We start from the raw sequence: 54,913 nt of genomic DNA on the forward strand, positions 1-54,913 counted from the left end.
CGGGCGGGCCGTCGGGGGTGGGCAAGGGGCGGCCACTCAAGCCCATGCCTTCGCTGATCAGTACGGCCCCCGGTACCAGGCACAGGTTGGACGGGGTATCCAGGCCCTGGGCGAGGATACTCACTTCTCTTGTCGGCAGGTTGCAGCACAGCAGGCGGCCGCTGAAGCGGGCGAAGCCGCCGTGCAGGCATTCGCCGTCCCAGTTCGTGAGCAGCGGTTGCAGCAGACGGTCGCAGAGTTCCAGCACCAGCAGCTGTCCCGTTGGGGTCAGTGCCAGGCCGGTGGGCAGTTGTAGGCCTTCGATCAGGACTTCGCTGTGGCCGCTTTCCGGCCAGACCCGGATCACCTGGCCGGCCTGGTCGGCGAAGTCGATGCCCCGGCGGCTCGGGTCCTGGTGCAACTCGCCGGAGAACAGGCTGATCAGCATGGCGCCGGTACTCGGTTCGTAGACCAGGGTAACGGGCACCGCATCCTGATCCTGGCCCAGGTCGGGCAGCTCGACCAGGACCCGCTCCTCGCCGGTGCCGCTGAACTCCACCAGTTGGTTGCTATCGGGTTTGACTGCCAGCCAGCGATGGCGCGTGGGGTGATAGCACAGGGCGTTGAGGTTGCCGCGGCTGTGAAACAGAGGCTCGGGAGGGCTACAGGCCAGGTCCAGGACTTTCGAGCCTTCGACGTAGTCGGTCAGGCTGGCCAGGCAACGCCCCGCGCCGCAGGCGATATCCGACAGCCCCAGGATTTCGTCGCGCAGCATGCGTGCCTGCATGTTCATGGAACGAAAGCCATGGGCCAGCGTTTCGGGCATCAGGTAGGCACCCGTCCGGCGCGGGTCGGGGCGCAGTCGGCTGATGCGTCCACTGAACGGTTGGTCCGGCCGTCCGGAGCCGGCTTCGGCCAGCAGCAGGCTGCCATCGGCTTGCAGACAGAGGCCCCGGGGGTTGAGCAGGTTCTCTCGAATGACCGTGTGCGCACGCAAGTCTTCACGGGGCCGGGGGGGAATCCGTAGGGGAGCTGTCATCGGTTCTCTCCAGTTGGCGTTGGGTCGGTTCATAGCGGCGGCTGCCAGGATTCGCTGCTGTCCTGCCCGGCGAAAGCCCAGGGACAGAACAGCAGGAGCAATGGCAACAGGCGGCGCAAGAGACGGACGTTCATGGCGGCACTCCTGTGAAGTGCCGGGTGACGCTGTGTCACCCGGTGTTCCCGGTACGGGGCTCCTGTCAGCAGGGGGGGAAGTCCTTCATGCTCAGGGGCATCGGCGGGTAATTGTGTTTCACCAGGGCGTTGGCCCAAAGCTCCAGCACGGCCCGCCGGCTCTGCGACATGTCACGGGTGATGGGCATCGAGAGCGTGCTTTCTTCCTGGTACTCCTTGCTGATCAGCACGATCAACTGGTCGATGGCGCCTTCCACGCGCTGCTGGGAGTTGAGCGGCATGAACTTGTTCATGATCGGGTACAGGTAATAGAAGGGCTGCAGGATCTGCGGGTAGATGAAGTTGTTCCACATCAGCTGGCTGGCGTTCAGGTCCCGGTAGATAGTGTTCCAGTAGTCGATGAAGTCCTGCTGCAGCTTCGGCTCCAGCGGCAGCACCCGCAAAGGCGCGAGGCAGTCGGTGTAGGCCTCGGAGTAGTTGAAGCTAAAGGGCACGGCGGGCATCTTGCCGCCTTCGGGCAGGAAGAAACGCAGGGTAGGGAAACCCGGTGCCTCTGCCCTGATTCCCAGTCGGGCGACACCGCTGGCGTCGGTGCGGATCCTGGCGATGCTGTAGTTGACGCTGCTGGTAGCCGTTTCGTCGCGCAGGGTTCCGGTCTGGGCGATGGCATTGTCGAAAACCAGGCAGGGGCGCAGGTTGACGGTAATGGGTTGGTCGAGGAACTGCTGATAACCGACCGGTTCTCCCTCCGGCACGGTATTGGAGGTGACGACCGTGCGCCTGTCCGTGAGCCGGCGGCCGCTGCCAGTGGCCAGATAGCTGACAGCCACCGGCGTGTCGATGAACTGCGGCCGGTTGGAGCGATTCAGCGCAGGTTCTTCCGGGTAATCGTAGAACAGGGTGAAGTCGGCTTCGTTGCTGAATGCCAGGTAATAGTCGCTGGTGGTCACCATATAGGCGTTGCCGTATTCGGCGACCAGCAGTTCGGTGCCCTCCGGCGCGGGCTTGCCGTCCTTCTGCACCATGATCGTCAGCGTCTTGTGGTCGCCAACATCGATGAAGCCTCCACTCTCGACCACTTCGGCGGTCCACTGCCGCTGGGTGGCGGCGATCACCGGTTCGGCGCTTGCCAGCAGTTTTTGCAGTTCCAGGGGGCCGCTCTCGAGCAGGTTCTTTTGCTCGACAGTCAGGGGCACGTCGAGAATGCCTGAGCGCTGGTTGAAGGCCGACTGACGGTACAGGGGGTAGGTGATCATGACGGCGGAGATGAACCGGTCTTCCTGGCGCACTCCCAGGTGGAGGATGCCGGCATTGAATTTCTCGGCCACCGCGATGGGGGCCTTGGGATCGACCGGATAGAACGGAATGCCATTGGACAGATCCAGCGACAGGGTGTCGCCGGTGATCTGGACAGGGATCACGCCCAGCGTGGCCTTGGTGTCTTGCATATCGCCAGGCGTGGTCTTGTAGACCGGCACCGGCTCCGCCGGGACCAGGCGCCGGCCAGCCGGGGCGGTGGGGAATTCGTCGTCGAACCACAGGCCCAGGGTGCCCGCCGTGCTGCTGTAGGCCGGGTTGTAGAAAATATCGGCGACGTTGTTCAGCCCCTGCTCATACATCCGCTGCACCTGGGCCACGTCCTCGGGGTTGCTGGAATGGGTATTGACCGGCGGGAAGTCGTTGAACACGCCGTTCTTGTCGTAGTAGGTCAGGTAGGTGGAGAAGCGGAACATCAGCCCCTTGGCGCCTTGCTCGATCATCTGCTGCTGGAGCTGTTGCAGCAGGAGCGAATCGCCGACGGCCCAGTCCAGGTTTTCCCTCGCAAAGCAGGTCTGCCAGGTGGTCGTCACATAGCTCAGGCCGCCGAAGGTGGATGCCCAGTTGAAGTTCAGGAAGCGGTCGAGCATCCGGTACTGGCGGTTGAGGGTCAGGCCGCACTGGGCGTCGCCCAGCACCAGCTTGTCGAAATACAGCGCGGTGAAGGTGTTCTGCCAGGGGCTGATATCGACGAAGCGGGCGGGCGTGGGCGCCTTGCTGCCAAAGGGGTTGCCGAGCAACTGAAAGCTCTTGCTGACCAGCGGGTCCCGGTCGATGTAGGTATTGGCCTGGAGCTCGCCACCAATGATCGTTGACTGGGTGTCCTTGTAGCTCACGGTGCCGCAGGCATTGTCGCCGAACAGGTCCCATTCGGCGGGCATGAACGGGGTGCGGAAGTTCGAGGCATTGGTCGGCACCTGCAATACATAGTGAGGCACCTGGGTTCTGGACAACGGCCGGATGGTCCAGGGCATCAGCGCTTCGGGAGCGTTCTGGGGATTGATGTCATAGGAGTTCAGGAACTGCCAGTTGAGGTCCATCCTGACCGCGTCATAGAGCGGCAGTGCATCGTTGTTGTTGGCCGTTGGCGGGTTCCAGAACATATGGCCGTTGAGGTAGATGCGGGGGAAGTTCAATACGCTCATGTCAGGCTCCTTAGCGTTGCCACTGGGCGCGTTTAAGCGACCAGACAAAGTCCAGTTTGTTGTAATCGGCGAAGTCCGAATCCGGCAGCGGGGTGGTGGGGTAGACGATCCCGCCGTCCTCTTTCATCGCGAAATTGAAGTAACCCTTCTGTTTCGAGTAGGCCGCGGTACCGTGGCAGGCCAGGCACGATGAGGTGTCCTGGAAGGCCGACTCCAGTTGCGAATTGGCCAGTACCTGGGTCACGGGTTGGAATTCGACCCCGATCAACTCGTACTTCGAGAGGTAGGGGTAGTTGCCCTGGAAGCTGCTGTTGACTGGTATGGAGGGGGGCGTCGGCCCGGTGGTGTTGGTCATCGGGGTGGCCGGCACGGCGTTGGTCACGGTGTACTTGTGGTTGTTGACGTTCTCGAAGGTGGTCCAGATCCACTTGGGACTCAGCTTGTTGATCACGTGCATGCCGCTGAGCGCGGCATAGCCGACCTGATACTGGTTCTGGTGGGGGTAGTAGGCCTGGATGATGTAGTAGCCGTCGTTTTCCAGCTGTTGCTTGAACGTGGCATCGGTGCCGATCCAGATCCACGAGGTTTTTACCTCCCAGGAGGTCTCGGGAAATTTCAGGTCGCTGGTCAGCGCGTACTGACCGTTCATGTTGTAGACCCGTTTCTGCACGATGTAGTCGAAGGTGCCCTGGCCCATCTGCAAGAGAAAACGTACCGGTTGGCCCCGTTGCGCTTCCGGTACCTGGCCGCCCATCAGCAGGGGCAGGCCGTCCACCTGTAGCGTGCTGTCCAGGTCATGGAAGGTCCGGTCGAGGTTCATCCCCAGTTGCCGGGCCTGTTCCAGGACTGCGTCGGGCGCGGGCTGCTCCGGCAGGTAGGGCTGGGGCGGGGCACCATTGGGCAGGAACACCTGACTCGAGGGCTTGAGCCCTTCCCAGACCCGGTTGGGGCTGCCCTGGGCGGACGGCTGGTTGAGGCAGACGAACCAGTTCCAGGCCTGGGTCTCGGGACTGGCGAGGAAGTCGCTGCGGGTCTTCTCGACGTCGGTCCCGTAGGTGAAGAAATTGCTGCAGTCGTAAGGGCTGGCGCTCTGGGCCTGGGCCAAACCGGCCACGGCACTCAGAACTGTTATAGAGATGGCTCGCCGCATGGAAGCTCCTTGGCATTGGCCGGGTCGTGGTGAGGGCGCTCCAGGAAGTACTGCAGGAGCAGTTGCTTGACTGCCGTGGCCGGAAGCTGGTCCGGCAACGACAGACCGCAATTGGTGATCAGCAGCGGACCGGTCGCGCGGCTGGCCGGCAAGCGTCCATGGCTGCCGCGGACCAGCCGGGTATCCAGGGGGATCAGGTCCATGTAGTAGCGAAAGCCGAGTTTCTTCTGCAGCAGGCGCCGCGCCGCTCGCAGTTTCGGAAAGCGGATGGCCGGATCGATGAACAGTTCCAGCGGGTCGTAGCCCGGCTTGCGGTGGATGTCCACGGTGCGGGCGAAGTCGGGGGTCAGGCAGTCGTCGAGCCAGTAGCGGTAATCGAACCAGTAGCCGGCCGCGGCCACCGCCACCAGTTCGCCGCTGCGCTCGTGGTCCAGTTGCCAGTCCCGTTGCGCGGGCTTGTCCAGCACCTGCTCGATGCCCGGCTGGCGCTGCAATAGCGCCTTGACCCGGGCCACGTCCTCGGCGCGTTTCACGTAGACATGGGCGATCTGATGGTCCACCACGGCGAAGGCGGCGCTGGCGCCAGGGTCGAGCAATTCCCAGCTCAGCGACTGGCGGACCTGCAGCCATCCTTCACGGCGCAGCAGGCGGTTGATCGACACCGATTGCCGGACCGCCTCGATGCCGTATTCGGAGAGCAGCATCACCCTGGCGCCCTGGGCTTGGGCGAAGCTCAGCAGGCGCCCCACCTGCTGGTCGATAGCGCGGACCTCGTCGGCGATCGACGGGTCTTGGGGGCCCAGGCGTTGCAGGCTGTAATCCAGGTGCGGCAGGTAGATCAGTTGCAGGTCGGGTCGGTTGAGCTGGAACTCGGCCATGGCGCAATCGACGATCCAGCGGCTGGAGGCGATGCCCGCCGCGGGCCCCCAGAAACCGGGGAAGGGAAACTCGCCGATCTGCCGCTCGAGGGTCTGGTGCAGGCTGGCGGGCGTCGAATAGAGCCCGAACACCTTGCGCCCATCGGCCGGGTAATGGGGGCGTGGAGTGATGGCCGCATCCACCTCTGCGTGCATGTTGAACCACCAGAACAACTGGCTGCAGCGAAAGTCGGGGCGCTGGCGCTTGAGGGTCTGCCAGACCTTTTCCCCCTGGACCAGGGCGTTGGATTGCAGCCAGAAGCGCACTTCGGCCTGGTCGCGAAAGTACCAGCCGTTGCCGACGATACCGTGTTCCGCGGGCGTCAGGCCAGTCAGCAGCGAGGCCTGCACGGTCGAGGTCACGGCCGGGAACACCGGTTGCAGGCTGGTCATCGCGGCGTTGCGCAGCAGGGCATTGATCCGTGGCGTGGCCTCGCCCAGCAGGCTCGGCGTCAATCCGACCACATTGATCAGCAACAGCGGTGGGCAGCTCGTTTCAGACGCCATGGGGGCAGGCCTCCTGCGCGGGGGATGGGGGGCTCAGCAGTTGCCGCTCGCGTAATTGCCCTTCGACCCAGCGCAACTCGGCAACGATGCCCTGGAGCAGCGCCTGTTCGGTCTGTGGCCGCAGCGGAGCGGGCAGCACGTTCCAGCTGTAGGTTTCCACCTCCAGTACCGGGTGCACTTCCGGGTGCTCCGCCAGGTAATCGAAGGTCTGCAACAGCGCGCTCTGGCTGCCGCTGAGTTCGGGCAGCAACAACTGCTCGCTGAATAGCGGCACATGGAAATGAATGCGCAGCTCGGGGCAGGACGCCAGCTCGCCGGCCTGCAGCGCGGCGGGCAGGTCCGGCCAGGCCAGCAGGCAACCCTGGTGGTCCCGGGCTTTGACCTGATGCAGGTAGGTGGCCTCGACAAAGTCCCCCAGGGCCGTCAGCACCTGCTGGCGCCGCAGCGGGTCCGCTTCCGGCAGGCGGCAGATCAGGGCATTGGAGAGCTGGATCTTGCCCACCGGCACACCGGCCTGGCGCAGCCGCTCCAGGGCGTCATGGCAATGCTCGAAGACCACGGCTTGATGACAGACATCGAAGCACAGGGCCAGATGCTCATGATGGGGATCCGTGGCTTGCCAGCGGCGGAAGAATTCGATGGCCTGGTCGGTGTGCTCCAGCACGCAGTCGGGCTCCATTTCCAGGCAGAACAGGATCTGCTTGCCGGTCTCCCGGCGCAGCCTGGCCAGGGCCTGGGTCAGCTGGCGCAGCTGTTGCTCGGCCCGTTGCCGGTGGGCCAGGCTCCAGGTGGCGGCATACCCCAGCGGCACGCTGGAAATCACCCCTTTGGGGCAATCCTCCGGCAGGGCCGCCGCCAGGATCCGCGCCAGTTGCAGGCTGTACTCCAGGCGCTGCGGGTCGGCCCAGTTGGGCAGATAGACTTCGGCTTTCACCGCGCCCTGGTGGAACTGGCCGTAGGGAAAGCCATTGAGCGAAGTCAGGCGCAGCCCGCTGTGCCGCAACAGCCTGAGAAATCCCATGAGGGCCTGCGGCTGTTGCAGCTCGGCCGCCGCCTGGGCGCTGATCCACAACCCGCTGTCCTGTTCGGGCAGGCCGCGTTGCTGGCGCACGCCCTGGAAGTGCGTCTCGATCGAGGCGCTCAGCGTGGCCAGGTCGGGGGCTGGGTGCACGTTGCTGCAATAGCCGATCTGGGCGGCGCTCCAGCCCCGACGAGCGCTCATTTGACCACCGGTTCCTGGCCGCGCAGGGCGGAGTTGTCCTGCCACTGACGACGCTGGTCGATGGGCAGCGGGGCACTCACCCACTGCTTGTCCAGCTGCCCGCTCTGGGCGAAGAAATCCACCGGGTTGTGGAACAGCACCTGCTCCACCTGGGCTTCGCTGAAGCCGGCGGCGAGCATGGCCTGTCCGGTCTTGGGCACCTTGAGCGGATCGCTGATGCCCCAGTCGGCGGCGCTGTTGACCACCATTTTCTCGGTGCCGTACTCCTTGAGCAGGGCCACCATGCGCTGCTCCGACATCTTGGTGTTGGGGTAGATGGAGTGCCCGCGCCAGCAGTCGCTGTCGAGCACCAGGGGCAGGGTCAGTTCGTTGAGGTGATCGATGATCACCAGATGTTCGGCGATGCCCACTTCGCGGATCACTGCCAGGGTGCGCTTGGTGCCGCCGATCTTGTCGCGGTGCGGGGTGTGCACCAGCACCGGCAGGTTGAACTGCCTGGCCAGTTCCAGTTGCGCGGCGAGAAAGCGGTCTTCCTCCGGGGTAATGTCGTCGTAGCCGATTTCCCCTACCGCCACGACGCCGTCCTTGACCAGATAGCGCGGCAGGATCTCCAGCACCTCGTTGGCCAGCGACAGGTCATTGGCCTCCTTGGGGTTGAGGCCGATGGTGCAAAAGTGGTGGATGCCGAACATGCTGGCGCGAAAGCGTTCCCAGCCCAGCAGGGTATCGAAGTAGTCGATGAAGCTGCCGACGCTGGTGCGCGCCTGGCCTTGCCAGAAAGCCGGCTCGATCACCCCGGTGATGCCAGCGGCGGCCATGTTCTGATAGTCGTCGGTGGTGCGGCTGACCATATGAATATGTGGGTCGAAGTACTTCAGCATGGTGAGTCCCTTATGTGGTTGTAGAAAACCGTGGTGACGCCTAGCTTGTTCAGGCGTCGGCCGTAAGGTGTTCGAGCCAGTGCGGCGGCAGTCGTCGCTGCTGGCACAGGTCGCGCAGACGCAGACGCTGGGCCGGGCTCAACAACTCGAAGGCGATGGTCTGGGGCAACCCGTCGGAAACGTTGCGCTGCGCCGCCAATTGCTCCTCCATCAGGTCCAGCGCCAGCTGGTTGAGATCGACGCTGCGCCGCTGGGCCAGGCCGTTGATCCGGCGGCTGTCCAGGCCCATGCCCAGGCTCTTGAGCACCAGTTGATTGAAGGCCCGGTCGTTGTAGTGGCGGGCCGGGAAGGGGTTGTCCAGGGCGATGGCGGCGAACACCTCGCGGTTATTGGTGCGCCCCGCCTGCAGCGCCAGGTCGAGGCTGTGGCCTTGGCTATCCAGGTCGTCCAGGGCCTTGAGCAGGGCGCTCTTTTCCGAGTCGTCGGCCCAGAGGAACAGCTGGCGCAACAAGGGCAACCGATCGGCGCTGGCCTGCTGTTGCAGAAGCTGCGCCAGCAACAGCGCGCGGGCCAGCTGGCTCCGGGTCCAGCCTTGGCTGTCGGGTACCAGGCTGTCACCGAGGCGGCGTTTGCACTGGCTGCTGAGCAGCACCAGGGTATTGGCCGACGGCTTCCGGGCCAGTTGTTCCAGGGCCTCTTGCCACCAGCGGCGGGTGTCGGGGGCGAGCTGTCCGTCGAGCTGCCGGCGCCGTTCGGCGAAGGCGGCATGGCGGGGGGCGAGCGCATTCGAGGATGGGGCAATGACGTCCATGCTCATGTCGGCTTGATCCAGCGTTGAAGGTGGGGAAGCAGGAAAAACACCAGTACGCACAGCAGGCTGCCCAGGGGTTGGTTGGCCAGGGCCAGTACCAGGGCATCGAACAGTGGCAGGGCGGCCAGGCCGGCACCGATAAAGGCACGGATCTGCCGCTGCCGCGGGTTGGCCAGATGGCGCCGGTAGTGCCAGCCCAACCAGCCCAGCCACAGCAGCAGTACCAGCCAGAACACGCCGTTGTCGGCATAAGCGACCAGGGCCAGCGGGCTGAGCATCAGCAGCAGCGGCAGGCGGCTGAGCAGCTGGTTCTTATGTTCCAGCCGGGCCAGGTAAGTCAGGCCGGCGATGTAGGCGCCCAGCAACGCGGCGCACCACCACAACGGTTGCGGTGGCATGGCCAGGCTGGCGGCGGCGGTCAGGTACAGGGCCGAGCGGCAGCCGCCCATGAGCCAGACGCTGTGGGGGTGTTTTTTGTGCAGCAGGTTGTAGGCCAGGATGAACAGCAGCAACAATCCGGCGCTGGCCAGCAGCCAGCGAGGCTGGGCGATCAACTGGCTGAGCCCCAGCAGCGACAGCAACGCCAACAGCAGCAGGGCGGTGGTGGCCAGGCTCACCTGAGTGCGACTGACCAGGCCGAGGACAATGGGGCGCGGGTTCTGGTGCCGCTGATCCCAGTCGGCATCCAGCAGGTCGTTGAGCAGCATGCCCGCCAGGTAGAGCGCCGAGAGCACCAGCAGCAGCAGGGTCCAGACCAGCGACGAGGGCGGCGCCAGGGCGGTGGCGCTGCTGGCCAGCAGGGCGGCGGCCAGGGTGTTGGTCCACACCGTCGGCAGGTTGGAGACCCGCCCCAGTGTCAGCCAGGTGCTCAGCGCTGAAGGCGTCATTGCGCGCAGCCCTCGCTCCAGGCGAAGTCCGCTCTGCCGAAGCTGGCCAGGCGCAACAGGGCTTGTTCCATCACTGGCAGTTCGATGTGGTGCACATCGATGGACTGGCCCAGGCGGTTGAGCATCGGGATCGACAACTGCCCCCCCAGGTGCTGGCGGAACTCTTCCAGCCCTTGCAGCACCAGAGAGCCACCCTGGGCGTCTTTCAGCCGCAGTTCCGCGGGGCACAGGTTGAAGCCGAGCTTGTCCAGCACGTGCAGCAGGCGCTGGGTTTCCCCATCGGACAGCAGGCCGATGGCGTTGGCGTAGAGCGCATCCAGAGCCATGCCCACGGCCACCGCCTCACCATGGCGCAAGCGGTGCCGACTGAGGTTTTCCAGCTTGTGGGCGGCCCAGTGGCCGTAATCCAGAGGCCGGCCGTTGCCCCGTTCAAAGGGGTCGCCGGCACCATTGATATGGCCCAGGTGCAACTCGGCGCAGCGGCGGATGGCATAACGGCTGGCGCTGTGCTCGAAGCTGGCCAGGGCCTCGACCTGCTGCTCCATCCACTGGAAGAACGCATGATCCTTGATCACCGCGACTTTCACCGCCTCGGCGAGGCCGGCGATCTGGTCCCGGTGCGACAGGCTGAGCAGCAGCTGGAAGTCGTTGATCACTGCCGTGGCGGGGTAGAACGCCCCCAGCAGGTTCTTCTGGGCGAAGGCGTTGATGCCGTTTTTCACCCCGATGCCGGCATCGTTCTGGGCCAGCACCGTGGTCGGGATGCGGACCAGGCGCATGCCCCGGTGGAAGGTGGCGCAGGCGTAGCCCACGGCGTCCAGTACCGCTCCGCCGCCCAGGGCCAGCACATAGCAGTGCCGGTCCAGGCCATGCTGCAGCATGTGCGCATACAACTGCTGGAGCACTTCCGGGGTTTTGCTCAGTTCCCCCGCCGGCACCGCGATCGGCGCGGCCTGCAGATGCAGGTCGGCGGTATGGGCGCTGAAGTAATCGCTGATCTGCTGTGGCAATTGTGGGGAGCACTGCAGCAGTTGCTCGTCGACAAACACCAGCGCTGTGGTCCGCCCCGGATGCTGCCGGGTGAGTTGCTGGTGCAGGCAGGCATTGTCCGCCTGGAATATGTGGTCGGTGAACAGTACCGGATAGTGGTAGCTCACCTCGAAGCGACCCTCCAGGGAGCGCGCTCGATCACCCTGCGGCTGCGCGACGCGTGACTTGAGCAGGCTGCGGCCGCCCAGGAACAGGCCCGGCAGGACCATGCTGGCGAGAATGGTCGCCAGCAGGGCATTCTGCTCTACCAGCAGACTGCCGATGGCGCTGTAGGCCAGGGCCAGTCCGGCGTTGGCCAGGGTGGTGACCAGCAGGAACTGGCGCTGTGGGTAGCGCTGCATGCCGGCGGCCAGCACCGAGGTCTCGGCCAGCACTGGCACACCACGCAGGCAGACCAGCGACAAGGTACTGAGGCGATAGGCCAGTTGCCCGGGTTGCCAGTTTCTGAGACCGAGCCAGTTGGAGAGCAGGCGAAAGTAGCCTGCCCCCAGCCAGTAGCCCAGGCAGGCTCCCAGGCACAGGCCGATAAAGATCACCAGGTAGCCGCCGATGGCACCCAGGGCGGCCACGGCCAGCAGCGCCACCAGGCTTGAAGGTACTGGCAGCAGCACATCCAGCGTCAGCAGGGCTACCAGCAGCAGGGCCAGGCCTAAACGTTGCGTGGGGTCGGTGGGTAGCAAGCTGCCCAGATGGTTCAGCAGTTGTTGGATCTGCTGTTCGAACAGCAGGAAGCTGGCGACCACCAGGATCGAGAACAGGAATAACGAGAGCCAGTAATTCTCAGTCGTACTCTTCAGCGAGAAGGCACGAGGCAACGAGCTGCGCTTCATCAAGCATCCCTCTTGATTGATATGACTTATTCCGTGTCAGTTCAGCTTGTAAGGCAGGGGAGATGTTCGGTTATTGAATTCCTCGAAAGGTTCTTATTGGTTTTTGCCCCGTTGGAGAACACTTGGATGACGATTAGTCATCAACTTAGCCAAGGCCTGGAGTTTTGCAAGTGAACCGCGCGAGCTGGCTGCAATACGCTTTTCTGGTTCGTTGGGAAAGCCCGGGAATAATGTGTTTGTACTGTTGCGAACAGTCTTGTGGATTGACGGTGATGACCTGTTTTTGTGGGTTTTAGTCAATGGATTCGGGCGGTGCAAGATTTTTTTGGTGTGGTGTTCGGCTATAGAATGTATTGCCTTTTTTCATATGCAAGAGAAGTAACCAAAAGAAATAAGCACCGCAATTTATAAAGGGAATACTTTGGGAAGTGGAGGTGGGGGATAAGGCAGGATTTGAAATAACTATTCTTAGGCTGACTATTAGTTGGCTATTGAATAGGTGGCTTGTTGGTTTGGTCTTTATTGAGTTGTATGGGCGAATTTACTGTATGGACTTATTTAATGGGGCGGTTGTTTGTTTGGTAGTGAGAATCACTCGCGAAGTTGTTCGGTTAAGTTGCCTTGCTTGAAACAATATGTATTGCCGTGCGCCATGGACCTGGCTGTTTCTGCACCGGTTGTCCGTGAAGATCGGGCTGCACGGCGGCTGCGGTGAGGGAAAACTCACCGCAGCCGTGGGCTCAGGCTGGAGTGACGCGTTCGGCGGCAAGGAACTCTTCGGTGGACAAGACGCTGGCATAGGCGAACGCCAGGGCTGACATCACTGCGCTCTGAACCTGTGCCGCCGCGACTCGCTGGCCATTGAACTCCAGGTCGAGGGTGGCGCAGGCGTCATGGATCACTTTCACCGGGTAGCCCAGGTCGGCGGCGGCCCTGGCGGTACCTTCCACACACATGTGGCTCATGCTGCCGACCACCACCAGTTGTTCGATGCCGTGCTGGTCAAGAATGGCCTTGAGCTCGGTTTCGCGGAACGAGTTGACGAAGTGCTTGAGCACCACCGGCTCGTCGGCGCGGTTGCTGACCTTCGGATGCAGTTGCGCGCCGCTGGAGCCGGGGGTGAAGAACGGTGCGCTGTCGGAGGTGAATTCGTGGCGGATGTGCACCACCTGCTGGCCACTGTCGCGGAAGGCCTGGATCAGCCGCGCGGCGTTGTCGGCGGCGGCTTCGGCGCCGACCAGGGGCCACTTGCCGTTGGGGAAGTAGTCGTTCTGGATATCGATTACGATGAGCGCTTGCTTGGCCATGGGTGTTTCCTCTGAAGTAGTGGTTGGCTGTGGAGTCCAGTATTGGCTCCGGCGGGCCGGTCGAGGATTGGCCGCACCGACAATAGCAGGGGGAAAACTGACAATGGGTATGGAAAGCGCAGTCGCCGAACTGGGCGTGCTGATCTATCCCGGCGCACAGATGGCCGCGGTGCATGGTTTGACTGACCTGTTCGAGGTCGCCAACCGCATTGCCGCCGAACAGCGCAGCACACAGTTGCCGCTGCTGCGCATCAGCCACTGGCAGGCCCAGGCCGACCAGGCGCCCGTACGGGTGTACGACAGTTGCCCGGGTGCTGACGGTCCATTGCTGGCGGTGCTGATCCCACCCTCGATGGCCGGTTTTTCCCAGGCGCAGGCACCGCAGGCACTGATCCAATGGCTGCGCCAGCAGCATGCCAATGGCGCGACCCTGGGCGGGGTCTGTGTCGGTTCGATCCTGCTGGCCGAAAGCGGCCTGCTTGACGGCCGCAGCGCCACCACTCACTGGACCTCGGCGAAGCGGTTCGCCGAGCGCTACCCGAACATCCGCCTGAACGCCGACAAGCCGATCGTCGACGACGGCGACCTGATTACCACCGCCGGCCTGATGGCCTGGTCCGAGCTGGGGCTGCGCCTGGTCGACCGCCTGCTGGGCCCGAGCATCGCCAGCGGCACCGCGCGTTTCCTGGTGATCGAACACAGCGACAGCGCCAGCCAGTGCGGCAGTAACTTCGCGCCGATCCTCGGCCATGGCGACGCGGCGATCCTCAAGGTGCAGCACTGGCTGCAGGCCAATGGCGCGGTGGACGTTTCCCTCGCCGTCATGGCGCAGCAGGCCGGGCTGGAGGAGCGCACCTTCCTGCGGCGCTTCCGGGCCGCCACCGGGCTCAAGCCCACCGAATATTGCCAGCACTTGCGGGTAGGCAAGGCACGGGAAATGCTCGAGTTCACCAACGGCACCATCGACCATATCGCCTGGACGGTCGGTTACCAGGACCCGGGGGCGTTCCGCGCCACCTTCAAGAAGATCACCGGGCTTGCGCCCAGCGAGTATCGCGCGCGTTTCGGCGTGACACCGCCGGCGCGGGCCGGGCAGGGCTGATCCCGCGGGTCGTGCAAAATACCGGGCGTCGCCGGCCGATCGTGCAAAATAGAACAGGCGCAATGCCAGCAGCGATGGCCTGGAGCGCTTATTCCATGGGGGCATTCGACTTCCCCCTGGCCTTGGCGTGATCCCTGCACCCTGTCTTGTACATTCATCACGCCGATGACGAAGGGGGACGCATGACCCCGACGCAACGCAAGAAGCTGGTGGTCGCCCACTCGGTCCATCCGGGGGCCTCGCAGCATGTCGTGGAGACCAATCGCGCGCTGGCCCGCTGGCTGGCGCAGATCCTCGGGTTGCAGTTCGCCGGTGACTACGACCCGCTCGTGCATGGGCAGAGCGAGCTGTACCTGTTGCCGACGCAGACCATCGTCGGCCCCGCCGCGGCCCGGCAATTGCGGCTCAAGGGGCCGGACGACCTGTGGGGCGGGTATGTCGAGCATGACTTTATCTGCACCAAGGCCATTACCCATGGTCTGTTGAACAGGAACGCCGTGGCCCCGCCGGGCTGGGCGCCGCTGTTCTCCCAGCGGGTGCGCAATGTGGTGCTGGACGGCCTGAGCGTGTTTTCCCTGAATGACGCCCGGCCAGCGGCCAGTCATTTGCTTTACAGCGGGCCGATCCGCATGAAACCGATCCATGCCTGCGCCGGTCGCGGCCAGCAGGTGATCGAGAGCCTGGAGCGCTTCGACGAGATGCTGGCGCAACCGGACGTCGCCCGGCAGTTCAATCAAGGCGTGGTCCTGGAGCAGGATCTGCAACAGGTGGCCACCTACAGCGTCGGCCAGTCCTTTATCGCCGGCCACGTCCTCAGTTACTGCGGCCAGCAGTACCTGACCGAAGACTCCGACGGCGAGCAGGTCTACGGCGGTTCCGAGCTGTTGGTGGTGCCAGGTGGCTACCCTGAGTTGCTGGCGCTGCAACTGCCACAGGAAGTGCGCCTGGCGGTGCAGCAGGCGCGGGTTTTCGACGCCGCCGCCGATGAGGCCTATCCCCGATTCTTCGCCTCCCGGCGCAACTACGACATCGCCCAGGGCCTGGACGCCGAAGGCCGGCAGCGCAGCGGCGTACTCGAGCAATCGTGGCGCATGGGCGGTGCCAGCAGCGCCGAAGTGGCGGCTTTGCAGGCCTTTATCGATCATCCGGATATGCGCGCGATTCGTGTGTCCGCGGTGGAAACCTATGTCGACCGGCCCTTGCCGACCGATGCCATCGAGGTCTATCGCGGGCCCGCGGAACACAGTGACTTTCTTCTCAAATATGTAACGGTCCAATCCTATGACGGCTAGAAGCGAAAGCATTCAAATCGACATCGATGACGAGCAGATGCGCGGGACTTTCCTCAGCCCCAAGTCGAAAGTCCCCGGCGTATTGTTTGTCCACGGCTGGGGTGGGAGCCAGGAGCGCGACCTGGAGCGCGCCCGCGGTATCGCCGGGCTGGGTTGCGTGTGCCTGACCTTCGACCTGCGGGGCCATGCCGGCAGCGGCATCCCGCTGAACCGCGTGACCCGCGAAGACAACCTGTGCGACCTGTTGGCGGCCTATGACCGCCTGCTGGCCCATCCGGCCCTCGATACCTCGGCGATCGCCGTGGTGGGCACCAGTTACGGTGGCTACCTGGCGAGCATCCTGACCTCGCTGCGACCGGTGCGCTGGCTGGCATTGCGGGTGCCGGCGCTGTACCGCGACGAAGCCTGGAACAGCCCCAAGCGCGACCTGGACAAGGCCGACCTGCTGGATTACCGCAGCAGCCTGGTGCGTGCCGACAGCAACCGGGCGCTGCATGCCTGTTCGACGTTCACCGGGGATGTGCTGCTGGTGGAATCGGAAAACGACGAGCATGTGCCCCACGCCACGTTCATGAGCTACCGCGCGGCCTGCCAGCAGACCCATTCCATGACCCACCGGATCATCGACGGCGCCGACCATGCCCTGAGCGATCCCGTGTCGCAGCAGGCCTACACCTCGATCCTAGTGGACTGGATCACGGAAATGGTGGTGGGAGAACGCTTGAGCATCATTCAGTCGCGATAGTCGCAAGCGCTGGTTGAATGAGGCGCGCAAGCTCGCTCCTGGAGAGGAACGCGCGCGCGATAGCCTCAGCTGCCTTTGCGCGGATTTTTCTCCACGCGCAACGCCTTGGCCCTGGCCTCCACCACCAGGTACATCAGCAGCGCGATCAGCAGCGGCAGGATGAAGTAGATCGCCCGGTAGGCGATCAACCCGGCCAGCAGGCTGCCGCGGGACACCTCATGTTGCAGCAGGGCGATAAACACTGCCTCCAACACCCCGAGCCCCGCCGGAATATGGGTGATGACCCCGGCGATGCTGCTGATCAGCAGCACCCCGAGCACCACCGGGTAATCGAGCTTGCTGGGCAGCAGGGTAAAGATCACCGCTGCCATCAGCGACCAGTTGAGTGCGCCCAGGGCCAGTTGCAGCAGGGCCATGTGTAACGAGGGCAAGTTGATCTCGACCCCGTGTATCGACCACTCGCGCCGTCGGGAAAACCGACAGGCCGCCAGGTAACCCACGCCCAGCACCAGCAGCAGGACGCCCACGCCCTGCAACGCGCCGTTGCTGAGTTGCCAGCCGGGCGGCAACTTCATCAGGCCACTGGCGAATACCGCGCCGGCCAGGGCCATGTAGCCGAACCAGTTGGTGGCCAGGCTCAGGCCGAGGATCTTGGCGATATTGCCGGTGCTCACCCCGAGCCTGGAATACAGCCGGTAGCGCATGGCGATCCCGCCGACCCAGGCGCTGAGGTTGAGGTTGAAGGCGTAGCTGATGAACCCCACCGGGAGGATCTGCCGCCAGCCGAGGTTCTGCCGGATGTAGGTGCGCCCGATCAGGTCGAAGCAGGCGTAGACCAGGAAACTGGCCAGGGTCAGGCCCGCGGCGATGACCAGGGTGCGCACCTTGAAGTCGGCCAGGGTGCCGAGCACTTCGCTCCAGTCGATGCGCCGGGCCAGCAGGGTGAACAGCACGATCAACAGCAGGAAGAAGGCGATGGTCAGCGGTTTCTTCAGGCGTTGCCAGCGCGACCGGGAGTGCGACGCGGCGGGCGTCGAGCCATGGGCGTCAGTGCGGCTCATGGGGCGACTCCCGCGGGGTGGCGGCCTGGCCGAAGGGTTTCAATTGCGGCTTGTGGGCGGGCAGCCAGCCGGCCCAGGCCGGGAAGTGACGCAGGATGTGAAACACCAGGAAACCCACGGTCAGGCGCCACAAGCGGCCACGCCCGGAGCCCTTGGCCGGCATGGCCTGGCAGTGGTCGCGACTGAGCCGGTCGAGGCGCTCGAACAGGTCGCGATTGAACGCCCGGTCGCGGATCAGCACATTGGCTTCCAGGTTCAGCGACAGGCTCAGCGGGTCGAGATTGCTCGAACCCACGGTGCTCCAGTCGTCGTCTACCAGCGCCACCTTGCCGTGCAGTGGCCGTTCGCAATATTCGTAGATGGTCACGCCGTCCTTGAGCAGGTAGTCATAGAGCATGCGTGCCGCCAGCCTGGCCACCAGCATGTCCGGCTCGCCCTGCAGGATCAGCCGCACCTCGACGCCACGGCGCGCGGCGTTGCGGATTTCGCGCAGCAGCCGATAGCCGGGGAAGAAGTAGGCATTGGCGATCACCACCCGCTGGCGGGCCCCGCGCAGCACCAGGCGGTAGACCTCTTCGATATCGCTGCGGTGCTGGCGGTTGTCGCGATAGACCAGGCGCACCTGGCCGTCATGGTCGGTCAGGGCCAGCTCCGCGCGGCGCTGCCGGCGGCGTTGCCACCAGTAGCGGGCGCGGGCCGGGCGGTCGCCTTGCAGCAGGGCGAAATGGTGGATATCCACCACCGCCGGCCCCTGGATCTCTACCGAATAATCCTGTTTGGCCTGGGGGCCGAAATCGGCCAGGTGATCGGCGGAGAAGTTGATCCCGCCGACAAAGGCGATGGCGCCGTCGACCACCACGATCTTGCGATGCAGGCGGCGGAACCAGTTGGTGCGCACCCCGAAAATCGGCTGCGCCGGGTCGAATATCTGCAAGCGCACCCCGGCATTGCTCATGGCGGCAAGGAACTCGGTGCTCAATTCGCCGCAACCGAAGCCGTCCAGGCTGACGATGACCCGCACGCCACGCTGTGCGGCCTCGATCAGGATACGGTGCAGCTCGTGGCCGACCTTGTCCTCGAAGAGGATGAAGGTCTCCAGCAGGATCTCGTTCTGCGCCTGGCGCAGCACTTCGAATACCCGGGGAAAATACGCCTCGCCATTCTCCAGCAGCACCACCCGGTTGTTGCTGTGCCAACCGTATTCGAGGTCCATCCGTAGCGGCTCCTGGGCCAGCCCCGCGTCAGGCGGGTGGTCCACCGTGGTTTTTTCCAGGGGCATGTCGTTCATAACTCGACCTCGACCGACAGCGGTGCGTGATCGGAGAGATGGGACCAGGGATGGGAGGCCAGGACCTGGGGGCGGTGGATTTTCAGGTGACGCACGTAGATCCGGTCCAGCCGCAGCAGCGGCAGGCGCGCGGGGAAGCTGCGCGCCGGTTTGCCGTGCTGGCTGACAAAGGCCTCCTGCAAGCCACTGGGGGCGAGCTGTGCATCGGCGCGCAGCCGCCAGTCGTTGAAGTCGCCGGCGACGATCAAGGGCGCGTCGGCGGGGAGCTCGGCGATCAGTTGCAGCAGCAGATCCAGCTGTTGCTGGCGATGGCTTTCGCGCAACCCCAGGTGCACGCAAATGGCGTGCACTTCCAGGGCATCGCCGGGCAGGCGCAGCACGCAATGCAACAGGCCGCGGCTCTCGTGCCCGGACAGGGAGATGTCGAGGTTGTCGTAGCGAATGATCTGGAATTTCGAGAGCAGCGCATTGCCGTGGTCGCCGGCCGGGTACACCGCATTGCGTCCATAGGCGAACTGCGGCCAGATGCTGTCGGCGAGGAATTCGTATTGCGGCATGCTCGGCCAATTGTTGTAGCGCTGCGGGTGCTGGTCGTGGGCGCCGTGCACCTCCTGCAGGAACACCACGTCGGCGGCCACGCTGCGCACCGCCTCGCGCAGCTCGGGCAGGATGAAGCGCCGGTTCAGGGCGGTGAAACCCTTGTGGGTATTCACCGTCAGCACCGTGAAGCGGCGCGTGGCGGCGAGCCCGATCCCGGGCGGTATCGGGTTGTTGGCCGACTCGTCATGGCTCATGGCAGCACCCCGGGCGCGGCAGGCTCGCTGGGCGCTGTCGCCAGTGTCTTGTCGAGCCCGAAGCGCTGCAGCAACCGACGGGCGTCGAAGGGCGCGCGGACCTTGAGGTCATTGTCGAAATAACAGAACACCTCCCGGCTCTTGCGCGCCCTGGGTGGGTGCCGGGCGTCGATCAGCCGGGCATCGGCGGGTTGTTTGCCGCTGTGCCAGGCCTCGATCCGGTCGCCCCAGCGCTTCAGGGCCTGGGGTGTATAGCCGCTGGCGTACAGCGCCCTGTCGCCGTGCAGCCGCAGGTAGACGAAATCGCCGGTCAGGTCCTCGCAATAGGGCCACTTGCCGGCGGTGTCGGCCACCACCAGTGCCACGCCGTGCTGGCGCAGCAGATGGGTGAATTCGGGCACGGCAAAGCTTGCGTGGCGAATTTCCACGGCATGGCGCATGGATTTTTTGCCGTAGGCCTTGGTGCTGGCGTGGCCGTTGAGGCGTGGTTCGTGCTGGCGGGCGAGGGCGGCGGCCTGTTCGGTATCGGCGGGCAATTGCTGAAGAAAGGCGCCGAACAGCTCGGCGTCGAACCGAAAGCTTGGGGGAAACTGCCACAGGATCGGCCCGAGCTTGTTCTTGAGCTCCAGCACGCCCGAGGCGAAGAAGTTGGCGATCGGCTTGTGCACATCCCGCAGTCGCAGGATATGGGTGATGTAGCGTGGCGCCTTGACGCTGAACACGAAGTCCTTGGGCGTATCGGCATACCAGTCGGCATAACGCTCGGGGGTCTGCAGCGCGTAGAACGAACCGTTGATTTCGATGCTGTTGACTGCGCGCGAAGCGAATTGCAGCTCGCGCCTCTGCGTCAGCCCCTCGGGGTAGAAATCTCCACGCCAGGGCTTGTAGCGCCAGCCGGAAATACCGATATGAATCGCCGCCATGTCCGCTCCCGTCTTGGGGCCTTCGAACCACCTCTGTCTTTTGATGACTGCCCGGCTGACGGGAAAGTTTCGACCTTCCTACGGACGGTGTTTTCGATCCTCTAGGAGCCGCTCCTGTAGGAGCGCAGCTTGCGCGCGAAGAACGACAACGCGGTGGAGCAGGCATTGCGCGGCGTGGCGTTCGCGGGCAAGCCTCGCTCCTACAGGGGCGCCAATGGTTTAACTGATCGGCATTAGCCGGTCAGGGCTGTGGGCTCAGTGCCCGACCACCACCCGGCTCGACCCCTCGGCCGGCTCGGCGTATACCGGGCCGAGGCGATCCAGGCGGCCGCTCCAGGCGGTCAGGGCCAGGGCGCCCAGTACCACCAGGCCACCGATCCAGGCGGTGTGGATCAACCCCAGGTGGGCGACGATCAGGCCGCCACCCCAGGCGCCGCCGGCGATGCCGAGGTTGAAGGCGGCGATGTTCAGGCCCGAGGCCACGTCTACCGCTTGCGGGGTGTGGTGTTCGGCCTGGCGCACCACGTAGACCTGCAGGCCCGGTACGTTGCCGAAGGCCACGGCGCCCCACACCAGTACGGTGGCCAGCGCCAGCCACGGGTTGCCGGCGGTGAAGGTGAGCAGGAACAGCACGCCGGCCAGCAGGGCGAAGATGATCTTCAAGGCGCTGATCGGGCCGCGCTTGTCCGCCAGCTTGCCGCCCCAGATGTTGCCTACGGCGACCGAGAGGCCGTAGACCAGCAGCACCAGGCTGACGGTGCTGGCGCTGAAGCCGGAAATGTCCTGGAGAATCGGCGCGAGGAAGGTGAAGGCGATGAACGAGCCGCCGTAGCCCACCGCGGTCATGGCGTACACCAGCAGCAGGCGTGGTTGTTTCAGCACTTGCAGTTGTTGCAGCAAGGACGCCGGTTTGCTGTGGGCGATGTTTTTCGGCACGTAGATCAGGCTGCCGATAAAGGCGATCACACCCAGGGCGGATACCGCGAGGAAGGTTTCGCGCCAGCCGAAATGCTGGCCGATAAAGGTCCCCAGCGGCACGCCGGTGACCAGGGCCACCGTCAGGCCGGTGAACATGATGGCAATCGCGCTGGCGGCTTTTTCCTTGGGCACCAGGCTGGTGGCGATGGTCGAGCCGATAGAGAAGAACACGCCATGGGCCAGGCCGGTGACGATGCGCGCCAGGACCAGGGATTCATAGCTGGGCGCTTGCCAGGCCAGCAGGTTGCCGAGGGTGAACAGTACCATCAGCGACAGCAGCAACAGTTTGCGCGGGACCTTGCCGGTCAGCGCGGTGAGCACCGGCGCGCCGACGGCGACACCCAGGGCGTACAGGCTGACCAGCAGCCCGGCGGACGGCAGGCTGACGCCGAGGTCGGCGCCGATGGTGGGTAACAGGCCAACGATGACGAACTCAGTCGTCCCGATGGCGAAGGCGCTGAGGGTCAGCGCGAGCAAGGCAATGGGCATGGCTGCAACTCCGGTGGATTTGACAATGGAGCGCAGTGTCCGGATTTGAATCGTGCGGAAAAATAGCGGTTCCGGTATTTGATATTTGACCTATGGGCAAATATCGAATGACGGCAGGCTTCTGTAGGAGCGAGCTTGCTCGCGATAAGGCCGACGCGATGTACCAGGCCGCCCACGACCCGATATCAGTGGCGAATCAACCGGGTCCGCAGCTCAAGGCTGGCCTGCGGCTCAAGGTCCAGCCAGACATGCGGTTTGCCGGCGATCTCGGCGGCCGCGGGCAGTCCGTCGCGGTACACCAGCCGGCTGCCGGCCAGGGCCGGGACCTTCGGCCCGGGCAGCAAGGTGCCGGCGAGGTTCAGCGGGTCGACGCCACACACCGCGATCAGGCTGCCATCCAGCGGGCGGCGGCGCACTTCGCGCAACAGGGCGATGGCCTCGGGTAGGGCGAACTGCTCGCCGGCCAGGCCGCTGACAAAACGCCCGCCGCGAATTTCGCCGCGGGCCTCCAGCCGATGAAAGGTGCGCAACAGTTCGCGCCAGCTCGGCAGCCAGTCGGCCTCGCGTTCCAGCAGGCGCCAGAACACCACGCCATAACGCCGCAACAGGGTCATGGCGATGTGTTCCAGGGTGGCCGGTGGGGTTGCCTGCCCATGACCGCCGACGCCCTCCGGTACTGGCGACGGACGCCGTAGCAGGGCCCAGCGCCCTGCATCGTCCATGCCGCCGACCACGGCCCCGCGCCCGCGTCGGCCGCTGCGGGCCAGACGCTTGCTGGACGGGGTGATCAAGGCGCGCAGGCCGGCAAAACTGTCGGCATTCACCAGCCCGGCGGCCACCAGTTCCTGCAGGGCGACCTCCAGCTCGGTACGCAGGACATGGGCTTCATGCTGCAGTTCATCGAAGAACAAGGCGCCGTGCTGGCTCAGGGCCTCATGGACCTTCTGCGCCTTGGGCGACAGTTCGCCGCTGTCGGGCTGTGCGCCCAGCCCGCTCCACAGCGCGACCTGGCTGCGCGGCAGCAGCACGATCGGCGTATTGCGCAGGGTCGCGCCGGCTGCTTTGTGCGGGGCGCTGAGCCGGCTCCAGACCACCTTGCCGTTGCGGCACAGCTCATCCAGCCAGGTGGCGGAGTAATCCTTGATCCGCGCTGGCAGCAGGTCGCTGTCCCAGGCGCCGGCCGCGGCGGCATAGCCTTCGAACTGGGCGACCGTCTGCGCCAGCATGGCACTGCCCTGGCCCTGGGTGGCGCTGGACAGGTGCTGCCAGTCGAACAGAAAACGCATCAGGTCCTGCAGCGACACCGGTTCGATTTCCCGGCGCAAGCGTTTGACGGTGTAGCGATGAATCCGCGCCAGCAGATGCCGTTCGCACCACTCCTCCCGGGCCTCGCCGGGGCTGAAGCGGCCGCGCAGCACATAACCTTCGCCTTCCAGCTGCGCCAGGACCTGGGCGACCTCGCTGGCGCTCAGGCCCAGGGGCATGGCGATGCGCTCCAGCGGCAACGGGCCAAAGCCGCTGAGACGGGCTCGAATCACTTCGACCACCGCTTCATCGCGCTGCCATCGCTCATCGAAGCCGGGCGGCGCCTCGAGGAGCGGTTGCAGCAGCGCCTGTGGATAAATCGCCCGCAGGCAGCCCAGGCGCTCGACGGCCAGCCACAGGGCCTGTCCGCCGCCGATCTGCAAGCGGCTGGCGCGCCCGCTGTCCGCCAGGGTTTGCAGCCAGTCGGTCCACCGCGGGTTGGCCTGGGCTTCGTCCTCGCCGATACAGGCCAGGCTCATCAGCGCTTCATGCATTTCGTCCGGGTTGCCGGGGGCGGGCCAGGCTTCCTCGCGCACCGACTGGATGGCCTCGGCATCCAGGGCGCCAAGGTCGTCGCTGGATTCGGGGTCGCTCCAGCGGCGGCTGAGCACGGCCTGGGTGCGGCGCTCTTCCAGCGGTGCGTCGTCGAGGAAGGTGTAGGGCCGGGCGCTGAGGATTTCCGCGGCCAGGGGCGAGGGCGCCGGCAGGTCGCGGCTGATCAGGCGCAGCTCGCCGCGCTCCATGCGCCGCAACAGTGCCAGCCAGCCCTCGCTGTCCATGGCTTCGTGCAGGCAGTCGTCGAGGGTCTGTTCCACCAGCGGATGATCGGGAATCTGCCGTTCGCCGGCGAGATTCTCCAGGCAGGCGATCTGGTCGGGAAACACGCTGGCGATCAGGTCTTCGCTTTTCATCCGCTGGATCTGCGGCGCTACCTTGCGCCCGCCGACAAAGCGCGGCAGCGCCAGGGCCACCCCGGCATTCCAGCGCCAGCGCACGCCGAACAGCGGCGCCTCCAGCACGGCCTGGACCAGGATGTGTTCGGCGCTGTTGCTGTGCAGGTAACGCCAGACGTCGTCGAGTTCGAAACTGTGGCCGGTGGACAGCGACAACACGATGGCGTCTTCGCTGGCGGCGGCCTGCAGTTCGAAGTTGAAGGTGCGGCAGAAGCGCTTGCGCAGCGCCAGGCCCCAGGCGCGGTTGATCCGGCTGCCGAACGGCGTGTGGATGATCAGTTGGGTGCCGCCGGACTCATCGAAAAAACGCTCCATGATCAGCGTGTCCTGGGACGGCAGCGCGCCCAGGCTCTGGCGTGCGCGGGCCAGGTAGTCGACCAGTTGTTCGGCGCTGGCGGCGTCCAGGCCCAGGCTGTCGCCCAGCCAGTCGAGGGCGGGCTGTAGTTGGCCGGGGGTGGCGCCGAGCAACTCGTCGAGCCGGGCCAGCAGGCGCGCCACGGCAAACGACAGTTCGGCGCTGCGCCCGGGGGCTTCGCCGAGCCAGAACGGAATGGTCGGCGGCTGGCCGTGGGCGTCCTCGACCCGCACCCGGCCGGTTTCCACCCGCAGGATGCGGTACGAGGTATTGCCCAGCTGGAACACATCGCCGGCGATGCTTTCCACCGCGAAGTCTTCGTTGACGCTGCCGATATTCAGCGCCTGGGGCTCCAGCAGCACGGCGTAGTCGGCGTTGTCGGGGATGGTGCCGCCGCTGGTCACCGCCGTCAGCTGGCTGCCCCGCCGACCGCGCAGGCTGCGGTTGACGGCGTCGCGATGCAGATAGGCGCTGCGGATGCCCTGGCGCCCGTTGTAACCCTCGGCGAGCATGCGCAGCAGCGCCTGGAAATGCTCTTCGTCGAGTTCGCTATAAGGCGAGGCGCGGCGGATCATCTCCAGCAGCGGCTGCTCCTGCCATTCCTGGTTGCTGACTTCGGCGACGATCTGCTGCGCCAGCACATCCAGCGGCGCCCTGGGGATTTGCAGGGTGTCGAGTTCGCCGCGATGCACGCAGTCGAGCAGGGCGGCGCATTCGATCAGGTCGTCGCGGGTCAGGGCGAACAGGCGACCCTTGGGCGTGCCGCCGACCTGGTGCCCGGAGCGTCCAACCCTTTGCAGAAAGGCCGAGATCGAACGCGGCGAGCCGATCTGGCACACCAGGTCGACATCGCCGATATCGATGCCCAGCTCCAGCGAGGCGGTGGCGATCAGTACTTGCAGGTCGCCGCGCTTGAGACGCTGTTCGGCGTCCAGGCGAAACTCCTTGGCCAGGCTGCCATGGTGGGCGGCCACCGCGTCCTTGCCCAGGCGTTCGCTGAGGTGGCGGCTCAGGCGTTCGGCCAGGCGCCGGGTGTTGACGAACACCAGGGTGGTGCGGTGTTCCCGCGCCAGTTCGGCGATACGTTCGTAGACCCGTTCCCAGACGTCGTTGGCCATCACCGCCGACAGCGGCACGGGCGGCACTTCGATGGCCAGGTCCCGGGGGCGGGCGTGGCCGATGTCGACGATCTCGCAGGGGCGTTCATGGCCGACCAGGAAACGCGACACCGCTTCGATGGGCTTCTGCGTGGCCGACAGGCCGATGCGCGTCAGCGGCTCGGCGCAGAGGGCTTGCAGGCGCTCCAGGCTCAACGCCAGATGGCTGCCGCGTTTGCTGGCGGCGATGGCGTGGATCTCGTCGACTATCACCGTGCGCGTGCTGGCGAGCATTTGCCGGCCGGAGGCCGAGCCCAGCAGCACATACAGCGATTCGGGGGTGGTCACCAGGATATGCGGCGCGCTCTTGCGCATGGCGCTGCGGTCTTTCTGCGGGGTGTCGCCGGTGCGCACCGCGGTGCTGATGCGCAATTGCGGCAGGCCCATGTGTTCGAGTTGCGCGGTGATCCCGGCCAGCGGGTCCTGCAGGTTGATCTGGATATCGTTGCTCAAAGCCTTGAGTGGCGAGACGTAGACCACCAGGGTCTGTTCCGGCAGTGTGCCGCCGTTTTCCAGGCCGCGATGAACCAGCTCGTCGATCACCGCGAGGAAGGCGGTCAGGGTCTTGCCCGAGCCGGTGGGCGCGGCGATCAGCGTCGAGCGGCGCTGGCGGATCAGCGGCCAGGCCCGGGCCTGGGCGGCGGTCGCCGCCGGGAAGCAGCTGTTGAACCAGGCGCTGACCGCGGGATGAAAACCCGGCAGGGCGTTGGCGGGGATCTGGGGAAGGTTCATGCACAACGTTATGCGACCGCCGGAGTGAAGTTGCAAGCCTGCCTTGTCGCCGCTGGCGGCAGCAGCCCTGAAGGGCTGTGTGCTTTGTTGCTCTACACTTTCTCAGTGACGGTTGCGCCGGAAACCCGCAAAATGCAACGATTCTGAGCAATATTCATGGCCAAACCCGCGGGTCTGGCCGATTCAAACCATCGTTCCGAACAGATTGGGCCTGCTGACTCTATGCGAATGCGCCTTATGTTACTGGGCGGCGGAAATGCCCTTGGGCAGGCGCTGATTCGCCTCGGTGCGGAGGAAGACATCGGTTTCCTCGCCCCCCGTCCGCCGCAAGACGGCTGGGATGCCGCGAGCCTGACGCAACTGCTCGACGACACCCGCCCGGATGCCTTGATCAACCTTGCGTACTACTTCGACTGGTTCCAGGCGGAGAGTGTCCCCGAGGCACGCCTGGCTGGCCAGGAACGGGCGGTCGAGCGGCTTTCCGAGCTGTGCCAGCATCACAACATCATTCTTCTGCAGCCTTCCAGCTACCGGGTGTTCGACGGTTCGCGGGCCACGGCCTACAGCGAAAAGGACGAACCGGTACCGCTGGGCCTGCGTGGCCAGGCCTTGTGGCGGATCGAGCAGAATGTGCGCGCCACCTGCCCGCAGCATGTGCTGCTGCGTTTCGGCTGGCTGCTGGACGATAGCGCCGAAGGCACCCTGGGGCGTTTCCTGGCCCGTGCCGAGCAACCCGAAGAGCTGCTGCTGGCCGACGACCGCCGGGGCAACCCGACGCCGGTGGACGATGCCGCCCGGGTGATCATCTCCGTACTCAAGCAACTCGATTGCGCCGCGCCGCTGTGGGGCACTTACCACTACGCCGGCCATGAGGCGACCACGCCGCTGGCGCTGGGCCAGGCGATCCTCACCGAGGCCCGCAGCCTGCATCCGCTGGCCATCGAAGCGCCGACCGCCCAGGCCCACGCCGCCCGGCCGGACGCTGCCGAAGAACCGCAGCACGCGGTGCTGGCCTGCAAAAAAATTCTGCACACTTTCGGGATCAAGCCTCGCGCCTGGCGCGCGGCACTCCCGGCTCTACTGGATAGGTTTTATCGTCATGGCTAATGCCCCAATCTTGATCACCGGCGGTGCCGGCTTCATCGGTTCGCACCTGACCGACGTTTTGCTCGCCAAGGGTTATTCGGTGCGGATCCTCGACGATCTGTCCACGGGTAAACCCGGCAACCTGCCGCTGGACAACCCGCGGGTCGAACTGATCCAAGGCGACGTCGCTGATGCGGCCCTGGTGGCGCGGGCCATGAGCGGCTGCCGCGCGGTGGCGCACCTGGCGGCGGTCGCTTCGGTACAGGCTTCGGTGGACGACCCGGTGCGTACCCACCAGAGCAACTTCATCGGCACCCTCAACGTCTGCGAAGCCATGCGCCAGGCTGGCGTCAAGCGCGTGCTGTTTGCTTCCAGCGCGGCAGTTTATGGCAACAATGGCGAGGGCGAATCGATCGACGAAGACACGCCCAAGGCACCACTGACGCCCTATGCGTCGGACAAGCTGGCCAGCGAGTACTACTTCGATTTCTATCGCCGCCAGCATGGGCTGGAGCCGGCGATCTTCCGCTTCTTCAACATCTTCGGGCCGCGCCAGGATCCATCCTCGCCGTACTCCGGGGTCATCAGCATCTTTTGCGAGCGCGCGCAGAAAGGCCTGCCGATTACCGTATTTGGCGATGGCGAGCAAACCCGCGATTTCGTCTATGTCGAAGACCTGGTGAACGTGTTGGCACAGTCTCTGGAAGCACCGCAACTGGAAGTCGGCGCGGTCAATGTCGGCCTGAACCAGGCCACTACCCTCAAGCAGTTGCTCGAGGCCCTGGGCGAGGTGGTAGGGCAGTTGCCATCGATCAGCTACGGCCCGGCGCGCTCCGGGGACATTCGCCATTCGCGGGCGAACAACCAGCGCTTGTTGCAGCGCTTCAAGCTCCCCGAACCGACGCCGATGAGCGTCGGGCTGGCACGTTTGCTGGGCCGCTGAGCTTTCCCCGGCGATGAAAAAAGGCGCCTTTGCAGGCGCCTTTTTTTGTCTGGCCGATTTAGAACTTGTAGCCCAGGCCGACCATGTAGACCCATGGATCGACGTCCACGTCGACCTTGGCCCGGGTGCCGCCGGCGACCGCGTTGTTGTTCACGTAGGCGGTGGTGTCGATGTCGACGTAGCGCACCTGGGCGTTGATCATCACGTTGTCGGTCAGCATGTAGTCGGCACCGACCTGCCAGGCCAGGCCCCAGGAGTTCTTCGCCCGGAAGTTGTCGAAACCGGCGGCGCTGGCGCGGCTGCCGACGTGTTCGTCATAGATCCAGGTGTAGTTGATGCCGGCACCGACGTAAGGCTGGAAGGCGGCCTTGTGGTCCAGCGGGTAGTACACGACGCTCAGGGTCGGCGGCAGGTGCTTGAGAGTACCGAGCTTGCCGTTGGCGGCGTCCAGCGCGGTGCCCTTGAGCTTGACGTCATGCTCGAACGGGGTGGCCGCGAGCAGTTCGATACCGACGTTGTTGGTCAGCATGTAGGCGAAGTTCAGGCCCAGCTGGGTGTCGCTGCTCATGGTCGCCTTGCCGCCGAGGTTGGCGCCGGCCAATGGACCGCGGTCGACCTTGACGTCGCCGCTGTCGGCTTTCGGATTGACGGTGATGGCACCGGCGCGAACGATGATGTCGCCGGCTTCGTGGGCGTGGGCGATCGGGGCGGCGAGCGCGAGCGCGAACAGGGAGGCGCTGAGCAGGGACTTGTGCATGGGAGCTCCAAAGGACGATTCGAGTTGGCTAGGTCCAATGGTAAGGATCGTCAAGGAACAGGCTTTGACTCAGCTCAATGAAAACCGGATCAGCGTGGAGGCAGGGGAACTGCGGGTGTTGTGTACGCTGTGCAACTGATCGCGGGCAAACGTGCGGCTACAGGGAACTGTGCTGTTTTGTGGGCGCAGGCTTGCTTGCGATGAGGTCATGAATGGCACTGCGAAAAACGCGGTTTCACTCCTGCAATTCGTACACGTAAATTTTCTCTGCCTCCATTTGGTAACCCGCGTCGGCGATGTCGCTGGTGGACGCCTTGACCTGCATCGGCCCCTCGATCCAGTACGGCTGATACAGCTCGTCGAGCTTCACGCCGACGGCGCTTTTCACATGCACGATCTGGTTCGACGGCGGTGGCGGCACGTGGATGCAGGCACCGAAATACGGCACCAGCAGAAACTCCGTGGTGCGGCCTTCCTCGCTGACTTCCAGCGGCACGATGTAGCCGGGCAGGCGCACCGACAGGCCGTCCAGGCTCTGCACCACCGGAGCGTTGGGCATGTCCTGCTTGGCCGCCGGGGCGGACTCGGCGGCCAGGGCGTCGCTCATCTGCGACAGGTCGTGCAGCGGCTGCATGTTCGGCACCTCCGCCGGCGCGTCCGGCGGGATCATTTCCGACCAGGCCAGGTCACGGGGGTCGGCGGCCCATAGCGGCAGGGCGACCAGCATCAACAGTGCAAGCAGGGCACGGGGCATGCCGGAGCTCCTCATAACCAGAAGTTCCTCATAAACGGATGGACAGGCCATCGGCCAGCGATTGTCGGTAGGCGCGCCAGGCGGGCACGCTGCCCATCAGCAGGGCGGCGATCAGGATACCGCCGAGCAGCGTCCACTCATACTCGCTTGGCCAGGACAGCGGCAGGTACAGGCCGTAGCTCGACTGCACATAACCCTGGGCCAGGGCGATGCCCAGGTACAGCAGGCCCAGCCCGGCGAGCACACCGGACAGCGCCAGGGCGAAGGCTTCCAGCACCAGCAAGGTCGCGATATGCCAAGGCCGGGCGCCGACCGAACGTAGGATCGCCATCTCCCGGCGGCGCTCGTTGAGGCTGGTGAGGATCGCCGTGAGCATACCGATCAGGCCGGTCAGCACCACGAACAGCGACACCACGAACAAGGCCTTTTCCGCGGTGCCCATCAGGCTCCACAGCTCCTGCAGGGCGACCCCGGGCAAGATCGCCAGCATCGGTTCGCCGCGGTATTCATTGATCTCGCGCTGCACCGCGAAGGTGGCGATCTTGCTGTTCAGGCCGAGCATGAAGGCAGTGATCGCTTGCGGCGTCAGGTCCATGTTGCGCGCCTGGTCGGCGCTGATGCGGCCGCTGCCCTGGGCCGGCACGCCGTTGTGCCAGTCGATATGGATCGCCTCCATGCCACCGAGGCTGATGTGCAGCGTGCGGTCCACCGGGGTGCCGGTGCGCTTGAGGATGCCGACCACGGTGAAGGGTTTGTCGTCATGCTTGACCAGGCTGATGGCCGCCACGCCGTGGGCCAGCACCAGCTTGTCGCCGAGCTTGTAATGCAGGGCCTCGGCGACTTCGGCGCCCAGCACCACTTCGAACGGATCGCTGGCGAACTCGCGGCCGCTGGCCAGTTGCAGGTTCTGCTGGTGGCCGTACTGGTAATGCTCGAAGTAGGCCGCGGTGGTGCCCATCACCCGGTAGCCGCGATGGGAGTCACCGAGGGAAATCGGGATCGCCCATTTCACTTTCGGGCTGTTGGCGAAGTGTTCGAAGCTGTCCCAGCGAATGTTGTTGGTGGCGTTGCCGATGCGGAACACCGAGTACAGCAGCAGGTTCACCGAACCGGAGCGGGCGCCGACGATCAGGTCGGTACCGCTGATGGTGCTGGCGAAGCTGGCGCGGGCTTCGGTGCGCACCCGTTCCACCGCCAGCAGCAGGCAGACCGACAGGGCGATGGCGAAGGCGGTGAGGATCGCGGTGAAGCGGCGGTTAGCCAGGCTGGCCATGGCTAGACGGAACAGATACATCTCAGACCTCCGCGGGCGTGGCGGCGCGATTGAGTTCGGCCAGCGACAGGTTGCGATCGAACAGCGGCGCCAGGCTCTGGTCGTGGCTGACGAACAGCAGGCTGGCCCCGGCCTCGCGGCATTCGGCGAACAACAGGCGGATAAAGGCTTCGCGGGCGTCGTAGTCCAGTGCCGAGGTGGGTTCGTCGGCGATCACCAGTTCCGGCTGGCCGATCAGCGCGCGGGCGGCGGCGACCCGTTGTTGCTGGCCAATGGACAGCGAGTCGGCGCGGCGACCGAGCAGGCCGGGGTCTTTAAGCCCCAGGTGGGCGAGCAGGGTGGCGGCTGCCTGGTCGACACTGCCGTGGCGCTGTACGGCGCGGCTGGCGCGCAATTTGGAGAAGTGGCAGGGCAACTCGACGTTCTCGCGTACCGAGAGAAACGGCAGCAGGTTGAACTGCTGGAAAATGTAGCCGGTGTGATCGACCCGGAAGCGGTCGCGGGCGCCGGCGGAGAGTTCGGTCAGCTCCTGGCCCAGCAGGCGGATGCTGCCGCGGCCGGGTTTCTGCACGCCGCCGAGCAGGCCGAGCAGGGTGGTCTTGCCGCTGCCGCTGGGGCCCTTGAGGAACAGCGTTTCACCCGCTTCCAGGCGAAAGGCTGGGATATCCAGCAACTGCGGATGGCCGGGCCAGCTGAAGCCCAGGTCGGACAGTTGGATCAGTGCTTGGGTCATGGGCGATGGTTCGTCGGTTGATTCATATTTGTAGGAGCGAGCTTGCTCGCGATAACGGTCATCCGGTTGGCATCATCTGTCGGCTATGACATCGCCATCGCGAGCAAGCTCGCTCCTACAGGGGACGTGATCAGAACTTCAGGCTGGCGGCCTTGGAGGTCGCTTCCACGCCTTGCTGGCCACTTGGCGAGATGAGTTGTACCTGAATTTTCTGAGTGGCGGGGAAGGTCTTGAACACGCCGGCCAGGTCCAGGTTCTTCAGCGCGCCCGGCGTGGCACAGGTGAACTGGTAATGCGCATGGATCTCGCTGTGCTCGTGGTGATGCTCGTGGCCGCCGGCACTCTTCGCGTCGTCATGGTCTTCGTCGTGATCTTCGGGCTTGTCGCCGAACAGCGGGCTTTCCAGTTCCTGTTGCGTCACCACGCAACCGGCGGCGGGCGGCAGGCTGAACAGCGCCAGCGGTTTTTCCAGCTGGGCGCGCACGGCGGCGACCTTGGCCTTGTCCGCGTCGGTGCTGGCGGCGTGCTCGAAGCCCACCAGGTTCATCGCCGGGCTTTCCAGTTCCAGCTCCAGGGTCTGGCCGTCCAGTGCCGCATTCAGGCGGGCCACGCCATGCTCGTGAGCACCGAGGCTGCCGTGCTCATGGTCGTGGTCGTGTTTTTCGGCCGCGTGAGCGATGGCCAGGGGCAACAGGGCGAACGGCAGGGCGAGCAGCAGACGACGCATGGCAAGTCTCCGGGAGCGAACATGAAAATAATGTTATGTAATCTTATAACGGAAGTGGCGAGAGTTTGACCGCCTGCTTGGCGTTGCGCAAGACGCATGGGAGCATGCTCGTCAGAAAATTTCGGGAGCAGAGCGATGGTGCGGATTCGTGGAAGCATCGGCGAATGGCCGGTGGATTTGACCCTGGAACTGGACGGGGCCGACTGGGATCAGTTGAGTGCCCGACTGGGGACGCCGTTGCAGGCGGCCAAAGCCGAAAGCGGCGCGCCTGTGGCCAAGCCGGCGAGCCAGGACGATGCGCTGTGGCAGATCACCCAGGACCTGCTGCGCAAGGCCGGGCAATTGAGCGGCCCGGATCTTTTGGAACAACTGGAAGGCCTGACCGGCAGCGCCGCGGCGGGCAAGCGGCTGTTGGTGCGTTTGCGCCATAGCGCACAGGTCAAGGTGGTGAGCGGCGGTGATACGCCACTCTACAGCTGGATCGAGTAGGCGAGGAAGGAGCGGGCTCGCCCTTGGTCGGGGCGAGCCGGCTTGCGATCCAGCCGTGAATCAGTACAGCGCGGCGAACAGCTTGCGACGGTAGGTGGTCACCAGCGGGTGGTCGTTGCCCAGCAGCTCGAACACTTGCAGCAAGGTCTTGTGCGGCAGGCCTTCGTTGTAGCTGCGGTTGCGGATGAACAACTTGAGCAGGGCATCCAGCGCCGCGTCGTACTGCTGGCGCGCCAGTTGCTGGATGGCCAGCTGATACACCGCCTCGTCATCCTGCGGGTCCTGCGCCAGGCGGCTTTTCAGCTCGGCACTGTCCGGCAGGTCGGCAGCCTGCTTGAGGAAGGTGATCTGCGCCTTGGCCCCGGCCAGCGCCGCCTTGTGTTCATCGCCGGTGACCGCGTCGAGTACGGTCTGGGCTTCGCCCAGTTCGCCGCGTTCGGCCAGGCAGCGGGCGTAGAGGATCAAGGCCTTGGCGTTGCTGTTGTCTTCACCCAGCAGCACTTTGAGCGTGGCTTCGGCATCGGCGATGCGCCCTTCGGCGAACAGCGCTTCAGCCAGCTCCAGCGGGTCGGCGGCCTTGGGCGGCGGCATCTGCACATGGGGTTCGAGCATGGCGCGCACCGCGGATTCCGGTTGCGCCCCGGCAAAACCGTCCACCGGCTGACCGTCCTTGAACAGCACCACGGTCGGCAGGCTGCGAATGCCGAAGCGGGCAACGATGTCCTGCTCGATATCGCAGTTGACCTTGGCCAGCAGCAGTTCGCCCTGATAGCTCTCGGCGATCTGTTGCAGCATCGGCATCAGCGCCTTGCAGGGCGCGCACCATTCGGCCCAGAAATCCACCAGCACCGGCTTGTGGAACGAGTTCTCGATCACCGACTGGTCGAAGTCGGCGGTGCTGGCGTCGAAAATGTACGGTGTGTCCTGACTCATGGGGGATCTCGAAGAACGTGAATGGGCCAACTATAAGGCTTGGCGGGGGGCGGCTGAAAGCGGGGTATCGGGTGGCCGGTAGATTGTTTCGCGGGCAAGCCTCGCTCCTGCAGATGCTGCTGGACGTTGCTCGATAGAGCACAAGGTGATTTGTCCTTCATCAATCGCGCTGCGCGTGATACAGGCTCACTTCGCGGAACTCCCAGGGCTCGGCCAGATCCGGTAGGGTCAGGGCGTGGAGCATTTCCAGGCGTTGGTATAGCGGATGTTGGAAGTCCTTGACCCGGGAGTCCGCCACCAGTGCCTGGCGTCCGCGGCTAAGGAATTCATCCAGCAGCGGCAGGTTGGCGCGGTCGTAGAGCACGTCGGCTACCAGGATCAGGTCGAAGCGATCCGCTTGCGCGAAAAAGTCCGTGGAGTAACCCAGTTCAACCCCGTTGAGCGCCGCATTCGCCTTGCAGGCGGCAATGGCCAGCGGGTCGAGGTCGCAGGCCACCACTTCCAGCGCGCCGGCTTTCAGCGCCGCGATACCGGCCACGCCGGAGCCGGCGCCGAAATCCAGGACCCGCTTGCCTTGCACCCACTGCGGGCGCTCGGCCAGATAGCGCGCCAGGGCCAGGCCGCTGGCCCAGCAGAAACTCCAGTACGGCGGTTCGTGGAGAATTCGCCGGGTTTCTTCCGGGGTGAAGGCGCGGTCCATGTTGTCGGCATCGATCAACCACAGCTTCAGCTCGGTGTCCGGCAGTTCGCAGGCCACCAGTTGGGCGTCGCCCAGCAGTTCGCTCAGGGCGCGTTGCAGGTCGAGCGGTGGGGTCATGGTGCTTTGACGAATTGCAGCTGGCCCACAGCCTGGGTAGTCGGCTGGGTGATGAGTTGCGCCGGCAGGTGCAGGATCAACTGGCCGGACTGGCTGGCGCGGCCGCGCAGTTCAACGCGGGCGCCTACCGGGAAGACATCGGGATTGAAGCGCAGGCGAAACGGTAGGACCTTGTTGTTGCCGATCAGGTTGCTGCTGGCCAGCAAACGTTGCGGCCGGCCGCGCTCGTCGATCACCAGCAGCGCCAGTTCCACCTCGGCACCGCTCGGTACGCCCTGCAGGGTGCCGCTCAGTTCACGCTGATAGGCCGGCAGGGGGCCGAGGTCAGTGGATTCCTGGGCTTTTTTCACACTCTGCTGGGGCGGCACGGTGGAGGCGGCCGGTTTCGGGGCGTCGCTGCTGCAAGCGACCAGCAGGCTGAAAAGGCTGAGCAAAACGAGCGGTCGTAGTGGCATGCGAAGCTCCAACAAGGCGAAATTCCATGTGCAAAACATAATAGTCGGTCTGTATACCGTAAAGGCTATGGCTTGTCTTGCCAGTGGGATGCGCTACCATGGCCCTCCCTTTTTTTGTTGCCTGCCACCATGCACTGTCCCTTCTGCGGTGCCAACGACACCAAGGTCATCGACTCGCGTCTGGTCGCCGAAGGCGAACAGGTGCGCCGCCGGCGTGAATGCCTGGCCTGCGGTGAGCGTTTCACCACTTTCGAAACCGCCGAACTGGTTTTGCCGCGCCTGATCAAGACTGACGGCAGCCGCCAGCCCTTCGACGAAGAAAAACTCCGCGCTGGCATGCAGCGTGCCCTGGAAAAGCGTCCGGTCAGCGTCGAGCGCCTGGAAGCCGCGCTGGTGCATATCAAGCACAAGCTGCGCGCCACCGGCGAGCGCGAGGTCAAGTCCCTGGTCGTCGGCGAACTGGTGATGGCCGAGCTGCAAAAGCTCGATGAAGTGGCCTATATCCGCTTCGCCTCGGTCTACCGGCGCTTCCAGGATCTCAACGAATTCCGCGAAGAGATCGACCGTCTCGCCCGCGAGCCGGGCAAAGAATGAACACCTCCAGCGAACAGGCGGTGCTCGACGCCCACTATATGGCGCGCGCCCTGGAGCTGGCCGCAAAAGGCCGCTTCAGCACTCATCCCAACCCCCGAGTCGGTTGCGTGATCGTGCGCGACGGCCAGGTTGTCGGCGAAGGCTGGCATGTGCGGGCCGGCGAGCCCCATGCCGAAGTCCACGCCCTGCGTGCCGCCGGTGCCAACGCCCGCGGCGCCACCGCTTACGTGACCCTCGAGCCCTGCAGCCATCACGGTCGTACACCGCCGTGCGCCGATGCCCTGGTGGATGCCGGCGTGGCGCGGGTCGTGGCGGCGATGCAGGACCCCAACCCGGAAGTCGCCGGCCGTGGCTTGCAGCGCCTGGCCCAGGCCGGCATCGCTACCGACAGCGGGGTGATGGAGCAGCAAGCCCGTGCCCTCAACCAGGGTTTCCTCAAGCGCATGGAGCACGGCCTGCCGTTCGTGCGGGTCAAGCTGGCCATGAGCCTGGACGGGCGCACCGCCATGGCCAGTGGCGAAAGCCAGTGGATCACCGGCCCTGCCGCGCGTTCCGCGGTGCAGCGCCTGCGGGCCCAGGCCAGCGTGGTGTTGACCGGTGCCGACACGGTGCTGGCGGACAATGCCCGGCTGACGGTGCGTGCCGAGGAGCTGGGGCTGGATGCGGAACAGACCGCCCTGGCCATGAGCCGTCCACCCTTGCGCGTGTTGATCGACGGCCGCTTGCGGGTGCCGCTCGATGCGCCGTTCTTCAAGGCGGGGCCGGCGCTGGTCGCCACCTGCGCGGCGGTGGAAGAACAGTACGCCAACGGTCCGGAATGCCTGATCGTGCCGGGCGCCGATGGCCAGGTGGACCTGCGTCGGCTGTTGGGCGAGCTGGCTGCCCGCGGCGTCAACGAGGTGCTGGTGGAAGCCGGCCCGCGCCTGGCGGGGGCGTTCGCCCAGCAAGGCCTGGTGGATGAGTACCAGATCTTTGTCGCCGGCAAGTTCCTCGGCTCTACGGCCCGGCCGCTGCTCGACTGGCCGCTGGCGCAGATGAGCGAGGCGCCGCTGCTGAAAATCATTGAAATGCGCGCCGTAGGCGATGACTGGCGAGTCATTGCCATTCCTCTGCCAGCAGCGAGCGTATAATTTCGGGCCTTCGCCACGCGGCGACCCTGTTTTCGAGGAGGACTCCATGTTTACAGGCATCATCGAATCCATCGGCAGCATCCGTGCATTGACCCCCAAGGGCGGCGATGTGCGGGTGTATGTGGAAACCGGCAAGCTCGACCTGGGCGACGTGAAGCTGGGCGACAGCATCGCGGTGAACGGCGTCTGCCTGACCGCGGTGGAACTGCCGGGCGACGGCTTCTGGGCCGACGTCAGCCGCGAGACCCTGGACTGCACCGCTTTCCATCAGTTGAAGGCCGGCAGCCGGGTCAACCTGGAAAAGGCCCTGACCCCGACCACCCGCCTGGGCGGTCACCTGGTCAGCGGCCATGTCGACGGCGTCGGCGAAGTGGTGGCCCGGGAAGAAAATGCCCGCGCCATCCAGTTCCGTATCCGCGCGCCCAAGGATCTGGCCAAGTACATCGCCCACAAGGGCTCGATCACCGTCGATGGCACCAGCCTGACGGTCAACGCGGTCAATGGCGCAGAGTTCGAGCTGACCATCGTCCCGCACACGCTGGCCGAAACCATCATGGCCGACTACCGGCCGGGTCGGCAGGTCAACCTCGAAGTCGACCTGCTTGCGCGTTACCTGGAGCGCCTGCTGCTGGGCGACAAGGCCGCGGAGCCTTCGAGCGGTGGCATCACCGAAAGTTTTCTGGCCGCTAACGGCTACCTCAAATCCTGACTCAAGGGGGTGCCGCGTGGCGCTCAACAGCATCGAAGAACTGGTTGAAGACATCCGCCAAGGCAAGATGGTCATCCTCATGGATGACGAAGACCGCGAGAACGAAGGCGACCTGATCATGGCCGCCGAGTGCTGCAAGGCCGAACACATCAACTTCATGGCCAAGCACGCCCGCGGCCTGATCTGCATGCCGATGAGCCGCGAGCGTTGCGAGCTGCTCAAGCTGCCTTTGATGGCGCCGCGCAACGGTTCCGGGTTCGGCACCAAGTTCACCGTTTCCATCGAGGCCACTACCGGCGTGACCACCGGCATCTCCGCCGCCGACCGCGCACGCACGGTGCAGGCTGCCGCCGCCAAGGACGCCAAGGCCGAAGACATCGTCAGCCCGGGCCACATCTTCCCGCTGATGGCCCAGCCGGGTGGCACCCTGGCCCGCGCCGGCCACACCGAAGCCGCCTGCGACCTGGCGCGCATGGCCGGTTTCGAGCCGAGCGGGGTGATCTGCGAAGTGATGAACGACGACGGCACCATGTCCCGTCGCGCCGAGCTGGAAGCCTTCGCCGCCGAACACAACATCAAGATCGGCACCATCGCCGACCTGATTCACTACCGGATGATCCACGAACGTACCGTTCAGCGGATTGCCGAGCAGCCGCTGGACAGCGAATTGGGCCAGTTCAACCTGGTGACCTACCGTGATTCGGTGGAAGGCGACGTGCACATGGCGCTGACCCTGGGCAACATCTGCGCCGAAGAGCCGACCCTGGTTCGCGTGCACAACATGGACCCGCTGCGCGACCTGCTGATGGTCAAGCAGCCTGGCCGCTGGAGCCTGCGGGCCGCCATGGCCACGGTGGCCGAGGCCGGCAGCGGCGTGGTGCTGTTGCTGGGCCACCCACTGGACGGCGACGTGCTACTGGCGCATATCCGCGAAACGGCCGAGCACGTGCCTGCGAAAAAACCGACCACCTACAGCATCGTCGGTGCCGGTTCGCAGATCCTGCGCGACCTGGGCGTACGCAAAATGCGCCTGATGAGCGCGCCGATGAAATTTAATGCGATATCCGGTTTTGACCTGGAAGTTGTAGAATACGTGCCCTCCGAATAAAAGCCGGTTGTTGCGGGCTTGAAATTCGCGGTTCAAATATCACTAGTGAGCGCGTAGTGAACGCGCTCCGGCTCTTTAAGAGATTTGTCGAATGACCCTGAAGACCATCGAAGGTACCTTCATCGCCCCCAAAGGCCGCTATGCCCTGGTGGTCGGCCGTTTCAACAGCTTCGTCGTCGAAAGCCTGGTCAGCGGCGCCGTTGACGCCCTGGTCCGTCACGGCGTGAGCGAAAGCGACATCACCGTGATTCGTGCCCCTGGCGCCTTCGAGATTCCGCTGGTTGCGCAGAAAGTCGCGCAGAAGGGCGAGTTCGCGGCGATCATCGCCCTGGGCGCGGTCATTCGTGGCGGCACCCCACACTTCGAATACGTGGCGGGCGAATGCACCAAGGGCCTGGCCCAGGTGTCCATGGAGTTCGGCGTACCGGTCGCCTTCGGCGTGCTGACCGTCGACTCGATCGAGCAAGCCATCGAACGTTCCGGCACCAAGGCCGGCAACAAAGGTGCTGAAGCTGCCTTGTCCGCTCTGGAAATGGTCAGCCTGCTGGCGCAGTTGGAGGCCAAGTGATTAGCGACGATAGCGATCGTTTCAACCCGCGCGATCCGAAACCTGCGGACGCTGGCAAGCCATCCAAGAGCGCCAAGCGTCGCGAAGCCCGTCAGCTCGCGACCCAGGCGCTGTACCAATGGCACATGGCCAAGCACTCGCTGAACGAGATCGAAGCGCAGTTCCGGGTCGACAACGATTTCACCGACATCGACGGTGCCTACTTCCGTGAGATCCTGCACGGCGTTCCGGCCAACAAGAATGAGATCGACAACGCTCTCACTCCTTGCCTGGACCTCACCATCGAAGAGCTGGACCCGGTCGAACTGGCGGTTTTGCGCCTGTCCACCTGGGAACTGCTCAAGCGCGTCGACGTGCCGTACCGCGTTGTGATCAACGAAGGTATCGAACTGGCCAAGGTCTTCGGTTCCACCGACGGCCACAAGTTCGTCAACGGCGTACTCGACAAGCTGGCCCCGCGTCTGCGTGAAGCTGAAGTGAAGGCATTCAAGCGCTGATCCGCGCTTGCAGCTGCCATGGGCGAGTTTGAGCTGATCCGTAACTTCTTCGCTGCCGCGCCTTGTGCGCAGGGCGGCGAGGGCGTTGCACTGGGGATTGGCGACGACTGCGCCTTGCTGGCTGTTCCCCCTGGCGAACAGTTGGCGATTTCCACCGACACCCTGGTGGCCGGTGTGCATTTCGCAGATCCCTGCGACCCTTTCCTGCTCGGCCAGCGCTCGCTGGCGGTGGCGGTCAGCGACCTGGCGGCCATGGGCGCCGCGCCTGTCGCCTTCACCCTTGCCCTGACTCTGCCGACGGTTGACGCCGATTGGCTGCAAGCCTATGCCAACGGCCTGAGCACCATGGCGCAGAGCTGCGGCGTGCGCCTGGTAGGCGGCGATACCACCCGCGGCCCGTTGACCCTGACCATGACCGTGTTCGGTCGCGTGCCCGCCGGCCAGGCCCTGACCCGCAGCGGTGCCCGTCCGGGCGACCTGCTGTGTGTCGGCGGCGAGCTGGGCAATGGCGCCGGTGCCTTGCCCCTGGTGCTCGGACAACGCAGCGCCGAGCCGGCGGTCGCCGAGCCTTTGCTGGCCCATTACTGGTCGCCGCAACCGCAACTGGCCCTGGGCCAGGCGCTGCGCGGCAAGGCTACCGCGGCCATGGATATCTCCGATGGCCTGCTGGCCGACTGCGGGCACATTGCTGCCGCTTCAGCTGTCGGCTTGCTGATCGAAAGTGAAAAACTGCCGATGTCCCGGGCGTTGTTGAGCTTTCTCGGTGAGAATGGCGCCCGCTCGGCGGCACTCAGCGGCGGTGACGATTACGTGCTGGTCTTCACCTTGCCCGAAGCCGAGCTGGCGCCGCTGCTCGCCGCCGGCTGGCCGGTGCATGTGCTGGGCCGGGTTGTGGCCGGGCAGGGCGTGGTGCTGCTGGATGCCGAGGGGCGGGACATCACCCCGAGCACTCGGGGCTATCAACATTTTCGGGAGACACCGTGACAGATCATCCCAAACAGGTTCCGGCAGAGTTCGTGCCGCCCTCCGTCTGGCGTAATCCCTGGCATTTTCTGGCCTTCGGCTTCGGTTCGGGCACCTTGCCCAAGGCTCCGGGTACCTGGGGCTCGCTGGTGGCGCTACCGTTCATCCCGCTGTGGCAGATGCTGCCGGACTGGGGTTACTGGCTGATGCTCGGCATCACCATGCTGTTCGGCTTCTGGCTGTGCGGCAAGGTGGCCGACGACCTGCGGGTGCATGACCACGAAGGCATTGTCTGGGACGAAATGGTCGGCATGTGGATCACCCTGTGGCTGGTGCCGGAAGGCTGGCAGTGGTTGCTGGCGGGTTTCCTGATGTTCCGCTTCTTCGACATTCTCAAGCCCTGGCCGATTCGCTGGATCGACCGGCATGTGCACGGCGGTATCGGGATCATGCTCGACGACGTGCTGGCCGGTGTCTTCGCCTGGTTGGCGATGCAGGGGCTGGTGTGGTGTTTTACCTGAGGAATCAGCCATGCCGGCCGCTCGCGTTCTGCTGGTAACGCTCTGTGTCTTGACCGCCAGCCTGGTCCGGGCCGCCGAGCCGGCGGCGCTTCCCGGCGAAATCCGGGTGGCCAGCGAGGAGTGGGACAGCTACACCCAGGCCGATGGCCAGGGCATGGCCTGGGATATCCTGCGCGAGGTCTTCGAGACCCAGGGCGTGAAGCTCGACATGCGCAGCGTGCCGTACACCCGCTCGGTCGGGCTGGTGCAGCGGCGTGAAGTCGACGCCCTGGTCGGCTCCTATCGGGACGAAACCGATGGCGCCCTGTATCCGCGCTGGAATTACGACACCGACCATATCTACAGCCTGGGCCTGGCGACGAACCCGCCGCCGACCCTGGCCACGCTCGGCAACTATCGCCTGGTCTGGGTACGCGGCTATCGCTACCAGGACTACTTGCCCAATATTCAGCGTTTCAATGAAATCCGCCGGCGTGTCGGTATCCTGCCGATGCTCCAGCAAGGCCGCGCCGACTTCTATATCGATGCCCTGACCGAGGTCGATGTTGTCCTGTCCCAGGCCGGGGACCGCTCGCAGTTCCGGCGCAGCCATTTGGCCGAGCTGCCACTGTTCCTGGGGTTTGCCAACAATGAACGTGGGCGGGTGCTGTGCGCCCTGTTCGATCGGCGGATGGCCGAGTTGGTGAAAAATGGCCGTTTGCGCCCGATTTTCCAGCGCTGGCAGCAGCCCTATCCGTTCGATACCGGGCGTCCGCCTGAAGACCGTTGATCTAACTTCTCGATCTTTATGTCCGATAATTCAGCCTAAGCGTCTGTCGGAAGCTGCTGTTACAATGCCGCCTCTGCGAATCTCCAGTCCCATACAGATCAGGAGCACAACGGTGCCCGTCGTTTTTGTTGCCGCTTCCAAGCTGCCTACCCCTTTTGCGCAATTCACCATGCACGGTTTTCTCGATGAAGCCACCGGCCGCGAGCACGTCGTGCTCAGCCTGGGTGATATTGCCGATGGCGCTCCGGTGCTCGGCCGGTTGCACTCCGAATGCCTGACCGGCGATGCCCTGTTCAGCCAGCGCTGCGACTGCGGTTCGCAACTGGAAGCCGCCCTGCAGGCGATCGCCCGCGAAGGCCGTGGCGTGCTCCTGTACCTGCGTCAGGAAGGCCGCGGCATCGGCCTGCTCAACAAGATCCGCGCCTATGAGTTGCAGGATGGCGGCGCCGACACCGTGGAAGCCAACGAACGCCTGGGCTTTGCCGCCGACCAGCGTGACTACGCCATGTGCCTGCCGATGCTCGAGCACCTGGGGGTGAAATCCCTGCGGCTGATGACCAACAACCCGCGCAAGGTCAAGGCCCTGACCGAGATGGGCATAGTCGTTGCCGAGCGCGTGCCGCTGCATACCGGCCACAACCCGCACAACAAACTCTACCTGGCCACCAAGGCCAGCAAGCTCGACCACATGATGGGCAACGAGCACCAGGGCGAGGTAGACCGGGCGTGACCCGCGGTCAGGTCCGGCGGCGCCTGGCCGTCAGTTGGTGGCAATACCTGGCGCTGGCGCTGCTGCCGTTGTTTGTGATCAACCTGGTGTTTGGCCAGGGCGAGCCGCTGCTGCCGATTCTGGCGATGCCGTTTTTCATCGCTGGAGTGGCCTCGATGTTTGTCAGCCTGCGTTTTTTCGGCGGCTACAAACGGGCCTTGATCGCCACCCATAAAGCCCTCGATACCCCTGAAGAGCCAGCGGCCTGGATCGAGTTGGCGGCCCGCCGTCGCGCGGCGTTTCTGGCCGCGGCCCTGCCGGCCTGGGTCGGTGCCCTGGCGGTATTCGTAGGCCTGGAAGCGGTGCCGCTGATCCTCCTGGCGCTGTCCACCGCGGTGCTGTTCTACCTCTACCGCATCCCGCGTCAGCTCGGTTGATGCGCCGCTGGCTGGCAGTCCTGCTGCTGGCCCTCGCAGGCCCGGCGCTGGCCGTGGAGCGCGTGGTCAGCCTTGCGCCTTCGCTATCGGAAATCGTCGTCGAACTGGATTCCGTCGACCTGCTGGTCGGTGTGCTCGACGCCGGCGAGCGCCCCCCTCAATTGCACAACCTGCCGTCGGTGGGCCGTTATGGCCAGCTGGACATGGAGCGGCTGCTCAGCCTCAGGCCGGATCTGCTCCTGCTCTGGCCCGGCAGCGTCGGCCCGGCCCAGCGCGAACAGCTCAGCCGCCTGGGCATCCCGACCCTGGTGGCCGAACCCCACAGCCTCGACCAGCTCACCACTCAAATTGCAACCATCGCCGCCCGGCTAGGGCGCCCACAACGCGGCCTGGAGCGTGCCAGCGAGTTGCGGCAGAAACTGGCCGGCCTGCGTCAGCGCTATGCCCGCAGCACGCCCCTGGCGGTGTTCTATCAGGTCTGGGACCAGCCGTTGTACACCGTGGGCGGCGGGCAAATCATCAGTGATGCCTTGAGTGTGTGCGGCGCGCGCAATGTGTTTGCCGACCTGCCGCTGCCGGCGCCCCAGGTCAGCGTCGAGGCAGTATTGCAGCGCAACCCTGAAGTGATCCTGGCCAGCACCCAGGCGCAACTTGACGTCTGGAAAGCCTGGCCGCAACTGAAGGCGGTGGCGCAAGGCAGGTTGTTGCTGATCAGCGATAAAGGCCTGGAGCGGCCGAGCGGGCAGATGATCGCCGCGACGGCCAAGCTCTGTGAGTTGCTTGATTCTGAGTAGCTGCGGCTAGCGCATCGCGGGCAAGCCTCGCTCCTACAGAAAAATGTGCAATCCCTGTGTAGGAGCGAGGCTTGCCCGCGATAGCGTTCTTACAGGCCCGACCTGACTAAAGCTCCGGCGTCCAGGTCACCCCGAACATCCAGGCCCGGCCTTGCTCCCGATACCCGTACTGCGCGCCGTCATGGCTGTACAGCACCCGGCTGTAGGACTTGTCGAGCAGATTGTCGACCTTCAGTTCCAGCCGGACTTCGCGATTCAGCGCCCAGCTGCTGCGCAAGCCCAGCAGGGCATAGCCGCCGAGGCGTTGCTGGTTGGCCAGGTCGTCATAGCTGCTGCTCACCGCCTGCCAGCTGGCGCCGAGGCCCAGGCGGTCGAACTGCCGATCCAGGTCCAGGCTCAAGGTGCGCCGGGCACGACGGGCCAGGGTGTGGCCGGTGTCGCGGTCGCGGGGATCGATGATCGCCAGCCCCAGATTGCTCTGCCAGCCGAACAACTCCTGCTGCAGCGTCGCCTCGAAGCCGTTGATACGTGCCGAGGCGACGTTCTGTGGGCGCGAATTGCTGCCGAAGATAATCGCGTCTTCCAGGTCGGTGCGGTACAGCGAGGTCTCCAGGCGAGTGCTCTCGCTCAACTGGCTGCGCCATTGCAACTCGTAGCTTTTCGAGGTCTCGGGCTTGAGGTCGGGGTTGCTGAAGTCGGGGTAATACAGATCGTTGAAGGTCGGGGCGCGGAAGCCTTCGCTATAGGTCAGCAGGACATCGTTGTCGGCGTTCAGCGGCAGGGTGAGGGTGCCGCTCCAGCTGTTCTGGCCGCCGAACTGCTGGTTCTGGTCGCGACGCAGGCCCAGTTCGGTGGAGAAACTGTCGGCCTTGAAGTGGTGCTGGACAAAGGCCGCGCGGTTCCAGCGGCTGTCCTCGGCGAAGGCGGTGCTGCTGTTGACCCGGTCTTGGTACCAGTCGCCGCCGACGATCAGGCTGTTGCGTTCGTCGAGGGTCAGGTCGTTCTGCCAGTTGACCGAGTCGCGGTAGGTGTTGAACACCGTGCGTTCGTCGCTGAGCTTGTCGAAGGTCTTCTCGCGGTTTTCGCTGTGGCCCAGTTCCAGGCGCGACTTCCAGACGTCGTTGATACGCCCGTCGACATAGCTGCTGAAGCTGCTGACCGCGAATTCGCTGTAGGGCTTCTGGGGGAGGCTCTCGAAGGCGCTGCCATTGAAATACGAACGCCCGAAGGGGTTGTCGAACTCGCTTTTACCGCGGTTATCCAGCAGGTTCAGACCGGCTTCCCAGTCGTCGTTGAAGGCGTGGCTCAGGCTCAGGCTGAGGGACTGGTTGCGGTAGGCGTCATTGTCGCGATCGCTGGCATAGGACTCATGGGTGCGATTGCTCCCGGCCGTGTCGTCGAGGCTGGCACCCAGGCTGAAGCGGGTCTGCTGGTCGCCGCCGGACAGGCCGATGCTGCGCTCCCAGCTCTGGTGGCTACCCACTCCCAGGTGCAGGCGGGGTTGCAGGCCCTGCTCGGCGCTGCGCCGGGTGAAGATCTGGATCACCCCGCCGATGGCGTCGCTGCCGTAGATCACCGAGCGTGAACCGCGCAGTACTTCCACCCGCTCGATCTGCTGGATATTCAGATGCTGCAGATTGCTGTCGCCGGAGCTCGAACTGCCGATGCGCTGGCCGTCCACCAGCACCAGGGTCTGCGCCGACGAAGTGCCGCGGATATAGATCCCCGGCAGGCTGCCCCGGCCGCCACTCTGCGCCACTTGCACGCCAGGCACCCGTTGCAGCAGGTCGGTGACGCTGGAGGGTTGCAGGCGGTCGATGTCGTCGCGGGTGAACACGGTGTTGGCGGCGCTGCTGTCGTTGCGGGCCTCTACCTGGCGGTTGGCGCTGATCAGCGTGTCGGGCAGCTTGAGGGCCTGTTCGCGGTCGAGATTGTCGGCCAGCAGTTGGCCGGTGGGCAGCAGGCAAAGGGTTAGGGTGAGGTGCGAGGGTTTCATCGGCAATCTATAGCGAATGGAGCATGCAAGGAAAAACCGTGCGACCTCAAAAGCAACGCCCCCTTTCGGGGGCGATCGCAGCCTTCGGCAGCGGCTACAGGTTACAGGCCGAGCCGTTGCAGGCGTGCCCGTACGGCGGCTTCGATACCGGCTTCGTCCAGGCCGCATTCGGCCAGCATCTGCGCCGGCTTGGCGTGTTCGACGTAGAGGTCCGGCAGGCCCAGGTGCAGGATCGGCTTGAGGATCGCTTCGCGCGCCAGGAACTCGCCGACCGCGCCACCGGCGCCGCCCATGATGGCGTTCTCTTCGATAGTCACCAGCAGTTCGTGGCTGGCGGCGATCTCGCACACCAGGGCTTCATCCAGCGGCTTGACGAAACGCATGTCGACCACAGTGGCATCCAGCTTGTCGGCGACTTTCAGCGCCTCGGCCAGTTGCACGCCGAATACCAGCAGGGCGACCTTGCTGCCCTGGCGACGGACCACGCCCTTGCCGATCTCGATCGGTTGCAGGTCCTTTTCGATGGTGGCGTTCGGGCCGGTACCGCGTGGATAACGCACGGCGGCCGGGCCGTTGTACAGGTGGCCGGTGCTGAGCATCTTGCGCAGCTCGTTCTCGTCGCTCGGGGTCATCACCAGCATGCCGGGGATGCAGCGCAGGAACGACAGGTCGAAGCTGCCGGCGTGGGTCGGGCCGTCTTCGCCCACCAGGCCGGCACGGTCGATGGCGAACAGCACGTCGAGGTTCTGCACCGCTACGTCATGCACCAGCTGGTCGTAGCCGCGCTGCAGGAAGGTCGAATAGATCGCCACCACCGGCTTGGCGCCTTCGCAGGCCATGCCGGCCGCCAGGGTCACGGCGTGCTGCTCGGCAATCGCCACGTCGAAATAGCGCAGCGGGAAGCGCTCGCTGAAGGCCACCAGGTCCGAGCCTTCCTTCATCGCCGGGGTAATGCCCACCAGGCGCGGGTCAGCGGCGGCCATGTCGCACAGCCATTCGCCGAACACACCGGAGTACTTCGGCCCGCCGGCTTTTTTCGGCGCGGCGGCGGGGCTGTCCAGAGGGTCGAGCTTGGTGATGGCGTGGTAGCCGATCGGGTCGACTTCCGCTGGGGCGAAACCTTTGCCCTTTTTGGTCACCACGTGCAGGAACTGCGGACCCTTGAGGTCGCGCATGTTGCGCAGGGTGGCGATCAGGGTCGGCAGGTCGTGGCCGTCGATCGGGCCGATGTAGTTCCAGCCCAGCTCTTCGAACAGGGTGCCGGGAACCAGCATGCCTTTTGCGTATTCTTCGGTGCGGCGGGCGATTTCCCAGGCGCCGGGCAGGCGCGACAGCACCTTCTTGCTGCCTTCGCGCATGCTGGCGTAGGTGCGGCTGGAAAGAATCTTGGCCAGGTAATTGGACAGGCCGCCGACGTTGCGCGAGATCGACATGTCGTTGTCGTTGAGGATCACCAGCATGTTGGCGTCCACTTCCGGCGCGTGGTTCAGCGCCTCGAAGGCCATACCCGCGGTCAGGGCGCCGTCGCCGATCACCGCGATGGCCTTGCGCTCGCTGTTCTGCAGGCGGGCGGCAATGGCCATGCCCAGCGCTGCGCTGATCGAGGTGCTGGAGTGGCCGACGCCAAAGGTGTCGTACTCGCTCTCGGAACGCCGCGGGAAGGCGGCCAGGCCGTCCTTCTGGCGCAGGCTGGCCATGCGCTCGCGACGACCGGTGAGGATCTTGTGCGGATAAGCCTGATGACCCACGTCCCACACCAGACGGTCGTCCGGCGTATCGAAGACGTAATGCAGCGCGATGGTCAGCTCGATGACGCCCAGGCCGGCACCGAAATGCCCACCGGTCTGGCCGACCGTATAGAGCAATTCCAGGCGCAACTCATCGGCCAGGGTTTCCAGCTCGGCTTCGCCTAACCGGCGCAGGCCGTCCGGCGTGTTGGCACGGTCGAGCAGGGGCGTGGTCGGGCGCTTGCGGGGAATCTCATGAAACGTCGTGGGCATCAGGCGAATCGTTATAGGTATAAAAGAGGCGGCAGTTTACCTTATGCATCGCAAGCTGCCCACGCAGAGCGCGGAACTTGGCCGATATGCGGTCTGCCGCGCCGGGGTCGATCAACTGCGTCGTTCGACGATATAACGCGCCAGTTCCCGCAGGGGTTCGGCGGCCGCGTCAAAGGGTCGCAGTGCGTGCAGGGCCTGATCGCGCAGCTCCAGGGCATAAACCTTGGCCGCTTCCAGGCCGAGCAGGGCCGGGTAGGTCGGTTTGTCCCGGGCGATGTCGGCACCCTGGCGTTTTCCGAGGGTCGCGGTATCGCTTTCCACGTCGAGAATATCGTCCTGCACCTGGAACGCCAGGCCGATGGCCTGGGCATAGGTCTGCAGGGACTTGAGCTCGTCTTTTTCGGCCCGGCCGCTGGCCAGGGCGCCGAGCTTGACGCTGGCCTCGATCAGCGCGCCGGTCTTGTGCCGGTGCATGTACTCCAGGGCTTTCTGGTCGAGCTTGAGGCCCACCGAACCGAGGTCGATGGCCTGGCCGCCGACCATGCCCGCCGGGCCCGCGGCCACCGCCAGGGCGCTGACCATCCGCAGTCGGATCTCGGCGCTCGAATCGCTCAGGCGCGGGTCGAGCAGGGCGCTGAAGGCCAGGCTCTGCAAACCGTCGCCGGCGAGAATCGCGCAGGCTTCATCGAAGGCTTTGTGGGTAGTTGGCTGGCCGCGACGCAGGTCGTCGTCGTCCATGGCTGGCAGATCGTCGTGCACCAGGGAATAGGCGTGGATCAGCTCCACCGCGCAGGCCGCGCCGTTGGCCTGCTCCGGCCGGGCACCGAGGGCTTCGCAGGCGGCGTAGGCCAGCAGCGGGCGCACGCGCTTGCCGCCGTTCATCACGCTGTAGCGCATGGCCTGGTAAAGACGGGCCAGCTCCGGGCTTGGCGCGTGGAACAGGGTTTCCAGTGCAGCATTGACCCGGGCCTGGCTGCTGGCCTGATAGGCCGCGATCATTCTGGCTGTTCCGCGTCGAAGGGTTCTTCGGCCAGCTCGCCATCGCGCTCCAGCAGGATCTGCACCTTCTGCTCGGCCTGGGCCAGCGCCGCCTGGCAATCGCGGGTCAGGCCGATGCCTTGCTCGAAGGCGGTCAACGAGTCTTCCAGCGACAGCTCGCCGTTCTCCAGACGCTCGACCAGCGTTTGCAGGTCGGCGAGGGATTGTTCGAAATCTAAGGCAGCTTTTTTGCGGGCCATGGCGGCTATCCCGGTTGACGTTAAACCGGCGCGACACTAGCAGACATGGGGTTTTGGGGCAAATGAGAGGGGGTTGCCGAACGGATCGGCAGGGCGATTTTCTGCCCTGGGTCAGGGGCCGGTTGCGCGGGTCGACCTTCTGTCGCCATTTCTTGCTTTACGACAAGGAAAGTTGCGCGCACTTGCCTTGCAATGCCCCATCGTTGATTGGCAAGGAGAAGCTGCAATGAGTGTTTTTCGAAGTGTATTGGGGGCCTGTGTGCTGCTTGGCAGTTGTGCCAGCAGCCTGGTCCTGGCCGGTGGGGCAGAGGGTTTGCAGCGGGTGCAGGTCGAGCTGGTCGCACCGCCGCTGGTTCATCCTCATGAGCAAGTGGTCAACGGGCCGCCCAAGGTGGTGCAGTTCCGCATGAGTATCGAAGAGAAAAAAATGGTCATCGACGACCAGGGCACCACGCTCCAGGCCATGACCTTCAACGGGTCCATGCCTGGCCCGACGCTGGTGGTGCATGAGGGTGACTATGTGGAGCTGACGCTGGTCAATCCCGCGACCAACAGCATGCCCCATAACGTCGACTTTCATGCGGCCACCGGCGCCCTGGGCGGAGCGGGCCTGACCCAGGTGGTGCCGGGGCAGGAAGTGGTGCTGCGCTTCAAGGCTGATCGCAGCGGTACCTTTGTCTACCATTGCGCGCCGCAAGGCATGGTGCCGTGGCATGTGGTGTCGGGCATGAACGGCGCACTGATGGTGCTGCCCCGTGACGGTCTGCGCGATCCTCAGGGCAAGCCCCTGCATTACGACCGCGTCTACACCATAGGCGAATCCGACCTGTATATCCCCAAGGACAAGAACGGCCGCTACAAGGACTACCCGGACCTGGCGTCCAGCTACCAGGACACCCGTGCGGTCATGCGCACCCTGACTCCGAGCCACGTGGTGTTCAACGGCCGTGTCGGCGCCCTGACCGGTGCCAACGCGCTGACCTCCAAGGTCGGTGAAAGCGTGCTGTTCATCCATTCCCAGGCCAACCGCGACAGCCGTCCACACCTGATTGGCGGCCATGGCGACTGGGTCTGGACCACCGGCAAATTCGCCAACCCGCCGCAACGCAACATGGAAACCTGGTTTATCCCCGGCGGCTCCGCGGTCGCGGCGCTGTACACCTTCAAGCAGCCGGGTACCTACGTGTACCTCAGCCACAACCTGATCGAGGCCATGGAACTGGGGGCCCTGGCCCAGATCAAGGTGGAAGGGCAGTGGGACGATGACCTAATGACCCAGGTGAAAGCGCCGGGGCCGATCGTCGAGAGCAAGTGATAGGTGGACGGGCGGGGATATTGCTCGGATCTTGAACATTTCGTAAAAGTCCGTAATATCCTCGCCATGCTCATCGACCAAATCAAAGCCCTGGCCAGCGACATTCGTATGCAGATGCTCGAATGGCTGAAGGACCCGGAAGGCAACTTCCCGCCCCAGGGGCATGACGCGCCGAAAGAAATCGGCATCTGCATGACTCACCTGCAGCACAAGGCCGCGCTTTCGGCGTCCAGCACGTCCAGCCATCTGGCGATCCTGCAGCAGGCCGGGCTGGTCGAGGCCACGCGTATCGGCAAATGGACTTACTTTCGCCGTAACGAAGCGGCCATTGCTGCTTTTGCCGAGCAACTGAAGCGCGAACTCTGAGTTTTTTTACTTGAACATTTCGTTATTTTTCGAAATGAAAAGGCAACCCAGGAGGATCTGTTCATGAAAGCAATCTACGTACAACCCGGTGGTGGCTACGACAAAGTAGTGGTCGGCGAGGCTCCGGCCGCGGCGCCACAAGCGGGCGAAATCACCGTGCGCCTGCGCGCCAGCTCCCTCAACTACCACGATTTCGCGGTGGTCAGCGGCATGTGGGGCCCGACTGAGTCGCGCATCCCGATGGCCGATGGCGCCGGTGAAGTGATAGCGGTGGGCGAGGGTGTCAGTGAATTCGCCGTTGGCGACTCGGTGGTCAGCACCTTCTTCCCCGAATGGCTGGACGGCCGGCCGAATGTCATAGGTTTCGCCACGGTGCCGGGCGATGGCCTGGATGGTTACGCCCGGGAAGTCGTTACCGCCCGCGCCACCGCCTTCACCCGTGCGCCCAAGGGCTGGAGCCACGCCGAAGCGGCGACCCTTACCACCGCCGGCCTTACCGCCTGGCGCGCGCTGGTGGACGACGGCCGCGTAACTGCCGGCGATACCGTGCTGGTGCAAGGCACCGGCGGTGTGTCGATCTTCGCCCTGCAATTCGCCAAGATGCTCGGCGCTACCGTGATCGCCACTTCGTCCAGCGATGCCAAGCTGGAACGCTTGAAAGCCCTCGGCGCCGATCACCTGATCAACTACCGCCAGGACCCGACCTGGGGCGAGACCGTACAGAAGCTCACCGCCGGCCGTGGCGTCGACCATGTGATCGAAGTGGGCGGCCCCTCCACCCTGGAGCAGTCGATGATCGCCGCGCGGGTCGGTGGCCATATCTCGGTGATCGGCATCCTGACCGGGGTTGCCGGTGAGTTCCCGATCGTCACCGCGCTGGTCAAGCAACTGCGTCTGCAAGGCGTGCTGGTGGGCAGCCGCCGGCAGCAGCAGGACATGGTCCGCGCGATCGACGCCAACGGCATGCATCCGATCCTCGACAAGCACTTCGCCCTGGACGCGATGGTCGATGCCTTCCGCTACCAGGAAAGCAACCAGCACTTCGGCAAGATCATTCTCGATATCTGATCCTGCCTGGCCGGCCGCCGCGGATCACTCACTCTGATCCGTGGTGGCCAGCACCTCGTTGATCTTCCAGCAGCCTTTGTCCTTGACCAGCAGCAGGTCGACGATCTGCGTGGTGTCCGGCGTATTGCCCAGGGTCACCGACTCACGCGCCGAGGTGCCTTGCACCTGCGGTTCGCTGACCTTGATCTGGGTCAGCCACTCATCCATGTAGTCCTGGGTCTTGAGGAAGTAGTCCTCTTCCAGGCCCTCGGGGCTGCTCATCTGCTTCTTGATCCGTTCGATCAGCGTTTGCGTGACGTACTGCTGCAGGTGCGGCAGGTCATCGGTGATCGGGTCTTTTTCGTTGCTGAAACTTTGCAGGTACCAGTTGTAGAAGGCCTCGGCCACCGGCTTGGGCGAGCTGGCGCAGTCGGCGAGCGCGAGAGGTTGATGGAAAGCCGCGGCGAGGAGCAGCAGGGGGAACAGCTTTCTCATGGGGACGTCCTTACAGGAGTTAAGACATTGAGCCGTTGAGACATCAGGTTTATGACCGAGTGCTCGATTTCAACACGCTGTGGCCCGGATCGCTATCGGCCTGTGCGTTGGCAGCGCTTTGCAATACAAATACGCTTTCAAATGCTGTAGTCTTGAAACTACAGTCGCGGGATGATCGAGATCAAACAGACCGCGACCTTTATGGAGTGGGAAAACAGGCTCAAGGATTCCAGAGCCAGGGCGTTGATTGCTGCGCGGATTTTTCGCCTGGCCAACGGTCTTGCCGGGGACGTGTCACCGGTGGGCGAAGGCGTCAGTGAGCTGCGCATCCATTACGGGCCGGGCTACCGGGTTTACTTCCAGCAGCGCGGCTTGCAACTCGTCATCCTATTGTGCGGCGGCGACAAGAGTCGCCAGAGCCGCGATATCGAACTGGCCAAACACCTGGCCCGTCGTTGGAGCCGATCATGAACGAACCGCTTTTCGACTATGACCCCGCCACGGCCCTGCGCGACCCGCAGGCCATTGCCCTGTTCATGGCGGACGCCTTCGAGACCGGCGATGCCGGCTACATCGCCAAAGCCCTGGGCGTGGTGGCGCGGGCCAAGGGCATGACCGAACTGGCCCATGAAACCGGGCTGTCCCGCGAGCAGCTGTACCGCTCATTCAGCGACAAGGGCAACCCGACCCTGAAGACCCTGCTGGCGGTGATGCGTGCACTGGGGCTGGACATGACGGCGCGGGTGCATGGGGCGTCTTGATGGCCGGGCCGAGTAGCCGATGTCGGGGTGGGCGGTCCTGCCTAACACGCCTGGAGGGAATTCATGGCGCACGGGGCGAATGAGCTTCGCCCCGTTCCAGTGTTCGCCGATTTTTAACGCCCCGCGCCAGCCTCGGCCGGCCGGTTGGCGTCGAGCAACGCGCTCACTACGGCATTGGCCATCTCCACCGAGTGGATCATCGACCAAATCAGCCCGCGCTCCACACCGCTGGCGCGTTCGCTGATCTCGTCGCTGACCTGTACTGCGCAATCCAGTAGCAGAGACACATGCACCAAGGCTTCTTCGGCGCTGACGCCGGGGCGGACGCTGAACAGGGCGTCACGGCCCACGGCTGTCGGGACGGTGGCTTTCAGGTTGCCGAGGATTGAGGTTTCAGCGGTGTTCGCGGCCAGGGCCAGGCGGATGCGCTGGGTGGCGAGATCGTGTTCGGGGGTTCTGAATTGCCCGGGCAGGGGCGGATCGGGAACAAGCTTTTTCATGGTGTAACTCCTAGTACAGATCAGGAGCCTTCACCGTCGCTGCTAAACGTAGGGTGGCGGCCGTTTGCAGGTTAGCAGACCGGTGTACTAGGAAACCCGGCGCACCCGAAGGTGCCCTGTGCACGGCCACCATAAAACGTTGGCCAAAAAGAAGCGCCTCGCTGAGGGGGCACTTTGCGCCTAGTACTGTGGGCTGCTAAACCCGATCACTGAATAAGCAGTGACAGGCCGAGCCTAGACAGCAGGTTTCACAGGCGCAAGCGGGTGGGAGTTTCTAGGAAAAGTCGCTCAATAGAAAGCGAAGAACCTTACTTTTGCCGGGGCAGAAACGGGGGCCGATGACCTGTCCGGTCCCATCGGGTTACGCATTGAACAGGGTTTTCCAGGCATTAAAAAGCCGGCTTGTGGCCGGCTTCTCGGGGACTGGCTTGGTTCATTTTTGGTAAACCGCACCAGCCTGCAAAACGTACACCCAGCTCTTGCGGCTGGCTGTGGGACTTGGCGAGAAAATCATCTGCCGCGTCGGGCGGATCTGACCGGTTGAACAGGTCGATGCGCAAAGGTGGGGCGCAGCATACTGATATTCGAAGAGAATTCCCAGTGCAAAGCGTTAGCCGGAGCCTGTGACGAGGGCAAAAAGCAGGGGCGTTTTGTATCGGAGGGTGTGATTGGCGGGAGATGGCGTGTTGTTCTGGGGGGCTGTTATCGCGGGCAAGCCTCGCTCCTGCGGGGAGGGCATTCGACAGGCATAAAAAAGCCCCGGGTCAGCAGGGCTTTTTCTTGAAGCTTGGCGCTGGAAACTTGCAGCTGCTTAGCCTTTGTAGGCGGCAACCGACTTCGTGATCGCGGCGCGGGCGGCGTCGGCGCCGTCCCAGCCTTCGATCTTCACCCATTTGCCTTTTTCGAGATCTTTGTAGTTCGCGAAGAAGTGCTCGATCTGCTGAATCAGCAGCGGCGGCAGGTCGGTGTATTCCTTCACGTCGACATACAGCTGGGACAGCTTGTCGTGTGGAACAGCGATGACTTTGGCATCGCCGCCGCCGTCGTCGGTCATGTTCAGGATGCCGACCGGACGGGCG

General features: G+C 64.6%; 54 protein-coding genes (1 of these 54 cut by a window edge). 23 read left to right on the forward strand and 31 right to left on the reverse strand.

The features are described from left to right. The 10 genes from AC07Y9_RS17455 to AC07Y9_RS17500 all read right to left on the reverse strand — a co-directional run. Positions 1–1,018 (reverse strand): hypothetical protein (locus AC07Y9_RS17455; RefSeq protein WP_102690471.1); only part of this gene is annotated, 1,018 nt, incomplete at its 3' end. A 199-nt stretch (positions 1,019–1,217) separates the two neighbouring features. Beyond that, complete coding sequence (locus AC07Y9_RS17460; protein ID WP_102679425.1) at positions 1,218–3,614, reverse strand: hypothetical protein; 2,397 nt, start codon at positions 3,612–3,614, stop codon at positions 1,218–1,220. A 10-nt stretch (positions 3,615–3,624) separates the two neighbouring features. Beyond that, complete coding sequence (locus tag AC07Y9_RS17465) at positions 3,625–4,764, reverse strand: hypothetical protein (protein WP_102679426.1); 1,140 nt, start codon at positions 4,762–4,764, stop codon at positions 3,625–3,627. Continuing rightward, a complete protein-coding gene (locus AC07Y9_RS17470) occupies positions 4,743–6,188 on the reverse strand; it encodes an alkaline phosphatase family protein (RefSeq protein WP_102679427.1) in 1,446 nt (481 codons plus the stop codon). The genes AC07Y9_RS17465 and AC07Y9_RS17470 overlap by 22 nt, the downstream gene beginning before the upstream one ends. Then, positions 6,178–7,410: a metabolite traffic protein EboE gene (gene eboE / locus AC07Y9_RS17475; RefSeq protein WP_102679428.1), complete on the reverse strand. Its 1,233-nt coding sequence runs from the start codon at positions 7,408–7,410 to the stop codon at positions 6,178–6,180. The genes AC07Y9_RS17470 and eboE overlap by 11 nt, the downstream gene beginning before the upstream one ends. After that, the gene (locus tag AC07Y9_RS17480) at positions 7,407–8,291 is read right to left on the reverse strand and encodes a TatD family hydrolase (protein WP_053262842.1); all 885 of its coding nucleotides are present in this window, start codon (positions 8,289–8,291) and stop codon (positions 7,407–7,409) included. The genes eboE and AC07Y9_RS17480 overlap by 4 nt, the downstream gene beginning before the upstream one ends. 49 nt (positions 8,292–8,340) lie before the next feature. Beyond that, on the reverse strand, positions 8,341–9,108 hold the full coding sequence (locus AC07Y9_RS17485) for an EboA domain-containing protein (RefSeq protein WP_102679429.1): 768 nt from the start codon (positions 9,106–9,108) through the stop codon (positions 8,341–8,343). After that, positions 9,105–9,989: a UbiA family prenyltransferase gene (locus tag AC07Y9_RS17490; RefSeq protein WP_102679430.1), complete on the reverse strand. Its 885-nt coding sequence runs from the start codon at positions 9,987–9,989 to the stop codon at positions 9,105–9,107. Before AC07Y9_RS17490 ends, AC07Y9_RS17485 begins: the two co-directional genes overlap by 4 nt. Continuing rightward, complete coding sequence (locus AC07Y9_RS17495) at positions 9,986–11,869, reverse strand: 3-dehydroquinate synthase (RefSeq protein WP_102679431.1); 1,884 nt, start codon at positions 11,867–11,869, stop codon at positions 9,986–9,988. The genes AC07Y9_RS17490 and AC07Y9_RS17495 overlap by 4 nt, the downstream gene beginning before the upstream one ends. A gap of 740 nt (positions 11,870–12,609) precedes the next feature. Further along, a complete protein-coding gene (locus AC07Y9_RS17500) occupies positions 12,610–13,176 on the reverse strand; it encodes a cysteine hydrolase family protein (protein ID WP_102679432.1) in 567 nt (188 codons plus the stop codon). Between the two features lie 103 nt (positions 13,177–13,279). Here AC07Y9_RS17500 and AC07Y9_RS17505 point away from each other — a divergent pair, with 103 nt between their 5' ends. The 3 genes from AC07Y9_RS17505 (at position 13,280) to AC07Y9_RS17515 (ending at position 16,315) form a co-directional block, all read left to right on the forward strand. Continuing rightward, positions 13,280–14,278 carry a GlxA family transcriptional regulator gene (locus tag AC07Y9_RS17505; RefSeq protein ID WP_102679433.1) on the forward strand — a complete coding sequence of 333 codons (999 nt, stop codon included), beginning with the start codon at positions 13,280–13,282 and terminating at the stop codon, positions 14,276–14,278. 182 nt (positions 14,279–14,460) lie between these two features. Continuing rightward, positions 14,461–15,570 (forward strand): DUF3182 family protein, encoded by a 1,110-nt coding sequence (locus AC07Y9_RS17510; protein WP_102679434.1) that lies wholly within the window; start codon positions 14,461–14,463, stop codon positions 15,568–15,570. After that, a complete protein-coding gene (locus AC07Y9_RS17515) occupies positions 15,560–16,315 on the forward strand; it encodes an alpha/beta hydrolase family protein (protein ID WP_102679435.1) in 756 nt (251 codons plus the stop codon). Before AC07Y9_RS17510 ends, AC07Y9_RS17515 begins: the two co-directional genes overlap by 11 nt. A 65-nt stretch (positions 16,316–16,380) precedes the next feature. On the opposite strand, the gene AC07Y9_RS17520 is transcribed toward AC07Y9_RS17515, so the two are convergent. The 6 genes from AC07Y9_RS17520 to AC07Y9_RS17545 form a co-directional block, all read right to left on the reverse strand. Then, the gene (locus AC07Y9_RS17520) at positions 16,381–17,376 is read right to left on the reverse strand and encodes a lysylphosphatidylglycerol synthase domain-containing protein (RefSeq protein WP_102679436.1); all 996 of its coding nucleotides are present in this window, start codon (positions 17,374–17,376) and stop codon (positions 16,381–16,383) included. Then, entirely contained in the window at positions 17,363–18,664 is a 1,302-nt protein-coding gene (gene clsB / locus AC07Y9_RS17525; protein WP_102679437.1) for a cardiolipin synthase ClsB, read from the reverse strand. Before clsB ends, AC07Y9_RS17520 begins: the two co-directional genes overlap by 14 nt. Continuing rightward, positions 18,661–19,458, reverse strand: a complete 798-nt coding sequence (locus tag AC07Y9_RS17530; protein WP_102679438.1) for an endonuclease/exonuclease/phosphatase family protein — start codon at positions 19,456–19,458, stop codon at positions 18,661–18,663. The genes clsB and AC07Y9_RS17530 overlap by 4 nt, the downstream gene beginning before the upstream one ends. Then, positions 19,455–20,381, reverse strand: coding sequence for a DUF72 domain-containing protein (locus AC07Y9_RS17535; RefSeq protein ID WP_102679439.1), 927 nt, complete (start codon positions 20,379–20,381; stop codon positions 19,455–19,457). Before AC07Y9_RS17535 ends, AC07Y9_RS17530 begins: the two co-directional genes overlap by 4 nt. Before the next feature lie 255 nt (positions 20,382–20,636). Next, the gene (locus tag AC07Y9_RS17540; RefSeq protein ID WP_102679440.1) at positions 20,637–21,848 is read right to left on the reverse strand and encodes an MFS transporter; all 1,212 of its coding nucleotides are present in this window, start codon (positions 21,846–21,848) and stop codon (positions 20,637–20,639) included. Positions 21,849–22,033: 185 nt separating this feature from the next. Further along, a complete protein-coding gene (locus AC07Y9_RS17545; RefSeq protein WP_102679441.1) occupies positions 22,034–26,350 on the reverse strand; it encodes a DEAD/DEAH box helicase in 4,317 nt (1,438 codons plus the stop codon). Positions 26,351–26,572: 222 nt separating this feature from the next. Between AC07Y9_RS17545 and AC07Y9_RS17550 the strand changes: the two genes are divergently transcribed. Beyond that, positions 26,573–27,457: a sugar nucleotide-binding protein gene (locus AC07Y9_RS17550; RefSeq protein WP_037034303.1), complete on the forward strand. Its 885-nt coding sequence runs from the start codon at positions 26,573–26,575 to the stop codon at positions 27,455–27,457. Next, positions 27,450–28,379 carry an NAD-dependent epimerase/dehydratase family protein gene (locus AC07Y9_RS17555; protein ID WP_102679442.1) on the forward strand — a complete coding sequence of 310 codons (930 nt, stop codon included), beginning with the start codon at positions 27,450–27,452 and terminating at the stop codon, positions 28,377–28,379. The genes AC07Y9_RS17550 and AC07Y9_RS17555 overlap by 8 nt, the downstream gene beginning before the upstream one ends. Before the next feature lie 58 nt (positions 28,380–28,437). On the opposite strand, the gene AC07Y9_RS17560 is transcribed toward AC07Y9_RS17555, so the two are convergent. From AC07Y9_RS17560 to AC07Y9_RS17580, 5 genes are all read right to left on the reverse strand, one after another. After that, the gene (locus AC07Y9_RS17560) at positions 28,438–29,136 is read right to left on the reverse strand and encodes an OmpW/AlkL family protein (protein ID WP_087092695.1); all 699 of its coding nucleotides are present in this window, start codon (positions 29,134–29,136) and stop codon (positions 28,438–28,440) included. Between the two features lie 235 nt (positions 29,137–29,371). Beyond that, positions 29,372–29,890 carry a DUF3299 domain-containing protein gene (locus tag AC07Y9_RS17565; protein ID WP_102679443.1) on the reverse strand — a complete coding sequence of 173 codons (519 nt, stop codon included), beginning with the start codon at positions 29,888–29,890 and terminating at the stop codon, positions 29,372–29,374. A 28-nt stretch (positions 29,891–29,918) separates the two neighbouring features. Continuing rightward, positions 29,919–31,184: an ABC transporter permease gene (locus AC07Y9_RS17570; RefSeq protein ID WP_007924141.1), complete on the reverse strand. Its 1,266-nt coding sequence runs from the start codon at positions 31,182–31,184 to the stop codon at positions 29,919–29,921. 1 nt (position 31,185) lies between these two features. After that, the gene (locus tag AC07Y9_RS17575) at positions 31,186–31,896 is read right to left on the reverse strand and encodes an ABC transporter ATP-binding protein (protein WP_087091861.1); all 711 of its coding nucleotides are present in this window, start codon (positions 31,894–31,896) and stop codon (positions 31,186–31,188) included. A gap of 130 nt (positions 31,897–32,026) precedes the next feature. Beyond that, positions 32,027–32,623: a DUF2796 domain-containing protein gene (locus AC07Y9_RS17580; RefSeq protein WP_102679444.1), complete on the reverse strand. Its 597-nt coding sequence runs from the start codon at positions 32,621–32,623 to the stop codon at positions 32,027–32,029. A 135-nt stretch (positions 32,624–32,758) separates the two neighbouring features. On the opposite strand from AC07Y9_RS17580, the gene AC07Y9_RS17585 reads away from it, so the two are divergent. Then, complete coding sequence (locus AC07Y9_RS17585) at positions 32,759–33,112, forward strand: hypothetical protein (protein WP_102679445.1); 354 nt, start codon at positions 32,759–32,761, stop codon at positions 33,110–33,112. Between the two features lie 60 nt (positions 33,113–33,172). Here the strand turns inward: AC07Y9_RS17585 and trxA are convergent, their stop codons facing one another. From trxA to AC07Y9_RS17600, 3 genes are all read right to left on the reverse strand, one after another. Further along, positions 33,173–34,045 (reverse strand): thioredoxin, encoded by an 873-nt coding sequence (trxA, locus tag AC07Y9_RS17590; RefSeq protein ID WP_007924137.1) that lies wholly within the window; start codon positions 34,043–34,045, stop codon positions 33,173–33,175. Between the two features lie 160 nt (positions 34,046–34,205). Beyond that, on the reverse strand, positions 34,206–34,862 hold the full coding sequence (locus AC07Y9_RS17595) for a class I SAM-dependent methyltransferase (RefSeq protein WP_087091865.1): 657 nt from the start codon (positions 34,860–34,862) through the stop codon (positions 34,206–34,208). Next, a complete protein-coding gene (locus AC07Y9_RS17600; RefSeq protein WP_087091866.1) occupies positions 34,859–35,317 on the reverse strand; it encodes a hypothetical protein in 459 nt (152 codons plus the stop codon). The genes AC07Y9_RS17595 and AC07Y9_RS17600 overlap by 4 nt, the downstream gene beginning before the upstream one ends. A 129-nt stretch (positions 35,318–35,446) precedes the next feature. On the opposite strand from AC07Y9_RS17600, the gene nrdR reads away from it, so the two are divergent. The 12 genes from nrdR (at position 35,447) to AC07Y9_RS17660 (ending at position 44,116) form a co-directional block, all read left to right on the forward strand. After that, positions 35,447–35,911 (forward strand): transcriptional regulator NrdR, encoded by a 465-nt coding sequence (nrdR, locus tag AC07Y9_RS17605; protein WP_007924133.1) that lies wholly within the window; start codon positions 35,447–35,449, stop codon positions 35,909–35,911. Further along, positions 35,908–37,041, forward strand: coding sequence for a bifunctional diaminohydroxyphosphoribosylaminopyrimidine deaminase/5-amino-6-(5-phosphoribosylamino)uracil reductase RibD (ribD, locus tag AC07Y9_RS17610; RefSeq protein WP_087091867.1), 1,134 nt, complete (start codon positions 35,908–35,910; stop codon positions 37,039–37,041). The genes nrdR and ribD overlap by 4 nt, the downstream gene beginning before the upstream one ends. A 46-nt stretch (positions 37,042–37,087) precedes the next feature. Continuing rightward, on the forward strand, positions 37,088–37,750 hold the full coding sequence (locus AC07Y9_RS17615) for a riboflavin synthase (protein ID WP_007924128.1): 663 nt from the start codon (positions 37,088–37,090) through the stop codon (positions 37,748–37,750). Positions 37,751–37,766: 16 nt separating this feature from the next. Beyond that, a complete protein-coding gene (ribBA, locus tag AC07Y9_RS17620) occupies positions 37,767–38,858 on the forward strand; it encodes a bifunctional 3,4-dihydroxy-2-butanone-4-phosphate synthase/GTP cyclohydrolase II (protein ID WP_007924126.1) in 1,092 nt (363 codons plus the stop codon). A 91-nt stretch (positions 38,859–38,949) separates the two neighbouring features. Continuing rightward, positions 38,950–39,426, forward strand: coding sequence for a 6,7-dimethyl-8-ribityllumazine synthase (gene ribH, locus AC07Y9_RS17625; protein WP_007924117.1), 477 nt, complete (start codon positions 38,950–38,952; stop codon positions 39,424–39,426). Continuing rightward, on the forward strand, positions 39,423–39,923 hold the full coding sequence (gene nusB, locus AC07Y9_RS17630) for a transcription antitermination factor NusB (protein ID WP_007924115.1): 501 nt from the start codon (positions 39,423–39,425) through the stop codon (positions 39,921–39,923). Before ribH ends, nusB begins: the two co-directional genes overlap by 4 nt. An 18-nt stretch (positions 39,924–39,941) precedes the next feature. Next, entirely contained in the window at positions 39,942–40,907 is a 966-nt protein-coding gene (thiL, locus tag AC07Y9_RS17635; RefSeq protein ID WP_102679446.1) for a thiamine-phosphate kinase, read from the forward strand. Beyond that, the gene (locus tag AC07Y9_RS17640) at positions 40,904–41,407 is read left to right on the forward strand and encodes a phosphatidylglycerophosphatase A family protein (RefSeq protein WP_053262819.1); all 504 of its coding nucleotides are present in this window, start codon (positions 40,904–40,906) and stop codon (positions 41,405–41,407) included. Before thiL ends, AC07Y9_RS17640 begins: the two co-directional genes overlap by 4 nt. Positions 41,408–41,417: 10 nt before the next feature. Next, complete coding sequence (locus AC07Y9_RS17645; RefSeq protein ID WP_007924110.1) at positions 41,418–42,176, forward strand: substrate-binding periplasmic protein; 759 nt, start codon at positions 41,418–41,420, stop codon at positions 42,174–42,176. Between the two features lie 112 nt (positions 42,177–42,288). Then, on the forward strand, positions 42,289–42,906 hold the full coding sequence (gene ribA, locus AC07Y9_RS17650; RefSeq protein WP_007924108.1) for a GTP cyclohydrolase II: 618 nt from the start codon (positions 42,289–42,291) through the stop codon (positions 42,904–42,906). Further along, on the forward strand, positions 42,903–43,322 hold the full coding sequence (locus AC07Y9_RS17655) for a hypothetical protein (RefSeq protein WP_009045819.1): 420 nt from the start codon (positions 42,903–42,905) through the stop codon (positions 43,320–43,322). Before ribA ends, AC07Y9_RS17655 begins: the two co-directional genes overlap by 4 nt. Further along, entirely contained in the window at positions 43,322–44,116 is a 795-nt protein-coding gene (locus AC07Y9_RS17660; RefSeq protein WP_102679447.1) for a cobalamin-binding protein, read from the forward strand. The genes AC07Y9_RS17655 and AC07Y9_RS17660 overlap by 1 nt, the downstream gene beginning before the upstream one ends. Positions 44,117–44,222: 106 nt before the next feature. Here AC07Y9_RS17660 and AC07Y9_RS17665 read toward each other — a convergent pair whose 3' ends face one another. The 4 genes from AC07Y9_RS17665 to AC07Y9_RS17680 form a co-directional block, all read right to left on the reverse strand. Then, a complete protein-coding gene (locus AC07Y9_RS17665; protein WP_102679448.1) occupies positions 44,223–46,112 on the reverse strand; it encodes a TonB-dependent receptor domain-containing protein in 1,890 nt (629 codons plus the stop codon). Positions 46,113–46,213: 101 nt separating this feature from the next. After that, positions 46,214–48,112, reverse strand: a complete 1,899-nt coding sequence (dxs, locus tag AC07Y9_RS17670; protein ID WP_007924104.1) for a 1-deoxy-D-xylulose-5-phosphate synthase — start codon at positions 48,110–48,112, stop codon at positions 46,214–46,216. 111 nt (positions 48,113–48,223) lie between these two features. After that, positions 48,224–49,111, reverse strand: a complete 888-nt coding sequence (gene ispA / locus AC07Y9_RS17675; RefSeq protein WP_102679449.1) for a (2E,6E)-farnesyl diphosphate synthase — start codon at positions 49,109–49,111, stop codon at positions 48,224–48,226. Further along, positions 49,108–49,350, reverse strand: coding sequence for an exodeoxyribonuclease VII small subunit (locus AC07Y9_RS17680; RefSeq protein ID WP_007924102.1), 243 nt, complete (start codon positions 49,348–49,350; stop codon positions 49,108–49,110). The genes ispA and AC07Y9_RS17680 overlap by 4 nt, the downstream gene beginning before the upstream one ends. 226 nt (positions 49,351–49,576) lie before the next feature. Here AC07Y9_RS17680 and nirK point away from each other — a divergent pair, with 226 nt between their 5' ends. From nirK to AC07Y9_RS17695, 3 genes are all read left to right on the forward strand, one after another. Further along, a complete protein-coding gene (gene nirK, locus AC07Y9_RS17685; RefSeq protein WP_102679450.1) occupies positions 49,577–50,665 on the forward strand; it encodes a copper-containing nitrite reductase in 1,089 nt (362 codons plus the stop codon). A gap of 66 nt (positions 50,666–50,731) precedes the next feature. Continuing rightward, positions 50,732–51,031 (forward strand): ArsR/SmtB family transcription factor, encoded by a 300-nt coding sequence (locus tag AC07Y9_RS17690; RefSeq protein ID WP_007924100.1) that lies wholly within the window; start codon positions 50,732–50,734, stop codon positions 51,029–51,031. A gap of 63 nt (positions 51,032–51,094) precedes the next feature. Continuing rightward, positions 51,095–52,099, forward strand: coding sequence for a zinc-dependent alcohol dehydrogenase family protein (locus AC07Y9_RS17695; RefSeq protein ID WP_102679451.1), 1,005 nt, complete (start codon positions 51,095–51,097; stop codon positions 52,097–52,099). A gap of 24 nt (positions 52,100–52,123) precedes the next feature. Here AC07Y9_RS17695 and AC07Y9_RS17700 read toward each other — a convergent pair whose 3' ends face one another. After that, the gene (locus AC07Y9_RS17700) at positions 52,124–52,573 is read right to left on the reverse strand and encodes a DUF3828 domain-containing protein (protein ID WP_007924098.1); all 450 of its coding nucleotides are present in this window, start codon (positions 52,571–52,573) and stop codon (positions 52,124–52,126) included. Between the two features lie 171 nt (positions 52,574–52,744). Here AC07Y9_RS17700 and AC07Y9_RS17705 point away from each other — a divergent pair, with 171 nt between their 5' ends. Beyond that, positions 52,745–53,044: a type II toxin-antitoxin system RelE/ParE family toxin gene (locus tag AC07Y9_RS17705; protein WP_102679452.1), complete on the forward strand. Its 300-nt coding sequence runs from the start codon at positions 52,745–52,747 to the stop codon at positions 53,042–53,044. Beyond that, entirely contained in the window at positions 53,041–53,334 is a 294-nt protein-coding gene (locus AC07Y9_RS17710; RefSeq protein WP_007924096.1) for an addiction module antidote protein, read from the forward strand. The genes AC07Y9_RS17705 and AC07Y9_RS17710 overlap by 4 nt, the downstream gene beginning before the upstream one ends. Positions 53,335–53,447: 113 nt before the next feature. Here the strand turns inward: AC07Y9_RS17710 and AC07Y9_RS17715 are convergent, their stop codons facing one another. After that, complete coding sequence (locus tag AC07Y9_RS17715; RefSeq protein WP_102679453.1) at positions 53,448–53,834, reverse strand: DUF6124 family protein; 387 nt, start codon at positions 53,832–53,834, stop codon at positions 53,448–53,450. An 811-nt stretch (positions 53,835–54,645) separates the two neighbouring features. Then, on the reverse strand, positions 54,646–54,913 hold the 3' portion of the coding sequence (ppa, locus tag AC07Y9_RS17720) for an inorganic diphosphatase (RefSeq protein WP_003228599.1). 260 nt of this gene lie beyond the right edge of the window; only the last 268 of its 528 coding nucleotides appear in the window; its start codon lies beyond the right edge, outside the window; the stop codon is at positions 54,646–54,648.

It is taken from the genome of Pseudomonas sp. GW456-L12 (genome assembly GCF_059424045.1).

Bases quoted from the DNA above. Each gene is read 5' to 3' on its own strand.
- AC07Y9_RS17550 (WP_037034303.1), top strand. From the start codon at position 26,573: ATGCGAATGCGCCTTATGTTACTGGGCGGCGGAAATGCCCTTGGGCAG.
- AC07Y9_RS17695 (WP_102679451.1), top strand. From the start codon at position 51,095: ATGAAAGCAATCTACGTACAACCCGGTGGTGGCTACGACAAAGTAGTG.
- AC07Y9_RS17595 (WP_087091865.1), bottom strand. From the start codon at position 34,862: ATGACCCCACCGCTCGACCTGCAACGCGCCCTGAGCGAACTGCTGGGC.
- ribD (WP_087091867.1), top strand. From the start codon at position 35,908: ATGAACACCTCCAGCGAACAGGCGGTGCTCGACGCCCACTATATGGCG.
- clsB (WP_102679437.1), bottom strand. From the start codon at position 18,664: ATGAACGACATGCCCCTGGAAAAAACCACGGTGGACCACCCGCCTGAC.
- AC07Y9_RS17715 (WP_102679453.1), bottom strand. From the start codon at position 53,834: ATGAAAAAGCTTGTTCCCGATCCGCCCCTGCCCGGGCAATTCAGAACC.
- AC07Y9_RS17570 (WP_007924141.1), bottom strand. From the start codon at position 31,184: ATGTATCTGTTCCGTCTAGCCATGGCCAGCCTGGCTAACCGCCGCTTC.
- thiL (WP_102679446.1), top strand. From the start codon at position 39,942: ATGGGCGAGTTTGAGCTGATCCGTAACTTCTTCGCTGCCGCGCCTTGT.
- AC07Y9_RS17665 (WP_102679448.1), bottom strand. From the start codon at position 46,112: ATGAAACCCTCGCACCTCACCCTAACCCTTTGCCTGCTGCCCACCGGC.
- AC07Y9_RS17555 (WP_102679442.1), top strand. From the start codon at position 27,450: ATGGCTAATGCCCCAATCTTGATCACCGGCGGTGCCGGCTTCATCGGT.
- AC07Y9_RS17705 (WP_102679452.1), top strand. From the start codon at position 52,745: ATGATCGAGATCAAACAGACCGCGACCTTTATGGAGTGGGAAAACAGG.
- AC07Y9_RS17565 (WP_102679443.1), bottom strand. From the start codon at position 29,890: ATGCCCCGTGCCCTGCTTGCACTGTTGATGCTGGTCGCCCTGCCGCTA.
- AC07Y9_RS17470 (WP_102679427.1), bottom strand. From the start codon at position 6,188: ATGGCGTCTGAAACGAGCTGCCCACCGCTGTTGCTGATCAATGTGGTC.
- nirK (WP_102679450.1), top strand. From the start codon at position 49,577: ATGAGTGTTTTTCGAAGTGTATTGGGGGCCTGTGTGCTGCTTGGCAGT.
- AC07Y9_RS17580 (WP_102679444.1), bottom strand. From the start codon at position 32,623: ATGCGTCGTCTGCTGCTCGCCCTGCCGTTCGCCCTGTTGCCCCTGGCC.
- ribH (WP_007924117.1), top strand. From the start codon at position 38,950: ATGACCCTGAAGACCATCGAAGGTACCTTCATCGCCCCCAAAGGCCGC.
- AC07Y9_RS17680 (WP_007924102.1), bottom strand. From the start codon at position 49,350: ATGGCCCGCAAAAAAGCTGCCTTAGATTTCGAACAATCCCTCGCCGAC.
- AC07Y9_RS17690 (WP_007924100.1), top strand. From the start codon at position 50,732: ATGCTCATCGACCAAATCAAAGCCCTGGCCAGCGACATTCGTATGCAG.
- AC07Y9_RS17535 (WP_102679439.1), bottom strand. From the start codon at position 20,381: ATGGCGGCGATTCATATCGGTATTTCCGGCTGGCGCTACAAGCCCTGG.
- AC07Y9_RS17575 (WP_087091861.1), bottom strand. From the start codon at position 31,896: ATGACCCAAGCACTGATCCAACTGTCCGACCTGGGCTTCAGCTGGCCC.
- AC07Y9_RS17585 (WP_102679445.1), top strand. From the start codon at position 32,759: ATGGTGCGGATTCGTGGAAGCATCGGCGAATGGCCGGTGGATTTGACC.
- AC07Y9_RS17465 (WP_102679426.1), bottom strand. From the start codon at position 4,764: ATGCGGCGAGCCATCTCTATAACAGTTCTGAGTGCCGTGGCCGGTTTG.
- AC07Y9_RS17660 (WP_102679447.1), top strand. From the start codon at position 43,322: ATGCGCCGCTGGCTGGCAGTCCTGCTGCTGGCCCTCGCAGGCCCGGCG.
- ispA (WP_102679449.1), bottom strand. From the start codon at position 49,111: ATGATCGCGGCCTATCAGGCCAGCAGCCAGGCCCGGGTCAATGCTGCA.
- dxs (WP_007924104.1), bottom strand. From the start codon at position 48,112: ATGCCCACGACGTTTCATGAGATTCCCCGCAAGCGCCCGACCACGCCC.
- AC07Y9_RS17495 (WP_102679431.1), bottom strand. From the start codon at position 11,869: ATGAAGCGCAGCTCGTTGCCTCGTGCCTTCTCGCTGAAGAGTACGACT.
- AC07Y9_RS17515 (WP_102679435.1), top strand. From the start codon at position 15,560: ATGACGGCTAGAAGCGAAAGCATTCAAATCGACATCGATGACGAGCAG.
- trxA (WP_007924137.1), bottom strand. From the start codon at position 34,045: ATGAGTCAGGACACACCGTACATTTTCGACGCCAGCACCGCCGACTTC.
- AC07Y9_RS17520 (WP_102679436.1), bottom strand. From the start codon at position 17,376: ATGAGCCGCACTGACGCCCATGGCTCGACGCCCGCCGCGTCGCACTCC.
- AC07Y9_RS17710 (WP_007924096.1), top strand. From the start codon at position 53,041: ATGAACGAACCGCTTTTCGACTATGACCCCGCCACGGCCCTGCGCGAC.
- AC07Y9_RS17480 (WP_053262842.1), bottom strand. From the start codon at position 8,291: ATGCTGAAGTACTTCGACCCACATATTCATATGGTCAGCCGCACCACC.
- AC07Y9_RS17530 (WP_102679438.1), bottom strand. From the start codon at position 19,458: ATGAGCCATGACGAGTCGGCCAACAACCCGATACCGCCCGGGATCGGG.
- AC07Y9_RS17540 (WP_102679440.1), bottom strand. From the start codon at position 21,848: ATGCCCATTGCCTTGCTCGCGCTGACCCTCAGCGCCTTCGCCATCGGG.
- AC07Y9_RS17615 (WP_007924128.1), top strand. From the start codon at position 37,088: ATGTTTACAGGCATCATCGAATCCATCGGCAGCATCCGTGCATTGACC.
- AC07Y9_RS17560 (WP_087092695.1), bottom strand. From the start codon at position 29,136: ATGCACAAGTCCCTGCTCAGCGCCTCCCTGTTCGCGCTCGCGCTCGCC.
- AC07Y9_RS17490 (WP_102679430.1), bottom strand. From the start codon at position 9,989: ATGACGCCTTCAGCGCTGAGCACCTGGCTGACACTGGGGCGGGTCTCC.
- AC07Y9_RS17545 (WP_102679441.1), bottom strand. From the start codon at position 26,350: ATGAACCTTCCCCAGATCCCCGCCAACGCCCTGCCGGGTTTTCATCCC.
- AC07Y9_RS17485 (WP_102679429.1), bottom strand. From the start codon at position 9,108: ATGAGCATGGACGTCATTGCCCCATCCTCGAATGCGCTCGCCCCCCGC.
- AC07Y9_RS17600 (WP_087091866.1), bottom strand. From the start codon at position 35,317: ATGCCACTACGACCGCTCGTTTTGCTCAGCCTTTTCAGCCTGCTGGTC.
- AC07Y9_RS17505 (WP_102679433.1), top strand. From the start codon at position 13,280: ATGGGTATGGAAAGCGCAGTCGCCGAACTGGGCGTGCTGATCTATCCC.
- eboE (WP_102679428.1), bottom strand. From the start codon at position 7,410: ATGAGCGCTCGTCGGGGCTGGAGCGCCGCCCAGATCGGCTATTGCAGC.
- AC07Y9_RS17460 (WP_102679425.1), bottom strand. From the start codon at position 3,614: ATGAGCGTATTGAACTTCCCCCGCATCTACCTCAACGGCCATATGTTC.
- AC07Y9_RS17645 (WP_007924110.1), top strand. From the start codon at position 41,418: ATGCCGGCCGCTCGCGTTCTGCTGGTAACGCTCTGTGTCTTGACCGCC.
- AC07Y9_RS17700 (WP_007924098.1), bottom strand. From the start codon at position 52,573: ATGAGAAAGCTGTTCCCCCTGCTGCTCCTCGCCGCGGCTTTCCATCAA.
- nrdR (WP_007924133.1), top strand. From the start codon at position 35,447: ATGCACTGTCCCTTCTGCGGTGCCAACGACACCAAGGTCATCGACTCG.
- AC07Y9_RS17510 (WP_102679434.1), top strand. From the start codon at position 14,461: ATGACCCCGACGCAACGCAAGAAGCTGGTGGTCGCCCACTCGGTCCAT.
- AC07Y9_RS17500 (WP_102679432.1), bottom strand. From the start codon at position 13,176: ATGGCCAAGCAAGCGCTCATCGTAATCGATATCCAGAACGACTACTTC.